Annotated in this window: 53 protein-coding genes and 5 tRNA genes (2 of these 58 running past the window's edge); 38 read left to right on the plus strand and 20 right to left on the minus strand. The window is 50.1% G+C overall.

Translation table 11 applies throughout. The annotated features are described in order from the left end of the window. The 3 genes in view from VP504_RS11645 to VP504_RS11655 are tightly spaced (at most 14 nt apart) and all read right to left on the minus strand, a layout consistent with a single transcriptional unit that may run on beyond the window. Positions 1-1,314 carry the start of a multidrug efflux RND transporter permease subunit gene (locus VP504_RS11645; RefSeq protein WP_325891304.1) on the minus strand. 1,773 nt of this gene lie to the left of the window's left edge, so the window shows 1,314 of its 3,087 coding nt (coding positions 1-1,314); the start codon lies at positions 1,312-1,314; its stop codon lies beyond the left edge, outside the window. A 9-nt stretch (positions 1,315-1,323) separates the two neighbouring features. Continuing rightward, positions 1,324-2,430 (minus strand): efflux RND transporter periplasmic adaptor subunit, encoded by a 1,107-nt coding sequence (locus VP504_RS11650; protein ID WP_325891305.1) that lies wholly within the window; start codon positions 2,428-2,430, stop codon positions 1,324-1,326. Between the two features lie 14 nt (positions 2,431-2,444). Then, on the minus strand, positions 2,445-3,014 hold the full coding sequence (locus VP504_RS11655) for a TetR/AcrR family transcriptional regulator (RefSeq protein ID WP_325891306.1): 570 nt from the start codon (positions 3,012-3,014) through the stop codon (positions 2,445-2,447). Positions 3,015-3,250: 236 nt separating this feature from the next. Between VP504_RS11655 and rep the strand changes: the two genes are divergently transcribed. After that, complete coding sequence (gene rep / locus VP504_RS11660; protein ID WP_325891307.1) at positions 3,251-5,269, plus strand: DNA helicase Rep; 2,019 nt, start codon at positions 3,251-3,253, stop codon at positions 5,267-5,269. Positions 5,270-5,298: 29 nt separating this feature from the next. Here the strand turns inward: rep and VP504_RS11665 are convergent, their stop codons facing one another. Then, entirely contained in the window at positions 5,299-5,877 is a 579-nt protein-coding gene (locus tag VP504_RS11665; RefSeq protein WP_325891308.1) for a sugar O-acetyltransferase, read from the minus strand. Positions 5,878-6,014: 137 nt separating this feature from the next. Then, positions 6,015-6,434, minus strand: a complete 420-nt coding sequence (locus VP504_RS11670; RefSeq protein WP_325891309.1) for a c-type cytochrome — start codon at positions 6,432-6,434, stop codon at positions 6,015-6,017. 340 nt (positions 6,435-6,774) lie between these two features. Between VP504_RS11670 and VP504_RS11675 the strand changes: the two genes are divergently transcribed. From VP504_RS11675 to VP504_RS11725, 11 genes are all read left to right on the plus strand, one after another. After that, positions 6,775-6,851, plus strand: a tRNA-Arg gene (locus tag VP504_RS11675). Positions 6,852-6,886: 35 nt separating this feature from the next. Continuing rightward, positions 6,887-6,962, plus strand: a tRNA-His gene (locus tag VP504_RS11680). A gap of 2 nt (positions 6,963-6,964) precedes the next feature. After that, positions 6,965-7,041: transfer RNA gene (locus VP504_RS11685), tRNA-Pro, on the plus strand. Between the two features lie 121 nt (positions 7,042-7,162). After that, positions 7,163-7,238 (plus strand) — tRNA-His (locus tag VP504_RS11690). Positions 7,239-7,240: 2 nt separating this feature from the next. Then, positions 7,241-7,317: transfer RNA gene (locus VP504_RS11695), tRNA-Pro, on the plus strand. 740 nt (positions 7,318-8,057) lie between these two features. After that, positions 8,058-9,764 carry an ABC transporter ATP-binding protein gene (locus tag VP504_RS11700; RefSeq protein WP_325891310.1) on the plus strand — a complete coding sequence of 569 codons (1,707 nt, stop codon included), beginning with the start codon at positions 8,058-8,060 and terminating at the stop codon, positions 9,762-9,764. A 109-nt stretch (positions 9,765-9,873) separates the two neighbouring features. Next, positions 9,874-11,427, plus strand: a complete 1,554-nt coding sequence (locus VP504_RS11705) for an ABC transporter substrate-binding protein (RefSeq protein ID WP_325891312.1) — start codon at positions 9,874-9,876, stop codon at positions 11,425-11,427. Positions 11,428-11,606: 179 nt separating this feature from the next. After that, positions 11,607-12,584, plus strand: a complete 978-nt coding sequence (locus VP504_RS11710; RefSeq protein WP_325891313.1) for an ABC transporter permease — start codon at positions 11,607-11,609, stop codon at positions 12,582-12,584. Between the two features lie 2 nt (positions 12,585-12,586). After that, entirely contained in the window at positions 12,587-13,528 is a 942-nt protein-coding gene (locus VP504_RS11715; protein ID WP_325891314.1) for an ABC transporter permease, read from the plus strand. A 115-nt stretch (positions 13,529-13,643) separates the two neighbouring features. Then, positions 13,644-14,447 (plus strand): SPOR domain-containing protein, encoded by an 804-nt coding sequence (locus VP504_RS11720; RefSeq protein WP_325891316.1) that lies wholly within the window; start codon positions 13,644-13,646, stop codon positions 14,445-14,447. A gap of 141 nt (positions 14,448-14,588) precedes the next feature. Continuing rightward, complete coding sequence (locus VP504_RS11725; RefSeq protein WP_325891318.1) at positions 14,589-15,353, plus strand: SPOR domain-containing protein; 765 nt, start codon at positions 14,589-14,591, stop codon at positions 15,351-15,353. Between the two features lie 45 nt (positions 15,354-15,398). Here the strand turns inward: VP504_RS11725 and gorA are convergent, their stop codons facing one another. Continuing rightward, the gene (gene gorA / locus VP504_RS11730) at positions 15,399-16,754 is read right to left on the minus strand and encodes a glutathione-disulfide reductase (RefSeq protein ID WP_325891319.1); all 1,356 of its coding nucleotides are present in this window, start codon (positions 16,752-16,754) and stop codon (positions 15,399-15,401) included. 89 nt (positions 16,755-16,843) lie between these two features. Continuing rightward, on the minus strand, positions 16,844-17,683 hold the full coding sequence (locus VP504_RS11735; protein ID WP_325891321.1) for a 23S rRNA (adenine(2030)-N(6))-methyltransferase RlmJ: 840 nt from the start codon (positions 17,681-17,683) through the stop codon (positions 16,844-16,846). 131 nt (positions 17,684-17,814) lie between these two features. On the opposite strand from VP504_RS11735, the gene prlC reads away from it, so the two are divergent. Continuing rightward, the gene (gene prlC, locus VP504_RS11740; RefSeq protein ID WP_325891322.1) at positions 17,815-19,857 is read left to right on the plus strand and encodes an oligopeptidase A; all 2,043 of its coding nucleotides are present in this window, start codon (positions 17,815-17,817) and stop codon (positions 19,855-19,857) included. A 68-nt stretch (positions 19,858-19,925) separates the two neighbouring features. On the opposite strand, the gene gppA is transcribed toward prlC, so the two are convergent. Next, positions 19,926-21,407 carry a guanosine-5'-triphosphate,3'-diphosphate diphosphatase gene (gene gppA, locus VP504_RS11745; RefSeq protein WP_325891323.1) on the minus strand — a complete coding sequence of 494 codons (1,482 nt, stop codon included), beginning with the start codon at positions 21,405-21,407 and terminating at the stop codon, positions 19,926-19,928. Positions 21,408-21,431: 24 nt separating this feature from the next. Beyond that, a complete protein-coding gene (gene rhlB / locus VP504_RS11750; protein WP_325894039.1) occupies positions 21,432-22,730 on the minus strand; it encodes an ATP-dependent RNA helicase RhlB in 1,299 nt (432 codons plus the stop codon). Between the two features lie 113 nt (positions 22,731-22,843). Between rhlB and trxA the strand changes: the two genes are divergently transcribed. From trxA to fre, 6 genes are all read left to right on the plus strand, one after another. Further along, entirely contained in the window at positions 22,844-23,170 is a 327-nt protein-coding gene (gene trxA, locus VP504_RS11755; RefSeq protein ID WP_325891324.1) for a thioredoxin TrxA, read from the plus strand. A gap of 188 nt (positions 23,171-23,358) precedes the next feature. Further along, positions 23,359-24,624: a transcription termination factor Rho gene (gene rho / locus VP504_RS11760; RefSeq protein ID WP_002535468.1), complete on the plus strand. Its 1,266-nt coding sequence runs from the start codon at positions 23,359-23,361 to the stop codon at positions 24,622-24,624. A gap of 178 nt (positions 24,625-24,802) precedes the next feature. Then, a complete protein-coding gene (locus VP504_RS11765; protein WP_325891325.1) occupies positions 24,803-25,801 on the plus strand; it encodes a hypothetical protein in 999 nt (332 codons plus the stop codon). 85 nt (positions 25,802-25,886) lie between these two features. Then, entirely contained in the window at positions 25,887-27,767 is a 1,881-nt protein-coding gene (gene ubiD / locus VP504_RS11770) for a 4-hydroxy-3-polyprenylbenzoate decarboxylase (protein ID WP_325891326.1), read from the plus strand. Positions 27,768-27,770: 3 nt separating this feature from the next. Beyond that, positions 27,771-28,049 carry a 2Fe-2S iron-sulfur cluster-binding protein gene (locus tag VP504_RS11775; RefSeq protein ID WP_039849450.1) on the plus strand — a complete coding sequence of 93 codons (279 nt, stop codon included), beginning with the start codon at positions 27,771-27,773 and terminating at the stop codon, positions 28,047-28,049. Further along, complete coding sequence (gene fre / locus VP504_RS11780; protein WP_062712914.1) at positions 28,039-28,758, plus strand: NAD(P)H-flavin reductase; 720 nt, start codon at positions 28,039-28,041, stop codon at positions 28,756-28,758. Before VP504_RS11775 ends, fre begins: the two co-directional genes overlap by 11 nt. A gap of 75 nt (positions 28,759-28,833) precedes the next feature. Here the strand turns inward: fre and VP504_RS11785 are convergent, their stop codons facing one another. Next, entirely contained in the window at positions 28,834-29,703 is an 870-nt protein-coding gene (locus tag VP504_RS11785) for a carboxylate/amino acid/amine transporter (protein WP_325891327.1), read from the minus strand. Between the two features lie 93 nt (positions 29,704-29,796). After that, positions 29,797-30,222, minus strand: a complete 426-nt coding sequence (locus tag VP504_RS11790; protein ID WP_062712919.1) for a universal stress protein — start codon at positions 30,220-30,222, stop codon at positions 29,797-29,799. Between the two features lie 622 nt (positions 30,223-30,844). Between VP504_RS11790 and uspB the strand changes: the two genes are divergently transcribed. The 4 genes from uspB to VP504_RS11810 all read left to right on the plus strand — a co-directional run bounded on the left by uspB (position 30,845) and on the right by VP504_RS11810 (position 34,723). Next, complete coding sequence (uspB, locus tag VP504_RS11795) at positions 30,845-31,183, plus strand: universal stress protein UspB (protein WP_062712922.1); 339 nt, start codon at positions 30,845-30,847, stop codon at positions 31,181-31,183. Between the two features lie 107 nt (positions 31,184-31,290). Continuing rightward, on the plus strand, positions 31,291-32,415 hold the full coding sequence (locus VP504_RS11800; protein ID WP_325891328.1) for a mechanosensitive ion channel family protein: 1,125 nt from the start codon (positions 31,291-31,293) through the stop codon (positions 32,413-32,415). 62 nt (positions 32,416-32,477) lie between these two features. After that, on the plus strand, positions 32,478-33,662 hold the full coding sequence (locus VP504_RS11805; protein ID WP_325891329.1) for an NAD(P)/FAD-dependent oxidoreductase: 1,185 nt from the start codon (positions 32,478-32,480) through the stop codon (positions 33,660-33,662). Positions 33,663-33,838: 176 nt separating this feature from the next. After that, entirely contained in the window at positions 33,839-34,723 is an 885-nt protein-coding gene (locus VP504_RS11810) for an aldo/keto reductase (RefSeq protein ID WP_325891330.1), read from the plus strand. Between the two features lie 34 nt (positions 34,724-34,757). Here VP504_RS11810 and VP504_RS11815 read toward each other — a convergent pair whose 3' ends face one another. Then, positions 34,758-36,200 carry a coniferyl aldehyde dehydrogenase gene (locus VP504_RS11815; RefSeq protein ID WP_325891331.1) on the minus strand — a complete coding sequence of 481 codons (1,443 nt, stop codon included), beginning with the start codon at positions 36,198-36,200 and terminating at the stop codon, positions 34,758-34,760. A gap of 547 nt (positions 36,201-36,747) precedes the next feature. Here VP504_RS11815 and VP504_RS11820 point away from each other — a divergent pair. Further along, positions 36,748-38,397: a SulP family inorganic anion transporter gene (locus tag VP504_RS11820; RefSeq protein WP_325891332.1), complete on the plus strand. Its 1,650-nt coding sequence runs from the start codon at positions 36,748-36,750 to the stop codon at positions 38,395-38,397. On the opposite strand, the gene VP504_RS11825 is transcribed toward VP504_RS11820, so the two are convergent. After that, positions 38,394-39,029, minus strand: a complete 636-nt coding sequence (locus VP504_RS11825) for a tRNA-uridine aminocarboxypropyltransferase (protein WP_325891333.1) — start codon at positions 39,027-39,029, stop codon at positions 38,394-38,396. The genes VP504_RS11820 and VP504_RS11825 overlap by 4 nt on opposite strands. Next, positions 39,030-40,571 (minus strand): COG3650 family protein, encoded by a 1,542-nt coding sequence (locus VP504_RS11830; protein ID WP_325891334.1) that lies wholly within the window; start codon positions 40,569-40,571, stop codon positions 39,030-39,032. A 74-nt stretch (positions 40,572-40,645) separates the two neighbouring features. Between VP504_RS11830 and VP504_RS11835 the strand changes: the two genes are divergently transcribed. Further along, positions 40,646-41,113, plus strand: a complete 468-nt coding sequence (locus VP504_RS11835; protein WP_062709848.1) for an EVE domain-containing protein — start codon at positions 40,646-40,648, stop codon at positions 41,111-41,113. A gap of 58 nt (positions 41,114-41,171) precedes the next feature. Here VP504_RS11835 and VP504_RS11840 read toward each other — a convergent pair whose 3' ends face one another. The 3 genes from VP504_RS11840 to VP504_RS11850 all read right to left on the minus strand — a co-directional run bounded on the left by VP504_RS11840 (position 41,172) and on the right by VP504_RS11850 (position 44,884). Then, entirely contained in the window at positions 41,172-41,972 is an 801-nt protein-coding gene (locus VP504_RS11840; protein ID WP_325891336.1) for a Cof-type HAD-IIB family hydrolase, read from the minus strand. Between the two features lie 124 nt (positions 41,973-42,096). Then, complete coding sequence (locus VP504_RS11845; RefSeq protein ID WP_325891337.1) at positions 42,097-43,107, minus strand: alpha/beta fold hydrolase; 1,011 nt, start codon at positions 43,105-43,107, stop codon at positions 42,097-42,099. A 175-nt stretch (positions 43,108-43,282) separates the two neighbouring features. Beyond that, a complete protein-coding gene (locus VP504_RS11850) occupies positions 43,283-44,884 on the minus strand; it encodes an AbgT family transporter (RefSeq protein ID WP_325891339.1) in 1,602 nt (533 codons plus the stop codon). 223 nt (positions 44,885-45,107) lie between these two features. Between VP504_RS11850 and VP504_RS11855 the strand changes: the two genes are divergently transcribed. Continuing rightward, positions 45,108-46,121, plus strand: a complete 1,014-nt coding sequence (locus VP504_RS11855; RefSeq protein WP_325891340.1) for an acyltransferase — start codon at positions 45,108-45,110, stop codon at positions 46,119-46,121. Between the two features lie 10 nt (positions 46,122-46,131). On the opposite strand, the gene VP504_RS11860 is transcribed toward VP504_RS11855, so the two are convergent. Continuing rightward, complete coding sequence (locus VP504_RS11860; protein ID WP_251876978.1) at positions 46,132-46,467, minus strand: DUF2500 domain-containing protein; 336 nt, start codon at positions 46,465-46,467, stop codon at positions 46,132-46,134. Between the two features lie 213 nt (positions 46,468-46,680). Here VP504_RS11860 and VP504_RS11865 point away from each other — a divergent pair, with 213 nt between their 5' ends. From VP504_RS11865 to VP504_RS11880, 4 genes are all read left to right on the plus strand, one after another. Beyond that, on the plus strand, positions 46,681-47,043 hold the full coding sequence (locus VP504_RS11865; protein ID WP_325891341.1) for a DUF4145 domain-containing protein: 363 nt from the start codon (positions 46,681-46,683) through the stop codon (positions 47,041-47,043). Between the two features lie 210 nt (positions 47,044-47,253). Then, entirely contained in the window at positions 47,254-47,877 is a 624-nt protein-coding gene (locus tag VP504_RS11870) for a lysoplasmalogenase (RefSeq protein WP_325891342.1), read from the plus strand. A 9-nt stretch (positions 47,878-47,886) separates the two neighbouring features. Continuing rightward, positions 47,887-48,198: a putative signal transducing protein gene (locus VP504_RS11875; RefSeq protein WP_325891343.1), complete on the plus strand. Its 312-nt coding sequence runs from the start codon at positions 47,887-47,889 to the stop codon at positions 48,196-48,198. An 83-nt stretch (positions 48,199-48,281) separates the two neighbouring features. Beyond that, positions 48,282-48,518 (plus strand): YecH family metal-binding protein, encoded by a 237-nt coding sequence (locus VP504_RS11880; RefSeq protein ID WP_325891344.1) that lies wholly within the window; start codon positions 48,282-48,284, stop codon positions 48,516-48,518. Positions 48,519-48,570: 52 nt separating this feature from the next. Here the strand turns inward: VP504_RS11880 and VP504_RS11885 are convergent, their stop codons facing one another. Together VP504_RS11885 and rsmD are read right to left on the minus strand one after the other, a co-directional pair. Then, positions 48,571-48,852 (minus strand): DUF1145 domain-containing protein, encoded by a 282-nt coding sequence (locus VP504_RS11885; protein ID WP_325891345.1) that lies wholly within the window; start codon positions 48,850-48,852, stop codon positions 48,571-48,573. After that, positions 48,849-49,484: a 16S rRNA (guanine(966)-N(2))-methyltransferase RsmD gene (gene rsmD, locus VP504_RS11890; protein WP_325891346.1), complete on the minus strand. Its 636-nt coding sequence runs from the start codon at positions 49,482-49,484 to the stop codon at positions 48,849-48,851. The genes VP504_RS11885 and rsmD overlap by 4 nt, the downstream gene beginning before the upstream one ends. A 245-nt stretch (positions 49,485-49,729) precedes the next feature. On the opposite strand from rsmD, the gene ftsY reads away from it, so the two are divergent. The 8 genes from ftsY to glpD all read left to right on the plus strand — a co-directional run. Next, positions 49,730-51,481, plus strand: a complete 1,752-nt coding sequence (gene ftsY, locus VP504_RS11895; protein ID WP_325891347.1) for a signal recognition particle-docking protein FtsY — start codon at positions 49,730-49,732, stop codon at positions 51,479-51,481. Between the two features lie 5 nt (positions 51,482-51,486). Further along, a complete protein-coding gene (ftsE, locus tag VP504_RS11900; protein WP_325891348.1) occupies positions 51,487-52,152 on the plus strand; it encodes a cell division ATP-binding protein FtsE in 666 nt (221 codons plus the stop codon). Next, positions 52,145-53,050 carry a permease-like cell division protein FtsX gene (gene ftsX / locus VP504_RS11905; protein ID WP_325891349.1) on the plus strand — a complete coding sequence of 302 codons (906 nt, stop codon included), beginning with the start codon at positions 52,145-52,147 and terminating at the stop codon, positions 53,048-53,050. The genes ftsE and ftsX overlap by 8 nt, the downstream gene beginning before the upstream one ends. Before the next feature lie 128 nt (positions 53,051-53,178). Then, positions 53,179-54,042 (plus strand): RNA polymerase sigma factor RpoH, encoded by an 864-nt coding sequence (rpoH, locus tag VP504_RS11910; protein ID WP_062709819.1) that lies wholly within the window; start codon positions 53,179-53,181, stop codon positions 54,040-54,042. Positions 54,043-54,363: 321 nt separating this feature from the next. Further along, positions 54,364-54,693 carry a thiosulfate sulfurtransferase GlpE gene (glpE, locus tag VP504_RS11915; RefSeq protein WP_325891350.1) on the plus strand — a complete coding sequence of 110 codons (330 nt, stop codon included), beginning with the start codon at positions 54,364-54,366 and terminating at the stop codon, positions 54,691-54,693. A 22-nt stretch (positions 54,694-54,715) separates the two neighbouring features. Beyond that, entirely contained in the window at positions 54,716-55,552 is an 837-nt protein-coding gene (glpG, locus tag VP504_RS11920; RefSeq protein WP_325891351.1) for a rhomboid family intramembrane serine protease GlpG, read from the plus strand. A 94-nt stretch (positions 55,553-55,646) separates the two neighbouring features. Then, positions 55,647-56,408 (plus strand): DeoR/GlpR family transcriptional regulator, encoded by a 762-nt coding sequence (locus VP504_RS11925; RefSeq protein WP_325891352.1) that lies wholly within the window; start codon positions 55,647-55,649, stop codon positions 56,406-56,408. Positions 56,409-56,557: 149 nt separating this feature from the next. Beyond that, positions 56,558-57,671: the 5' portion of a glycerol-3-phosphate dehydrogenase gene (gene glpD / locus VP504_RS11930; RefSeq protein WP_325891353.1), read on the plus strand. Its footprint extends 428 nt past the window's final position; only the first 1,114 of its 1,542 coding nucleotides appear in the window; its start codon is at positions 56,558-56,560; its stop codon lies beyond the right edge, outside the window.

A 57,671-nucleotide genomic window follows, 5' to 3' on the forward strand; every position in this document is an offset into this window, starting at 1 on the left:
TGTCATCGAAATGACGGGCACGGCAATTTCGCGAGTACCGATGATGGCGGCGCGGAATGGGGATTCCCCGAGCTTGATGTGTCGGTCGACGTTCTCCAGAACAACGATGGCATCATCCACCACCAGACCGATAGCCAGTACCATCGCCAGCAGTGTCATCAGGTTCAGAGAGAATCCGAACAGCTCCATCATCATGGCCACACCGATCAGTGATAGCGGAATAGTGATGATTGGGATGAGTACCGCACGGAATGAGCCCAGGAACAGGGTGATCACCACCAGTACGATAAGTGCTGCTTCGATGATGGTTTTCACTACCTCGTGAATCGATTCGTTGATGGCAACGGTCGAGTCATAAAGTACGTTCATCTTGATGGTGCTTGGCATGTTGCGCTCAAGCTCTGGGAGCTTCTCAAGCACATCTGCCGCGATGTTTATTGGGTTGGCGGTTGGTGCGGCGTTAATGGCTGCAACCACAGCTTCTGAGCCGTTTGCTGTCGCACGGTAAACGTCATGACTCTTCTCAAGTGACACTTTCGCAATGTCGCCCAGACGAATGACCTGACCTTTCTGGGTGGCAACAACCAGTCGTTTGAGCTCTTCGGTGTCAGAAACCTGAGTGTTTGCCGAACCGTTGTATACCATGTAAGTACCGATGGACTGACCGGTCGCAGACTGGAAGTTGTTGGCGTTCAATACGCCCATTACATCCGTTGCTGTCAGGTTGAAGGCCGCCATTTTCGCCGGATCCAGCCACACGCGCAGCGCGTACTTCAGACCACCGTACAAGTCGATACTTGCTACACCGTTTACGGTAAACAGTTGAGGCTTGGTTACACGTTCCAAGTAGTCAGTGATCTGGCTGGAATCGAGCTCTTCCGACGTAAAGCCGATGTACATTACTGCGGTAGTCGAACCGGTCGACATTGACACCGACGGGTCTTCTGACTCGCCGGGCAGCTGTGCACGTACCGAGTTCACCTTCGCCAGAATGTCAGCAAGCGCCGCATTTGGATCGGTATTGAGCTTCATGTACGCCGTAATGGTCGATTTACCCAGCACCGATTCCGAGGTCATGAAATCGATGTTGTCCGCCTGTGCGACGGCCTGCTCAAGTGGCGTAGTAATAAAGCCCTGAATGAGGTCAGCACTCGCACCATAGTAACTGGTGGAGATGGTGACCACCGTATTGGTCATGTCCGGGTATTCCCGCACCTGCATCTTGAACATCGACTGCAGGCCAAGCAGTGCGATCAGAAAACTGATCGACACCGCCAGTACCGGACGCTTGATGAAAATATCAGTGAATTTCATAGCGGCCTCTTAAAGTTGTGGCAGCTCTGCCGGTGGGTTGAGGGCATCACTTTCCACAACACGTACTTTCGCACCGTTGCTAAGACGCACCTGACCGGAAGTCACGACTTTGTCACCTGGCTCCAGACCTTCCAGCACGTGCGCGATGTGATCTTTACGCTCACCGACTTTCACAACTTGCTGATAGGCTCGGGTTGCGCCGTCTTCCTCACGCAGTACATATACGTTCTCACCGTAGAGGGTGAAGTTGATGGCAGTCTGATCGACAACGATTTGATCTTCAAACGTCGGCAGAATGATATTTGCACGGGCAAACATACCTGAGCGCAGTTGGCCGTGGTTGTTTGGAATGTCTGCTTGTACCTGGATTAGACCACTCTGAAAGTTAACTGCAGGCTCGATTGCGCTTATCTTGCCGGTAAATGGTGTATCTGGGTAGGCATCTACCGAGATATCAATTTGTTGACCCAGCTTGATTTTCGCAATGTCGGTTTGTGGCACAGTAAAGCGCAGACGCATGATTGACGTGTCTTCCAGACGTACGATTTCTGTGCCTGGTTGTAAGTATTCACCTAGGAAGACGTTGCGCAGACCGACGACACCATCAAATGGTGCATCAATGGTACGGCGATCAATCGACGCATTTAGACTTTCAATATCAGCTTGTAGTGAACGGAAATTCGCTTCGGCTTCATCCAGAGCTTCTTTAGAAATTGAGCCTTTACGGAACAGGCCTTGGTAGCGCTTGAACTTCGCTTCAGCAGCAGGCAAGCGAGCTTGGGTACTCTTTAGGTTCGCGACTTCTACTTTTGAGTCCAATGCCAGCAAGACATCACCTTGTTTGACGGCCTGACCGGATTCAAAGTTGATGTTTTCAATGACGCCGCTAACTTCTGTAGTCAGGGTAACACCCTGGTTCGGTTCGATAAAACCAATTGCCTCAATGGTAGGGATCCAATCGACTGAAACCATTTCCACGGCGGTGACCGGGAATTCCGGCTCAGGCATGTTTGCCATGTATTCGGCAATTTTCTGTTGCTTGAACATGTTAAAGCCAATCACGGTGCCGAATAGCAAAACCGCCACGACTAACATGACTACAAACCATTTCTTCATTTAGATTGCTCCGATTATCTATGAAGGCAGATAGCATCCCAGCAAGCGTTGATAGTATCCTCGATTGCTGATTCATCTAGTTCTATAACCCCTCGTACCTGCTTGCGTGCAAGGCAAACAGCTGGCTCGATACCAATGCCGGAAAGCACTGAAGTCGAGAGGGGTTTAAACGTTCCGTCTGCAATTCCTGATTCGAAAAACTGGTGGATAGGACCAAAAGCTTTTAAATCTAATAGGCGTTGTTCACCGTTTCTCTGATAGGGCAGACTGTCAAATTGTTCCCGATTGATTGCGTTATCGTCTCGGCGAATGGTTAGGTGCCAAGCATTTAGCCAAAGCGTGACGAATTGTTGTTTTAACGGCTTATCCGCATCATGGCCTTCCAACATCTTGGTGGCACATTGCTGAACCACATGATTTCGGAGTTGGCTTAATAAGTCGTTTTTATCTGAAAAGTAACGATAAATGGTGCCAGCGGCGACGCCGGCTTCCTTGGCCACCATTTGCATCGATAGGCGGTCGAAGCCATGTTTAGCCAGTAATCGTTCCGTAGCTTCCAGGATCTGTGTTTTCTTATCAGACATAACACAGTGCTCCAGTGAATGAACGTTCATTCATTGTATTAATTTTGTTACACGCTGCCAACTCTTTCCTTTCAATCCATGAAAGACGAACTGCGCTGTTATTCCGTCTATACCCAAACGACCTGAAGACGCTCGCATTGAGGGCTTCCCTTCGGGCGAGTTGAATCCTGCATATTCAGGTTGTTTGGGTATACAATGCACCTGCTAGATGTCGCGTGAATGAACAGAGGAACCTCATGAAACTTAATCCAGCTCAGAATGACGCTGTCCACCATGTCTCTGGGCCCTGCCTGGTGTTAGCTGGTGCGGGTTCCGGTAAAACACGTGTGATCACCAATAAAATTGCTTATCTGGTTCAGCAGTGTGGCTACAAAGCGCGTCATATTGCTGCGGTAACCTTTACCAACAAAGCGGCGCGGGAAATGAAAGAGCGTGTCGGTCAGACGTTGAGCCGCCAGGAAGCACGGGGATTGATGGTTTCTACCTTCCACACCCTCGGCCTGAACATCATCCGTCGCGAATATAAAAGCCTGGGGTTGAAAGCGGGCTTCTCGTTGTTTGATGACCAGGATCAGATGGCACTTTTAAAAGAGCTAACTGAAGATGAACTCGATGGCGATAAGGATTTGCTAAACCAGCTGCTGCATACCATCTCCAACTGGAAGAATGACATGCTGACGCCGCAGCAAGCGGAATCTGCAGCAATGGGGGAGCGCGACCAGTTATTTGCCCATTGCTATGCCATGTACCAAAAGCAAATGAAGGCTTACAACGCGCTGGATTTTGATGATTTGATCCTGATGCCAGTGATCCTGCTGAAAACCAATCAGGAAGTGCGGGAACGTTGGCAAAGTAAAATCCGTTACCTGCTGGTGGACGAATATCAGGACACCAATACCAGCCAATATCAGCTTGTGAAACTGCTGGTGGGTGAGCGAGCCCGTTTTACCGTGGTGGGTGATGATGATCAGTCTATCTACAGCTGGCGTGGTGCGCAGCCAAAGAACCTCTTGATGCTGAATCAGGACTTTCTAAGCCTCAAAGTCATCAAGCTGGAGCAAAACTACCGTTCAACCAGCCGTATTCTGCGTGCGGCGAATATCCTTATTGCCAACAACCCGCATGTGTTTGAGAAAACGCTGTTCTCCGCGTTGCCAGACGGTGAAATGCTCAAAGTACTTAAAGCTAACAACGAAGAGCATGAAGCAGAACGTGTGGTCGGTGAGATCATTGCGCACAAATTTATGAACCGCACGGACTACAAAGATTATGCGATTTTGTACCGTGGTAATCACCAGTCGCGCCTTTTCGAAAAAGCGCTGATGCAAAACCGTATACCTTACAAGATCTCGGGTGGCACCTCATTCTTTGCGCGCGCAGAAATCAAAGACATCATGGCGTATCTTCGCTTGCTGACCAATCAGGATGACGACAATGCATTTCTGCGCATTGTGAATACGCCACGTCGCGAAATTGGCCCAGTGACACTCGAAAAGCTTGGAACTTACGCCAACATGCGTGGAAGGAGCTTGTTTGCAGCGAGTTTTGAATTAGGGCTTCAGGAGCACCTGAATGGTCGTGGTCTGGAATCTCTGCAACGTTTTACCCGCTGGATTGTCGAGCTTTCCGATCAGTTTGAGCGTGGCGATGCGGTTGATGCAGTGCGCTCATTAGTGCGTGACTCGCACTACGAAGACTGGCTCTATGAAACCTCGGCCAGCCCTAAGGCAGCAGAGATGCGGATGAAGAACGTCTCCGATCTCTACAGCTGGATTGTGGCGGACTTGGAAGGTGACAACTACGACCACGAAGTGAAGACGCTTCGTGAAGTGGTTCAGCGTCTGACATTGCGTGACATGATGGAGCGTGGCGAGGACGATGATGACGCTGATCAGGTGCAGTTGATGACGCTGCATGCTTCTAAAGGTCTCGAGTTCCCATATGTGTATCTGGTAGGGATGGAAGAAGGTTTCCTGCCTCATCAGTCGAGTATTGATGAAGACAATGTTGAGGAAGAGCGCCGTCTTGCCTACGTGGGCATTACCCGCGCGCAACGCGAGATGACCTTTACACTTTGTAAGGAGCGTCGTCAGTACGGTGAGTTGATAAAGCCTCTTCCGAGCCGTTTCCTTGAAGAGTTGCCATACGACGATGTGGAATGGGAAGAAAAGAAAAAGCCACAGACACAGGAAGAACGGATGGCAAAAGGGCAGGCAGCAATCGCCAATCTCAGAGCAATGCTTAAAAAAGACTAAAGAAAAGCCGGATAACTCCGGCTTTTCTTTTATGCATCGAGAGCTTCTTCAGCCGATTCGTTCTCGTGCAGCTTACGGATCACTTTGGCTGGCGTGCCACCAATCAGACAATCTTCCGGCATGTCTTTGGTGACTACTGAATTGGCTGCGATCACTGAGCGAGCACCAATGGTCACGCCCTGGCAAATTACTGTATTGCCACCCACCCAGACATCATCACCCACCACGATCGGCTTGCAGAAGGTTTCCCATTTGCGTCGACTGCGGTAATCCATTGAGTGGCCGGCAGTGTAAAACTGGCAGTTAGGTCCAATGAGCACGTTGCTGCCAATGGTAATTGGCGCACCATCCAGCATCATCGCACCCATATTGATAAAGGTACTGGGACCGATATGGATGGTTTTGCCAAACTCGCAGTGGAAAGGCGGTATCACCATTGAGTCATAACCCAAACTGCCAAACAACTCTGATGCAATATCGAAAGACTGATCAACCGGGAGAGCGTTGTAGCGTTGAAGGAGTTCGAAGGCTTTCGAGCGAATCAAATCGATCATCTCATCGTACCCATTATAGGCGAGGCCTTGGGTCATTTTTTCAAATTCGGTCATCTTAGGAACAGGAAAGAGGAAAACACGCGTGAATGATGGGGGATGTAGCGGGGGAATTCAGTGTCCTTGCTTCCAGACTGATAAACAGGCATCAAAAAAGCGGCTTGAAAGCCGCTTTTTCACACAATCTGGATGTTTTACAGAGACAGCATGTGGTCGATAGCAGCCACGATCTCGTCGTCAGAACAATCCATGCAGGTTCCACGTGCAGGCATGCCGTTGAAGCCTTCGATGGCGTGCTTGTTCAGCGTGTCACGCCCTTGTGCAAGACGTGGTTCCCAAGCTGCTGGGTCGCTAACTTTTGGTGCGCCCGCGGCACCCGTCGCGTGACATGCCATACAGTAGGTGTTGTAAACGGAATCGCCAGTACGTGGGCCTGCTGGTGCAGCAGCAGTCTCAACAGGCGCTTCGCCATCCAGGTAAACGGAACCGACTGGTGCGATGCGTTCTGCAATGGCTTCTTCTGACATGTCAGCAGCGTGCGCTGTGCCCATCAGAAACAAAGCGGTGACAGCAGATACTGCTAAACGACGTAAAAAAATTCCCTTTGCGCTCACTGTTTCACTCCCAATATCTTTTTGGTTCCGAATCATCGGACATTTTTTATGCGGTTAGATATTTTTATCACAATTGTCAGGTCGGATCGGCTAACTGGGTCGACCTTTCAGCAATCGTGACAATCTTAAATACGAAGTATGGACGAAATAAGGTTAACTCCGTGTAAAGATTAAGTGATTATAGCGCTTTAGATTGTTGCGTGAAACCGTTATGATGTCGCCTGCCTGCACTGTTTTTGGCCTGATCGGATAAAAATAAACCGTTCGAAAAAAAAATTAAAAAAAGTGCTAGACGGCAGGAGGCGATATCCGTAATATGCGACTCCGCCGACAGGGGCAAGCGCCCGTAGCTCAGCTGGATAGAGCGTTGGCCTCCGGAGCCAAAGGTCGCAGGTTCGAATCCTGTCGGGTGCGCCAGTCCGGAAAAGAAAATTTGGCGAAATAAAACAGTGGTGGCTGTAGCTCAGTTGGTAGAGTCCCGGATTGTGATTCCGGTTGTCGCGGGTTCAAGTCCCGTCAGCCACCCCACTCGGTGAATAGCGCAGTTTGGTAGCGCATCTGGTTTGGGACCAGAGGGTCGGGGGTTCGAATCCCTCTTCACCGACCACTTTCAGAGAGCCCGCTAAATCAAGCGGGCTTTCGTCGTTTTAAACAAAGGTAGAGATTTTACTCGCCCTCATATTGTCGGGAATACCACCCCGGAAAAAAATTGGTGAAACAAAACAGTGGTGGCTGTAGCTCAGTTGGTAGAGTCCCGGATTGTGATTCCGGTTGTCGCGGGTTCAAGTCCCGTCAGCCACCCCATTCGGTGAATAGCGCAGTTTGGTAGCGCATCTGGTTTGGGACCAGAGGGTCGGGGGTTCGAATCCCTCTTCACCGACCATATTCAGAGAGCCCGCTCAATCGAGCGGGCTTTTTCATATCTGATGTTTGGGTTGTTCCACCCATGGTTGGGTCGAAGTGTCGAACCATTTTGAAGAAGCCCCGCTGGAATACTAATCCCATCGAAACCGTCTTCATCGACCGTATTCAGAGAACACACTCACCCTGGCGGGCTTTTCCGATTCTGTACTATTTTCTCTACATCTATTAAGACGTAAACGTATCAGTATTAAAGTTCTATTAGCTCATGTTTGTGGGGGAAGAGGGCTTCATTTAAGCGCGAGTCTCCATTCTCAGGACATTAAGTGGTCTTATTCGCGTCAACTAACTTTAAATTCTGGTCAGAAGTGCGGCTCTTTTTTTGGTTTCCTTCACACTCTTGATTTAAATGTGAGCGTGATTCATCTCTGAAACGCGTGAATTGTTACATTTTCTTTGTTACTGGTTGCATAGCTAGCCATCTGGGTGCCTTCTGTAGTCTCTTGATTGGAATACTGCCTTTGGCTTGGTAACTACACGTAAAGTAAGGCCTAATTCTCACATGTATGTTTGTCTGATGATTTTATATTAATGAATATTTATTCGAGAAAATTCGCTTGTTATGGCAAATAGTTTCATCGTGTTGATTTCTAGTAAAACATTTGCCAGATTGTAATGCGCTTATTTAGCCTGTTTTGTTGATGTTAAACAGGGATTGTTTTCCGGCAGGCACGGAATTGTGCAGTACCAAGGGTCTGGTCAATGGCATTATTGGAAGTGAAAAACCTCCGTATCGAGTATCCATCTCGTCATGGTGTGTTTGCAGCAGTGAAAGATCTCTCCTTTTCTATCGAAAGGGGAGAGATAGTTGGTGTGGTTGGCGAATCTGGTGCAGGGAAGTCGACGGTAGGCAATGCCGTCATTGATTTGTTGAGTCCTCCCGGGCATGTTGCCAGTGGCGAAGTATTCCTTGATGGCGAGAAAATCTCTAGGCTGGCTCCCGATCAAATTCGTCGCTATCGCGGCGCAAGAATTGGATTTATCTTTCAAGATCCAATGACGTCACTCAATCCGCTCTTCACTGTTGAGCAGCAACTGGTCGAAACCATCACCGTTAATCTTAACGTCAGTGAAGAAGAGGCCAAGCAGCGTGCTTTGGCGCTGATGGAGCAAGTGGGTATCCCCGAAGCCCACAATCGCATTAAACAGTATCCTCACCAATTCTCGGGTGGTATGCGCCAGCGGGTAGTTATCGCTATTGCATTGGCGGGAGAGCCTGATCTCATTATTGCTGATGAGCCTACCACTGCGCTGGATGTATCGATTCAGGATCAGATCTTAAACCTCATCCGTACCCTATGTGTTGAGAAGAACGTGGGTTGTATGTTAGTGACTCACGACATGGGTGTCGTTTCCAACGTAACTGACAAAATCGCAGTCATGTACCGTGGTGATTTGGTGGAATTTGGTGAAACCGCCAAAGTGCTTAACAACCCGGAACATCCATATAGCCGCAGCCTGATTTCTGCTGTTCCGCGCTCTGACATCAAGCTTGATCGCTTTCCGCTCGTGAGTTACATCGAAGAAGCGGTAGAGATGAAGCCGCTGGATGTAAAAACTCATTGGCTGGGACAAAGTCAGGACGAGCGCGAATATACGGGCTCTTTGCTGAGAGTCGAGAACGTGAATCTGCGTTTTGTTACCAAGGACTCTTTCTTCGAAGGTCGCCGCGAATACGTACAAGCGTCTAATAATGTCAGTTTTGAAGTCCATGAAGGCGAAACATTTGGTCTCGTGGGCGAGTCCGGCTCAGGCAAATCAACCATTGCCCGTGTGATTGCCGGTCTTTATCCACCTAACTCCGGTAAAGTGTGGTTTGAAGGCATCGATCTGACCTCTTTGAAAAATGAAGCGCAGCGTCGCCCGATGCGTCGTCAGATGCAGATGGTATTCCAAAATCCTTACTCCTCGATGAATCCGCGCATGAAAGTGCAGGACATCATCGCCGAGCCTATCCGTTTTCACAAACTGGCTAATGAAAACCAGACCCGCCAAATTGTCGGAGATCTGCTCGATCACGTCGGTCTTGGCAGAGGAAGCGGTATCAAATATCCCCATGAATTCTCAGGTGGTCAGCGCCAGCGTATTTCTATTGCGCGTGCACTGGCAACCCGTCCACGCCTTTTGATTTGTGATGAGCCGACATCAGCATTGGACGTATCGGTACAAGCGCAAATCCTGAATCTTTTGAAAGATCTGCAGCAGGAATTGAACTTGACCATGCTATTTATCAGTCACGATTTGCCGGTGATAAGACAAATGTGTGACCGCATTGGTGTGATGCAAAAAGGTACTCTACTTGAAGTAGCGCAAACGGAAGCGTTATTCAAATCGCCTCAGCATGAATACAGCAAGCAGTTGATTTCTTTGATGCCTGAATTCAGAGGTATGAGTGCTATCTCGGTGTAAAAGATTAGTTTTACCATCGACGAGAGGATAATGTTGTGTTCGTTGGTGGTTCCAATTTGCAATACACAACATAACGGGAGCCCTAGTTCCCAGCATAAGGAGTCATGCAATGAAAACCTTCAAAAGTAAAATCGCGCTCGCGATAATGGCGGCGGGCATGAGCTTTGCTGTTTCTGCGGCAGATATTACTGTTGCTTACGCAGCCGACCCAGTGTCACTTGACCCCCATGAGCAGCTCTCTGGCGGTACCCTTCAATTATCCCACATGGTCTTTGACCCACTTGTCCGCTTTAGCCAGTCGATGGGATTTGAACCACGCCTTGCAGAGTCTTGGGAGCGTGTTGATAACGAAACTATGCGCTTTAATCTGCGCAAAGGCGTGAAGTTCCACTCCGGCAATGGTATGACGGCCGATGACGTAGTTTGGACATTTAACCGCCTGAAGTCTTCGCCTGACTTCAAGGGTATTTTTGCACCGCTGGTATCTTTGACCAAAGTGGATGACTACACAGTAGAAATCAAAACCGATGGTACATACCCGCTGATCGAAAACGTGGCGACCTACATTTTCCCGATGGACAGTAAGTTCTACACGGGCACCACTGCTGATGGTAAAGACAAAGCGGAAGTGGTGAAGCACGGTAACTCTTTCGCGTCGACCAATCTTTCTGGCACAGGTCCTTTTATTGTTAAATCCCGCGAGCAGGGCGTAAAAGTTGAGTTCGAACGCTTTGCAGATTACTGGGACAAAGATTCTGGCGGTAACGTTGAAAACCTGACTTTGGTGCCAATCAAAGAAGATGCGACCCGCGTAGCTGCAATGTTGTCTGGCGATGTTGATATGATTGCTCCGGTTTCACCGAACGATTACAAGCGCATCGAGAACGCAAAAGGTGTGGATCTCTACACCATGCCAGGTACCCGCATCATCACCTTCCAAATGAACCAAAATAGCAACCCAGCGCTGAAAGATGCACGCGTGCGTCAGGCTATCGTTTATGCGGTAAACAACGAAGGTATCGCGAAGAAAGTCATGAAAGGCGCGGCGACAGCTTCTGCTCAGCAGAGCCCTCCAGGCTATGCCGGTTACAACGAGAATCTGAAACCTCGTTACGATCTGAAAAAAGCGAAACAGTTGATGGAAGAAGCGGGCTATGGTGATGGGTTCAAACTGACCATGATGGCGCCAAACAACCGCTATGTGAATGATGACAAGATTGCACAAGCTACGGCGGCGATGTTGTCAAAAATCGGCATCGATGTTGACCTGAAAACCATGCCAAAAGCGCAATACTGGCCTGAGTTCGACAAGTGTGCAGCTGATATGATGATGATCGGCTGGCACCCGGATACGGAAGATTCCGCAAACTTCACCGAGTTCCTGGCGATGACCCGCAATGCTGACACTGGTAAAGGTCAGTACAACTGTGGTCACTACAGCAACGCTGAAGTAGACAAACTGGTTAATGAAGCGAACAAAGAAACTGACCTGACCAAGCGTAACGCGATGCTGAAGAAAGTAGAGGAAATCCTCTACAACGATGCGGCGTTCGTTCCTCTGCACTGGCAAGATCCTTCTTGGGCAGCGAAAGAAAACGTAGAAATTGGTCCAATCATCAACGGGATGAACTTCCCTTACTTCGGTGATCTGGTCGTTAAGTAAAACCGTCGACCGCTTTTCCGCCGGGTATTCCTCATATCCGGCGGATAAAAAAACGTAAAATGGAAACGGCCTTTATGACCACCTATGGGATGGATCAGGCCGTTTCTTTCAGTAGGAAAGGAAAGCCCTACTGAAAGATTTTAAAGCAAAAATCTTCAAGGAAAGTGAAGGGGCTAGGAATGTTTACCTTTCTCGTCAAGCGCCTGTTTCAGGCGGTGATAGTGATGTTTGTGATCAGTCTGGTGGCATTTGCCATCCAGGATAACCTTGGCGATCCGTTGCGTGAAATGGTGGGTCAGTCTGTATCAGAGTCAGAAAGACAAGCCCTACGCGATGAGCTTGGATTGAACGACCCTTTCATCGAAAAGTACTCACGTTTTGTCGGCAATGCGCTGCAAGGTGATTTGGGTACCTCATATTTCTTTAAACGACCTGCGGTTGACGTCATTCTCGACAAACTCGTTGCCACCTTAGAGCTGGTGATCGGAGCCACCATTATTATTGTCGTTTTCTCTATCCCGTTGGGTGTTTACTCCGCGATTCACCCAAACAGCGTCTTTACCAAAATCATCATGGCGGGAAGCAGCATCGGTATCTCGATACCTGTGTTTCTAACTGCCATCATGCTGATGTATGTCTTCTCCATCGAGCTTGGCTGGCTGCCCTCGTTTGGACGCGGTGATACGGTCAATGTGTTGGGGTGGGAGACAGGCTTCCTGTCATTAGATGGGCTTTCACACCTTATTCTTCCAAGTATCGCGCTGTCTTCCATTATGTTGCCGCTGTTTATCCGCTTGGTGCGTTCTGAAATGCTTGAAGCTTTGAGCACCGAATACGTGAAGTTTGCCCGCGCTAAAGGCTTGCCGGAAAGAACCGTGCAGTACAAACATGCTCTGAAAAATACCATGTTGCCGGTCGTGACGGTGGGTGGTGTACAAATAGGTACGATGGTGGCCTACACCATTTTGACGGAAAAAGTATTCCAGTGGCCAGGTACCGGTTTTCTGTTCCTCGAAGCCATTAACCGTGTCGACACGCCGCTCATCACCGCGTATGTCATTTTTGTCGGTTTGCTGTTTGTAGTCACTAATACGCTAGTGGACTTGTTGTACGGCCTGATTAACCCAACGGTTAACCTGACAGGCAAGGGGGCATAATTATGACCAATGTGAATACCAAGGTGCCTTCGCGCTGGCAGCAATTTTTAGAATCAGACTTTTTCTACTTCTTCAAACGCGACAAAGTGGCGATGTTCAGCTTCGCCGTATTTTTATCGTTTGTACTGGCCGCAGTTTTTGCGCCATTGATTGCGCCAAGCGATCCTTATGACTTGGCATCCATCGATATTATGGACTCTGAACTTCCACCTAATTGGCTGGAGTTGGGAGATGAGCGCTTTTTGCTGGGTACGGACAACCAGGGACGAGATATCCTCTCAACCATTCTCTATGGCCTGCGTATTTCTCTGATGATTGGCCTTGGTGCAGTTGCGTTGCAGTTGCTGTTAGGCATTGTGATTGGCTTGAGTGCCGGTTACTTCGGTGGCCGTATCGATAGCTTCCTAATGCGTATTGCTGATGTGCAACTTTCTTTCTCTACCATGATGGTGGCAATCATTGTATCGGCGATTTTCAAAGCCAGTTTTGGCAACGATTTCTACAGTGAGTACGCCATTTTGATGCTGGTAGTCATTATTGGTATCGCCGAGTGGCCACAATATGCCAGGACCATTCGAGCATCAGTGCTTGCTGAGAAGAAAAAAGAGTATGTTGAGGCGGCGCAAGTCATGGGCTTTAAAGCGCCACGCATCATGTTCAGGCATATTCTACCTAATTGCTTGTCGCCAATTTTGGTGATTTGTACGGTACAGGTGGCTAATGCCATTATGTCGGAAGCGGCGCTCTCCTTCCTTGGATTGGGGATGCCTGTAGATAGACCATCGCTGGGGTCGCTGATCAGTATCGGCTTCACCTACATCTTCTCGGGTGCTTGGTGGATCACCGCCTTTCCAGGTATTGTGCTGGTTGCGTTAGTGCTGGTCATCAACCTTCTAGGTGACTGGTTGCGCGATGTCTTCAACCCGAAAATCTACAAAGGTTAACGGAATGAGAAAAGGCAGCATCACGCTGCCTTTTCTGTAATTTATTCGTTATTTCGCTCGTTTCACGCTAGGCTAACTATCTGAACTACATAAACTCCTGACGGGATGTGGTGCAATGCTTTTAAGGTTTTTCAGCATTTTAGCTATCTCATTGCTTGGTGTTCTTTCCTTGTCTTCAGCAAAGGCTAAGGCCGCTGATGCATGCTCGTCTGTTGAAAGGCAGGGGTGGCAAGTCGTAGAGCAAAGCTGTCAGGTTGGTGCAGGGCTCTGGTCAAAACGACCGCTCAAGAACGAAGGTAGGTTTTGGGTGCAATGCGGGGTGGTCAGCCAATTACCTAAACCTTGGTTTGCAAAAGAAATCGAAGCCGTGCTTATGCAGGACAAACTGGTATTCCGACAGGAAGATGATAAATACCGCTGTCTAGTTGGTCCCTTTGAGCGCTACCCTGAAGCTGAAATCGTCAAGGATGTTATGACGCAGCGGAAAGTATTTGCTTCTGCGTTTATTCGTGACGTATCCCTTCCTGAACAAGTAGCCAAGGTTAGTCAAGTTGATAAGCATAAGAAGAAAACGGCTGCTCAGAAAATCGCAAAACCCACCCAAAAGTTGCGACGCTACATCGATGTTGGTGAACTGAAAAGCCCGATGCCGGAAATCGGTGAACCACGCTACAGTGACAAACAAAACACTTGGTGGCGCGCCACGCTCAAAGAAGCGAATCAGGTGTGTCACCAAGATGGAATGCAGTTGGTGTCAGAGGCTAAGCTGAAAGCTCTGTCATCAACGTCCGACTGGAAAAACACCTACCCGAGTCGCTTGCCTTATTGGGTGTCTGAGATGCGTGCGTTTGACGTGGTTATGGGTATCTCCATGCCCCTTACCATTGAGTCTGCTTTGTTGGTGTTGTGCGAACCTTAACTCCATGAAATAGCGCCAATCTCCCAGAGTTGTGAATCCTGCTGTAGAAACAGACGCTAAATCCCTTCTCGAAGCGTTCGCCTCGTAACATGGGCATGAAAGCACACGTTTTCGTTATACGGCAGTAAAAGGCTATCATTCATGCGTTCCCGCAGGTTCTCCATTCTGAATATCTTTCTTTTGAGTATTCTTCTTCCCAGTTCATCTGCGTTTGCCCTTTCTAATATTAATGGGCTTTGCCTGGGCTCAACATCGCCTGAAGGCTACAAAATCGTTGATGAAAGCTGCCCTATCGGTGACGGACTATGGGGTCGAAAACCCAGCAAGAAAGGTGCATTATGGGTGCAGTGCGGCATTTATGCTGAACTGCCCGAAAAGGGAGAGGTGGCCAATGGAGCACTGTATCGTAAAGAAGGCGACCAATACCGTTGTTTAGCAGGCCCGTTCGCGTCGTTTGGTGAAGCGATTAATGCAAGAGATAAACTTCGGACTCATTCGGAAACGGCCGACGCATTTATCCGTCAAGTGGGGCTTAAAGCCAGTAAGCAAAAACAGCCATCAAACCATTCCTCGCGAGCCTCAAAAAACAGTGTTGTAAGGCAACATGAGCAAGTGTTAGGCCTATGGACACCAAAGCCACAGGGAATGGATGCCCGTTATACCGTTAATCGCCAAGACTGGTGGCGTGCCACCTATCAGGATGCCAATAATGCGTGTCGTCAGGCAGGCCGGACGTTAGTCACGGCACGAAGCATCAGAAAAGCATTATTAAAGCAACAGGGCGCAGATGCACTACCAGATATCTATCCCTATTGGCTCGGCAATGGACATGTTTACGATATCAAGCTGGATATGTCGTTCTTAGCGATATCAGATACGCTGACGCTGAATGTGTTGTGTGAGTAACAAAAAAAGCCCCGCAACAGCGAGGCTCTTTTGAGGCGTTTGCGATCAACGCATAGTAACAAATTCCTCGGAACCCGTTGGGTGGATCGCCACAACACTGTCGAAATCTGCTTTGGTGGCGCCCATCTTCATCGCAACGCCAAAGCCTTGGATCATTTCGTCCACGGCAAAACCGATAGCATGCAATCCAACGACGGTCTCTTTTTCACCTGCGCACACCAACTTCATTCTTGATGGTTGGCGATGCTGAGTCACAGCGGTATACATCGCAGTGAAGCTCGAGCTATAAACCTTCACACTTTCTTCGCCATACTGCGCTATAGCTTCGCCTTCAGTGAGGCCGATAGTACCGATTGGTGGGTGACTGAAGACCACGGTTGGGATCAGGTTATAATCCATTTTGGCATCGGCTTTACCATTGAATAGGCGCTCTGACAGTTGGCGACCGGCTTTAACCGCGACTGGCGTGAGCTCGACACCGCCTTCCATAATATCGCCCACACAATAGATGCCTGGTACGCTGGTATTCTGGTACTCATCCACCTTGATGTAACCGCCGTCATTGGTTTCAACACCTGCTGCCGCCAGATTTATTTTCTCGGTGACTGGATGACGGCCGATTGCCCAGATCAGTAAATCAGTGTTGTGTGTTTCGCCACTTTCAAAATGCAGGGTCAGTGAGCCATCAGACTCTTTGACCACTTCCTTTGGAATGGAGTTGGTGTGAAGCGCTGGGCCTTCTTGTTCCATTACTTCAACGATGGTATCGATGATCATTGGGTCGAAGCTGCGCAGCGGCGATTCTTTACGCACAAATAGATGAGTATCAGTGCCCATTGCATTTAATACACCGGCGATTTCGACTGCGATGTAACCTGCACCAACAACCGCAACGCGCTTTGGCTGCTCGCTCAAATCAAAGAAGCCATTTGAATCGATGCCGTACTCTGCGCCTGGAATATTTGGGATGGTTGGTGAGCCGCCAACAGCAATCAGGATATTGTCTGCGGTGTAATGCTCACCATTCACTTCTACGGTCTTTGCGTCAACAAACTTACCGAAGCCTTCAATCACTTCGATTTTGTTCTTGCCCAACACGTTTTCATAAGAGGTGTGGATGCGGCCAATGTAGGCTTCACGGTTTTCAACCAGTTTGCCCCAGTTAAATTGATTTAGCGTTGTATCAAAGCCGTAATCGGGACCATACATTTTTATCGCTTCGGCGACTTGTGCACCATGCCACATCACTTTTTTAGGAACGCAGCCGACGTTTACGCAAGTGCCGCCAAGATGGCGTGCTTCTATCACCGCAACTTTTGCACCGTACATTGCCGCACGGTTTGCAGATGCGATACCGCCACTGCCGCCGCCGATACAAATATAATCAAAATGCTTGGCCATGAGTTTCTCCGTTTGGTTATTCTTAAATCCCGTTGAGCGGGGAAGTATTAGCATCCCCTGATAATATCAGACCTTTCAAGATCCGTATGTTATTCAGACACTACCCATTGTACAAATTGGTGGCCTGTCTCGGGTGCAATTTTACTTTGCAGCCAAGGTAGAATTTCTTTCATCTGTGCTTCCAGCGTCCATGGCGGATTAATCACAATCATGCCGGACGCTGTCATGCCGCGCTCTTCACTGTCTTCCGCTACACCCAGTTCGATTTGCAGGATTTTTCGGATGCCGAGCTTTTCCAGACCTTTAGTAATGAGATCGATATTTTTGCGGTAAACCACCGGATACCAAATCGCATAGGTGCCAGTTGCCCAGCGTCTCGTGCTCTCATCAATCGCTTCCACCACGTCTTGATACTCGTGCTTCAACTCGTAAGGTGGGTCAATCAGAACCACACCACGACGCTCTTTTGGCGGCAGACTGGCTTTTAACCGCGCATAACCGTCTTCCTTGTACATTTTTACCTGACGATCACCACGGAACTCCTGAAGCAGAAGAGGGAAATCACTTGGATGAAGTTCAGTAAAAATAGCACGGTCTTGCTCACGCAGGAGGCTTCGGCCGACTCTCGGTGAGCCTGGGTAGTAACGCAACTTGTTACCCTGATTCAGCGCGCGGATGGTATCGAGGTAAGGCTTGATTGCTTCAGGTGCATCATCGCTTTCCCAAATCAGTCCAATACCTTCTTTGTATTCACCGGTTTTCTCAGCGCGCTCGTCAGATAAATCATAGCGACCCGTACCACTGTGGGTGTCGTGGTAGACGAAAGCTTTGTCTTTTTGCTTAAGCGATTCAATGATAAGACTTTGAACTATGTGTTTGAGCACATCCGCATGGTTGCCAGCGTGGAAGCTGTGGCGGTAACTGAGCATGTTTATATCCGGTGAATATGAGAAATAGAAGACCATTATCTCCTATTGGGAGGTGTGATGCAGCCTCAGCATTGAAAACGCGTCTGATTGACGCCATAAATACAGAGTCTGAGAAATTAAAGGAACTGACAATGTCCAACCCGCTGCTAACGTTTACTGATTTGCCTCCCTTTTCTGAAATCAAACCGGAGCACGTGCAACCTGCCGTCGAGCAGGCGATTGCTGATTGCCGCGCTGCGATTGAAGCGGTACTGGAAAACAACACGGATCCAAGTTGGAACACTATTTGCGACCCACTGGCAGAGAGCGATGACAGGCTAAGTCGCATTTGGTCACCAATAGGCCATATGAATGCCGTGGTGAATAGCCAGGCGCTGCGTGAAGCCTATGAAGCGTGTTTGCCACTGTTGTCTGACTACTCGACCTGGGTCGGTCAGCACAAGCCACTTTATGATGCGTACAAGGCTATCAAGGCGCATGATGATTTTCAGTCACTGACGCCAGCACAGCAAAAAACCATTACTGACTCGCTGCGCGATTTCGAGCTTTCTGGTATTGCGCTGTCCCCAAAAGAACAACACCGCTTTGGCGAGATCAGCAAGCGACTGTCTGAGCTTTCTTCGACCTTCTCGAACAATGTGCTTGATGCCACCATGGGCTGGTCCAAGCACATCACAGATGTCAGTGAACTTGCGGGGATGCCGGAGTCTGCACTGGCAGCTGCACAGGCCATGGCTGAAAGCAAAGAGCTGGAAGGTTATGTGCTGACGCTGGATATTCCGTCTTACCTGCCAGTCATGACGTACTGCGATAACCGCGAGCTTCGCGCAGAAATGTACGAGGCTTACACCACCCGAGCGTCCGATCGAGGTCCAAATGCTGGCAAGTGGGACAATACCGACCTCATCAACGAAACCCTATTGCTGAAAAGTGAGATTTCCCGTCTGCTGGGCTTTGCCACTTACAGTGAACTCTCGCTGGCAACCAAAATGGCGGCCTCTACCGATCAGGTATTGACCTTCCTGAATGAGCTGGTGGAAAAAGCACGTCCACAGGGTTTGAAGGAATTCGATACCCTCAAGCAATTCGCGAAAGACAACTTTGGCGTTGAAACGCTTGAGCCATGGGATGTGGGTTACTACGCTGAGAAACTCAAGCAACATCAATACAGCATTTCTGATGAAGAGCTGCGTCCGTACTTCCCTGAAGACAAAGTGGTTGCAGGTTTGTTTGAAGTGCTAAAGCGAGTGTTTGGGATGGATGTTAAACGTCGTGACGATGTGGATGTTTGGCATGAGTCTGTCTCTTTCTACGATATCTTCGATGCGAAAGGCGAGCTGCGGGGCAGCTTCTACCTCGACCTTTATGCCCGCGAGCATAAGCGTGGCGGCGCATGGATGGACGAATGCCGCGTGCGTCGTGTGACCGAATCCGGTGAGCTTCAAAGCCCAGTGGCTTATCTAACCTGTAACTTCAACAAGCCAGTCGGTGATAAACCAGCGCTGTTTACCCATGATGAAGTGGTGACTTTGTTCCATGAATTCGGTCATGGCATTCATCACATGCTGACTAAGGTTGATGTGTCGTCGGTATCTGGCATCAACGGTGTGCCTTGGGATGCGGTTGAGCTTCCAAGCCAGTTCCTCGAAAACTGGTGCTGGGAAGAAGATGCGTTGGCGTTTATCTCCGGCCACTATGAAACTGGTGAGCCGTTGCCTAAAGAGATGCTGGATAAGATGCTGGCGGCGAAGAACTACAACTCTGCCATGGGTATGTTACGCCAATTAGAGTTTGGTCTGTTCGACTTCACCCTGTTTACCCGCTTTGATGCAGAAGAAGGCGCGAAAGTGCTGGAAACGCTGGCAGAAGTGAAGAGTCAGGTAGCAGTTGTGCCTTCTCCGGATTGGAACCGATTCCCACACTCGTTCAGCCACATCTTTGCGGGTGGTTACAGTGCGGGTTACTACAGCTACCTGTGGGCGGAAGTACTGTCTTCAGACGCGTTCAGCCGCTTTGAGGAAGACGGTATCTTCAACACACAAACCGGTCAGTCATTCCTCGAGAACATCCTTGAGCGAGGCGGCAGCGAAGAGCCAATGGAGCTGTTCAAACGCTTCCGTGGCCGCGAGCCATCACCGGATGCACTGCTTCGCCACAGCGGGATTGGCGTTTAACTCGCTAACACTACACCCAAAAAGAAAAAGCACGGTTTCGACCGTGCTTTTTTGTGCCTTCAGCTTACTTACGCGATAGTCAGTGGCCAGTGATTATCGCTCTGGCGCTCTGCTTCAAGCGTCAACTCAGTCGCCATCAGCACATTTGTGTTCAGCCAGTTATCAGGCAGCGTCAGCTCAAGCGTATCGCCGTCGGTTTTTAGCGTGAAAGCAGGGATCGCTTTGCTGTCACGACGATGGCAGAGGATCACGGACAGGCGCAATAAACGCAGCAGGCGGTTGGCGCTGTTGGGGGAAATCGCACTTTGCGGTGCCACTGGAACCAGTTGCTCGCGATAGTGCCGCAGCACTTCTGCCAGCAGTTTTTTCTGCGCGCGGGTAAAGCCGGGCAGGTCGAGGCTATCGAGCAGGTAAGCGGCATGCTCACCGTCCTTTTTAAAGCCTATGCTCATACCGATTTCATGTAGCTTCGCAGCAGCATCAAGCATCAGGGGGGCGACAGGTTCTGCAATCCAGCCTTCACCGCATTGTTGCAGCAGGCTTTGGGCTGTTTTCGCGACGTTGTCTGCGTGGGTATCGTCCAACTGGTAGCGAGACTGTATGCTCTGAATGGTACGCTTTCGGATGTCCTGCTCGGACATTGTATCCATCATGCCATACACCAAGCCTTCCCGCAGCGCGCCACCAGCCAGCGTCATTGACTCGATATCTAAATCCTCAAATATCGCAATCAGGATAGAGAGGCCGCTTGGGAACACTAAAGCACGTTCTAACGTCAGGCCGTCGATATCGAGCTCTTCTACTTGCCCAAAGCCGATCGCCTGCTTGCGAAGGCGGTGGAGCTTCGCCAAGGTGATGGTTTCATCCATACCTTGCGCAACCATGATCTCCTGCAAGGCCTGTACTGTGCCGCTGGCACCTACACAGACATCCCAACCGAGTTCGCGATAGCGTTTGACGATAGAGGAGAGCACGGCTTTCGCGTCTTCAATCGCGAGATTGAAACTCTTTTCGGTGAGTGAGCGATCTTTGAAGTGCTTCTCCAGCCATGTTACGCAGCCCATATCCAGGCTGGTCAACGCCGCAGCATCAAAGCCTTCACCGATAATCACTTCGGTACTGGCGCCACCGATATCTACCACCAGACGTTTGCCTTTACCGCCTGAGGTGTGTGCCACGCCCTGATAGATGGTGCAGGCTTCTTCTTCACCGGTGATCACACTGATGGAGTGGCCAAGAATTTGGTTGGCATGCTTGATAAACACATCGGCGTTTTTGGCGCTGCGGAGGGCGGCGGTAGCGACGATGCGGATATTGTCTGAAGGAATATCCTGAAGGCGCTCAGCGAACAATGAAAGGCAGTCCCAGCCGCGCTGCATGGCTTCGTCACTGAGATTCAAATTGCTGTCGAGGCCGGAGGCCAGGCGTACTTTACGTTTGATTTTTGCCAACGTTTGCACGCTGCCCTGAACTTCACGAACAACCAGCATGTGGAAGCTGTTTGAACCGAGGTCAATGGCAGCGTACAGGGGCGAACGCGCGTTTTCCATGCTCTGTGGTTACCCCTGATAAATTTACGCTTTGTTGGTCGACGGGCGACGACGGCCGCGGCCACGTGATTGCGAGCCAGATTTGCCGGAGGTGTTACGGCGGCTGTTTACCTGGCGTGGGCGATGTACCTTGATAGGTGCAGGCAGATCAGTTAACAGGGCATCTTCGTTATATTCAGATACCGGAATGGCATGGTCGATGTATTCTTCGATCGCTGGCAGGTTCACGGCATATTCTTCACACGCGAAGCTGATAGACGCACCACTTGCACCAGCACGACCGGTACGGCCGATACGGTGAACGTAATCTTCACAGTCATCTGGTAGGTCGTAGTTGAATACGTGGGTTACCTGAGGAATGTGCAGACCACGGGCAGCAACATCGGTTGCAACCAGAATGTCTACATTGCCTTTTGTGAACTCTTCCAGAATCTTAACGCGTTTCTTCTGAGGAACATCGCCAGTCAGCAGGCCTGCACGCAGGTCGTCGGCTGCCAGATGACCCCAGATGTCTTCACAGCGATGCTTAGTGTTTGCAAACACGATTGCACGTTCTGGCCACTCTTCCTCAATCAAGGTTTGCAGCAGGCGCATCTTGTCGGTGTTCGACGGGTAGAACAGTTCTTCCTTAATACGGTGACCAGTCTTTTGCTCAGGTTCAACGACCACGTGCTCAGGGTTGGTCATGTGCTCAAACGCTAGTTCCTGCACGCGGTAGGAAAGGGTCGCTGAGAACAGCATGTTCAGACGGTCTGCCGGTGCCGGCATACGGCGGAACAGGAAGCGGATGTCTTTGATAAAGCCCAGATCGAACATACGGTCGGCTTCATCAAGCACGACGGCTTGAATACCACGCAGGTCAATCACGCGCTGTTTGTAGAAGTCGATAATACGGCCACAGGTGCCGATTAAGATATCGACACCTTCTTCAAGCACTTCTTTTTGCTTCTCATACGCTTCGCCACCGTAGGCAAGACCCGCAGTCAGAGAGGTTGAAGCCAGCAGCGGAGCAGCATCGTTATAGATCTGGATCGCAAGTTCGCGCGTTGGTGCCATGATGATAGCGCGCGGACAGTTTTTCTTGCGGTCGGCAGGTGCCTCCGTTGTCAGCAAATGGTGGAAAGTCGCAGTCAGGAATGCCATCGTCTTACCTGTGCCCGTCTGGGCCTGTCCTGCAATGTCTTGGCCGGTGAGCAGGACCGGCAATGCCAGAGCCTGGATAGGGGTGCAATTATGAAACCCTTTTTCTTCCAAACCCTTGATAACATCGGCGTGAAGACCGAAGTCGGCAAATTTCTGCTCTGTGAGATGCGTCATTTTCATCCGCATAGAATATCAGCTTAGGCTTGCAATACGATAGTGAATACATTCAAATAGTGCGATGATTTACTGGTTGGTATATCACCAGTGACAAAAAATAATCATTGGAGTGAAAGATGAGCGACAAGATTTTGCAGCTGACCGACGACAGCTTCGACGCAGATGTTATCAATGCTGCAGGCCCTGTACTGGTTGATTTCTGGGCAGAGTGGTGTGGTCCTTGTAAGATGATCGCCCCGATTCTTGACGAGATCGCTGACGAATACGAAGGGAAGGTCACTATTGGTAAACTGAATATCGACCAGAACGCAGGTACACCACCTAAGTTCGGTATCCGTGGTATTCCTACTTTGCTGCTGTTCAAAGACGGTGGCGTAGCAGCAACCAAGGTTGGCGCTCTGTCTAAAACTCAGCTGAAAGAGTTCTTGGACGCAAACCTGTAATGTGACACAGAAGCCGTGACCATCCCCGGACACGGCTTAATTCTTTCCGTCACCTAGACAGCTTTCCAATCTGGTGCTAACTTATTGCACGTAAATCGTACATTTCTGTTCATTCCTCGATCACACCCTTGATCGCTAAACCCTAACTAACTCAGACTTCAAATTTGACTGACAAGACACCTACCACTATGAATCTTACCGAACTGAAGAATCAGGCCGTTTCCGAGCTTGTAGCCTTAGGCGAAAGCATGGGCCTTGAGAACCTCGCCCGCCTCCGTAAACAAGACATCATCTTTGCCATCCTTAAGCAGCACGCGAAAAGCGGCGAAGATATTTTTGGTAACGGTGTGCTGGAAATTCTTCAGGACGGTTTCGGCTTCCTGCGCAGTGCAGACAGTTCTTATCTGGCTGGTCCGGATGACATTTATGTGTCTCCAAGCCAGATTCGCCGTTTCAATCTGCGTACCGGTGACACCATTTCAGGCAAAATCCGCCCACCGAAAGACGGTGAGCGTTACTTCGCCCTGTTGAAAGTGAACGAAGTTAACCACGACAAGCCCGACAATGCCCGTAACAAGATCCTGTTTGAAAACCTGACTCCACTGCATGCCAACGAGCGTATGGTGATGGAGCGTGGTAACGGTTCTACCGAAGACATTACAGCGCGTGTGCTGGATTTGGCATCGCCAATCGGTAAAGGTCAGCGTGGTCTGATTGTGGCGCCGCCAAAAGCGGGTAAAACCATGCTGCTGCAAAACATTGCGCAGAGTATTGCTTACAATCACCCAGAATGTGAGCTGATGGTACTTCTGATCGATGAACGTCCGGAAGAAGTGACCGAGATGCAGCGTTTGGTTAAAGGTGAAGTGGTTGCCTCAACCTTCGACGAGCCAGCAAGCCGTCACGTTCAGGTTGCTGAAATGGTGATCGAGAAGGCGAAGCGTCTGGTTGAACACAAGAAAGACGTGGTTATCCTGCTCGACTCCATCACTCGTCTGGCGCGTGCATACAACACCGTAGTACCAAGCTCAGGCAAAGTACTGACCGGTGGTGTGGATGCCAACGCATTGCACCGTCCGAAGCGCTTCTTCGGTGCGGCACGTAATGTAGAAGAGGGCGGCAGCCTAACTATCATTGCCACCGCACTGGTTGATACTGGTTCGAAGATGGATGAAGTTATCTACGAAGAATTTAAAGGTACAGGTAACATGGAATTGCACCTGTCCCGTAAGATTGCTGAAAAGCGTGTCTTCCCAGCGATTGACTTCACTCGTTCAGGTACCCGTCGTGAAGAGTTGCTGACCAAGCCTGACGAGCTTCAGAAGATGTGGATCCTGCGTAAGATTGTTCACCCAATGGGCGAAATCGAAGGCATGGAGTTCCTGATCGATAAGTTGGCGATGACCAAAACCAACGACGAGTTCTTTGAAGCGATGCGTCGTCAAAAATCATAAGACGCGCCAGGCTTTCCAAAAAAGCACCGCTAATGCGGTGCTTTTTTATTCTGCTCACGAAGACTCTTTGCTCTATTTATAATCTTATTGGTTGCTAAAACTGAAACAGATCATCAGAATTGAGGCAAAATCGCCAACCAGTCAGCGAAAATGGATCAGCTGACGCAGGATTTCCGGGATGAAACGAGTACTGATTTTATTCGCTGTTATGTTGCCAACCCTGTTGCTTGGGGTGTCAAGTGCTGTGACGCTTTCTCCCAACGACGTGGCAGCACACATGGCCGATCCTGCCTCCGTCTCCAAAATCCTGCGTGCCACGAAATTGTTCGATGAAAACGATATCGATGCGCTTAAAACGTACCTGGACTCCCTGCCTGAACTGCAAAAAGAAGAAGCCTTGACCGTTCTGGCTCGCAGGGCGCTCGATTTTTCAACCATGACGCCAGAGCGTGAAAAGTTCCTAGTGACCATCAGCAGGCAGCAACCTAAATACCTAGTAAAAAGTCAAGGTGATGGCTTTTGGGTCACCATGCCAGCGTTCAACTACGCTGGTGAAGCCAAGTGGGTGCTCAACCGCTGGCAAATCAAGCTGATGCAGGATGAAGCGATACGCCTGCTGAACTACAATCAGTTGAACCTTTCCAAGTGGCTCTCTTTCTCTTCCAACGATTATGCACTGCGCCGTGAAGCGATAGTGACCCTTGTGCCAACGCTAAACAAAACCATGCTAGATAAGCTGGTGGCTTTGTATCTTGATGATAAAAACATGGTATGGAGCCCTGATAACGGGCTTTTGGCAGCGCTCGCTGAGAATACGGATGATGTCAAACTGTACGATCTACTCTGGCTACGCCGTACTGATAGCTATAGCTTAGCGGCGCTACAGAAGCTGGAAATACCCCCTATCACTGCTAAACATATCCAACTGATGATCGCCGCCACTGCTAATCCCGTACTGGCGGAAACTGCCATACGTCAGTTGGCCGGATTGAATCCTTTGCCTCAAAACGTCAAAGACTTCCTGCAAAAACAGATTGCTGATCGCCAGCGTGGAAAAGATATTGCAGCAATCATTGCGCAGAAAGGTCACAAAGAGTGGCTGCGTGAGTTGGAAGCTCAGTCTTCGGGAGTGATCCGCAGAAATATCCGCAATGGACTCGAACAGGTAGAAGGCTAATTACCTTAAGGATTCTTACATATCCGCCTGTTCAGGTTTCATCGGCTCGTTATAATCGAACCAATACACCTCAGCCGGGAAGGTTATGAAATATACTGACTTACGCGTTTTTATCGACCATCTAGAATCAGTGGGCGAGCTTAAACGTATCTCTCACCCTGTCAGTCCGGATCAGGAGATGACAGAGATTGCTGACCGCGTTTTGCGCGATGGTGGCCCTGCGCTCTTGTTTGAAAACCCCATCGGATATGACATGCCCGTACTGGCCAACTTGTTCGGCACGCCGAAGCGCGTGGCGATGGGTATGGGACGCAGTGAGGTCAGAGAGCTTCGTGAAGTCGGCAAATTGCTGGCCTACTTGAAAGAACCCGAGCCGCCAAAGGGCTTCAAAGACGCGATTGAAAAGCTGCCTGTATTTCGTCAGGTGCTGAACATGCCTGCGAAACGTCTTCGCAAAGCACCGTGTCAGGAAGTGGTGTGGCAGGGCGATGAGGTCGACCTCGATAAGGTGCCAGTGATGAGCTGCTGGCCGGGCGATGTCGCACCATTGCTGACCTGGGGGTTAACCATCACACGCGGTCCCAACAAAAAGCGTCAGAATCTTGGAATTTACCGCCAACAGAAAATCGGTAAGAACAAAGTCATTATGCGTTGGCTCGCACACCGTGGTGGGGCGCTTGACCTGCGTGAGTGGATGGAAACCCATCCAGATAAGCCATTTCCGATTTCAGTCGCTTACGGTACGGACCCAGCGACCATTCTCGGCGCGGTGACCCCGGTGCCGGATACCCTGTCTGAATACGCGTTTGCTGGCCTATTGCGTGGCAGTAAAACCGAAGTGGTGAAAAGCCTGAGTAACGATTTGGATGTACCCGCGAGCGCGGAAATCGTCATGGAAGGCTACATCGACCCGAATGAGTTTGCGGATGAAGGCCCTTACGGCGACCATACCGGTTACTACAACGAGGTTGAACGCCATCACGTGTTTACTGTGACTCACGTGACCATGCGCCAGAAGCCGATTTACCACAGCACATACACCGGGCGTCCGCCAGATGAACCTGCCGTTTTGGGTGTGGCACTCAACGAAGTGTTTGTGCCTATCTTGCAAAAGCAGTTCCCGGAGATTGTCGATTTCTATCTACCACCGGAAGGCTGCTCCTACCGCGCTGCAGTGGTGACCATGAAGAAGCAGTATCCAGGTCATGCCAAGCGCGTGATGATGGGCGTGTGGTCATTCCTTCGTCAGTTTATGTACACCAAGTATGTGATTGTTTGTGATGAAGACGTGGACGCGCGCGACTGGAACAGTGTGGCTCATGCGATGACGACCCGCATGGATCCGGTGCGCGATACCCTGATGATTGAGCATACCCCGATTGATTCCTTGGACTTCGCATCTCCTGTTGTTGGCTTGGGCTCGAAAATGGGTCTGGATGTCACCAAGAAGTGGGAAGCTGAGCTTTCAGGTTATGCTAATGACGACGCACGTGTTGCGGACAGCGAAGAGATTGAATCCCGCGTTGCGGCTCTTAAAGCAGCACACAGTGCACTGACAGATGTCTACCTGCCGCCGGAAGCCCATGCAAACGGCATGGTGATGGCGACCATCAAGAAACAGGCGGTTGGTGATGGCCCACGAATCATTGAAGCGATTTGGAATTCGCTTGGGGAAGTGGCGGATGTGAAGTTTGTGATGGTGTTTGATGAGGAAGACGTCAACATCCGCGACTGGAACGATGTAATTTGGGCAATAACCACCCGGATGGATCCGGCTCGTGATACCCTGTTGCGCGCAAACGCGCAGGATGATGAGTCACAGGCTCTGCGTCCGGGGTCTAAAATGGGATTAGATGCGACCAACAAATGGCCGGGTGAATCGGTTCGTGAGTGGGGAACGCCAATCAGCAAAGACCCGCTAACTGTCGCGAATGTTGATGAAATGTGGGATAAACTGGGTCTCTAGAACATGTATGCGGTACACCTGATGCCTGCCGGAACGCAATTTTCCGTATCCGGACACCAGACATTATTACAAGGCGCGCTCGACGCAGGGGTACCTTTTCCTAACCGTTGCCAGATTGGGGCTTGTGCAAGCTGCCTGTGTCGGCTGGTTGAAGGCGAGGTGAGATATCATCTCGAACCAATGCTGACTGAACAGGAAAAACAACAAGGCTGGATCTTTGCCTGTCAGGCCATTCCATGCAGTGATCTGGTGGTTAGTTTTGAGGAAAGCGATGACTATTAAATGTGAAGTTACGTCAGTGTCGTCACTGACCAATAACACTTATCGAATTTTATTGAAGCCTGAACAGCCAGTGAGCTACAAAGCAGGTCAATACCTGTTGGCGGTGATGGGCGAGAAAGACAAGCGTCCGTTCTCGATTGCAAGCAGCCCATGTCGCCAGAACGGCCATGAACTGGAACTGCACATCGGTGCGGCAGAAGAAAATGCCTACGCGATGGATGTGGTGAAAGCGGCTAAGGCGACATTGGAAAAAGGCGACAACTCTTTTGTGATTGAAGCGCCACACGGTGATGCCTGGCTGCGAGAAGAACGCCAGCGCCCGTTGGTCTTGATTGCGGGCGGTACGGGCTTTTCTTACGTACGCAGTATGGTTGACCATTGCCTGAGCCAGAACTTTGCGCAGCCAATCTTCCTGTACTGGGGTGGCCGCGACGCGAGCCAGCTGTACGCCAATGACGAAATGGAAGCACTGGCACTGAAGAACGGCCTCCTGAACTACATCCCGGTGGTTGAAAAGGCGCCGGAAGCCTGGAATGGCAAAGTGGGCAACGTGCTTGAAGCCGTGATGGAAGATTTCGTATCACTGTCTGCGTACGATGTTTACATTGCTGGCCGATTTGAAATGGCAGGCGCTGCCCGCGAGATGTTCTGTAACGAACGTGGCGCAGAGCGAGACCACCTGTTCGCGGATGCTTACGCCTTCCTGTAAGCGCTGAAACAGAAGATAACCAAATAGCAAAACACCGCCAGATGGCGGTATTTTTTGTTTATAGGCTTGGAAGAATTAGGCGGCCGCTTCGATTTTCTTTTTCACCCAGGTTTCATTGAGCCAAAGTGACGCCAGAATCACCACGCCGCCAAACGCTAATGTCATCAGGTCAGCATCGCGGTTCCAAATCAGCACATTCACAATGATACCTGCCGGCACCAACACATTGTTCATCACGGCCAGCGCGCCTGCATTCACAATGGTCGCCCCCTTGTTCCACAGGAAATAGCCTAAACCGGAAGCGATAGTGCCAAGGTAAATCAGAATACCCCACTGCAGGTTGGTGGTGGGCAGTTTGTCGGTGCTGCCAAGTAGCAGGAATGCGGGCAGGGCAACACACAGGGCGCCAAGGTAGAAAAGACCAAACACAGTACGCTGAGGCACCTCAATCTTGGTACGCTCCATTACCACCTTGTAGCCGACCTGACCAATTGCAAAACAGAGATTTGCACCCTGAACAATTAGGAAACCCAGCATAAAGTTCGGGTTCACCGAGGAAAACTTGATCACCACCGCACCTAACACCGCCAATGCCGCTGTAATCAAATACCAAGGCGAAAAACGACGATTCAGCAAATCGTAGGTGAGAGTGACATAAACAGGTGTGAAAACCGTGAACAGCAAGACTTCAGGTACAGAAAGGAAGAGGAAAGATTGGTAGTAGAAGCAGTACATCAAGCCAAGTTGAATGCCGCCGATAGCCATCAGTTTTAACATCAGTGGTTTAGGTATGCCTTTCAGGCGGAGGAACGGTAGGAAAACCAATGCAGCCAGAGCCACACGGGTGACAACCGAGAACCAGGCGTCGACCTGCCCGGCGAGATACACGCCAATCAAACTGAATGAAAATGCCCACAGTAGGGTGACAAACGATAGATACCCCATTTCCTTTCCTTAAAATCATTAAAATTGCCGCCAATTCTAATGAACTTGGCGGCAATGTGTAGCGATGTTAAGCTGGACGGATGAGCGCTGTGATCAACTTGGCAGCGGCACCATCAACATGTCTACCGGTGTTTTGTTAATAAGCTGTTTGGCTGATGAGATGAGTGTGCTCCAGAAATCCTGATGGTGGCCACACAGCACCAAATCAATTTCATAGTGGCTGATGGATTCAGTGATCTCTTCCGCAAGATCACCACTAGCAACCAGCGTATGCGCCACAGGATACTCTGCATACCGCGCGAGCGCATTCAGTTGAGATTGTGCTTCATCGATAATACGGTTGCGGGTCTCCACCAGATTCACATCAATAAGGCCGGTATAGAGCTGCGCATAGTTCACATCAATATGAATGAGTGAGAGTTTTGCCCCCAAAGGTGCTGCCAATGCCGCCCCTTTTTGCACTAACACCTCACTGTCAGAGGACAGATCCACCGCCACCAAAATGTGTTTATAGCCCATAGCCTGACTCCCATTAAGTCAATGATTACAGATGAAAACTACCACTGTCTCTGTGCGAAGACTGTTGCCTGGATCTCACTGCCGATGTGCTTTTTAAGAGGCTGCTACCAATACGGTTTTTTCCACGACTAAAAACACTCGCCTAAAAGACAGAATAGCTATCAGACTGATAAAAAAGAAAACAATCGCTGTTTGGGGAGCGCTGCCCCAGCGCAAAGAATATGCAGTTTGGGTTGGCGTTTTCGGCATCAAATCTATACTTAAAGTAAACGCGGGTCCGAAAAAAAAAGCGTCAGGGTGACGCGTGATAGCAAAGCGTAAGCCATGAACCTTGATGAATGATGCGCAGGCAACAACTCATTACTGAGATTTTAAGCCATCTGGCGTCAAGCATACGTATCAAACAATTCTAGTCTGATCTAACGTTTTGCGATGTCATTGTGCAATTAAATTAATATCAACAATGCATAGTGAGTGATTAAACGAAAATTGTATTAGGGGAAGACGGAAAGACCCTGTTCTTCATTGAGTTTTACCGACAGACGCGGTGCTTAATAAACTGCCTCTGTGATGGATAACCCCGAAACGGGTTCTAGCCATCAGAAACACTGGGAGATGAACCATGAGCGGAGACGCCTTAATTATTGCGATTTTTTTCGTCACACTGGTTAACATCCTGCGCTATCTAAGCTCGCTGCGAACGCTGCTGGTGATGATGCGAGACGCCAATCCGTTGTTGTATCAACAGGTAGCGCGGGGAAATAACTTCTTTTCGCCACAAGGCGATATCAGCCGCCAAAAACGCCTGTACCACTACATTCGCAGTCAGGAATACATGCATCACCATGATGATGCGTTTATTGCCAAATGTAATAAAGTCCGTCACCTATTCATTCTTTCTACGGCGCTGGTGCTCTCACTGGTTATGTCCCTCTTTTTTGTGGCATTTGCAGGACTTTGAATCGCGAAAACCATCACAAACTCAATTCTTATAAAACGTTGGCAGATGTCGGCGTTTTTTTTGTTAACCTTCTGACTTAGTAGATACAAAAAACGTCGGAGCAGGGTTTGGACAGATTTCTTGCGTGGTGGCAGCAAAGTGCCAAAGGATTGGATTTTAACTGGCTGGAGCATATCGGCTTGATGTTGGGCGCAGCAGCAATCGCCTGGTTGGTTTGGCGACTGGTGCTCAGCAAGCTGATGGAAGTCTCAAAGAAAACCCGCACCCAGTTGGACGAAATTGTCCTGAAGGTCATTAGTACGCCAGTGAGCGTATTTATCTGGTTATGGCCAACAACCTTTGCGGTTGGCAGCTTGATGGATGCCAGTACCAATGTCGGTACAGATTGGCTGACCATATCTCGACGGGTGCTGGTGATCGTGTTGATGCTCTGGGTGATGCTGCGTTTGGTGAATGCCATTGAAGCCTATTTATCCCAGTCGGATAAACGCGACCAGACCACAGTATCCGCGATCGGCCATGTAATGCGCCTGTTGCTCGCCTTTATTGGTGTACTGACGCTGCTGCAGGAGTTTGGCATCAGCCTGACTGGTCTTCTCACCTTTGGTGGTGTCGGTGGTCTGATTGTTGGTCTGGCAGCGAAAGATTTGCTGTCAAACTTCTTCGGTGGCCTGATGATTTACTTTGACCGTCCTTTTAATGTCGGCGACTGGATTAACTCTCCGGACAGAAACATCGAAGGCACGGTTGAGCGTATTGGCATGCGCATGACCATGATCCGTACTTTTGAAAGCCGCCCTATATACGTGCCGAATTCGGTGTTCAGTAGCATCGTCGTACAAAACCCATCAAGAATGCGTAACCGCCGCATCAACGAAACCATCGGCATCCGTTACAAAGATGCCGACAAGATGGGGGCAATCGTCGCTGATGTGAAAAAGATGCTGGAGACCCATCCGGACATCGAACAGAACGCGACACTGATGGTGAATTTCAATGCCTTTGCGGGTTCTTCGCTGGAGTTTTTCATCTACACCTTCACCAAAACCATCAACTGGGCGCGCTACCACGAAGTGAAACAGGACGTAATGCTGAAAATTGTCGAGATTGTTCATGCACATGGGGCTGACTTTGCCTTCCCTACCCGTACTATCGCGTTTGACCGTGATGATGGTATGGAAGCGCAGATCCCGCTTGATCCTGAATTGGCGCCAGCACCGGACAAAAACTAGACTGGCTCCAAGGTGCTCGGGCGGCTACAATGCCGCCCGATTTCGTGTAATGGGCAATAAAGATGAAGCAGTATGATGTAGTGATCATTGGCGCAGGCGCAGCGGGCCTGATGTGTGCCGCGCAGGCAGGTAAGCGTGGTCGCAACGTGCTGGTGGTCGATAACGGCAAAAAACCGGGTCGTAAAATCCTGATCTCCGGCGGTGGCCGTTGCAACTTCACCAACTATGATGTCTCAGCTGCTAACTTCGTCTGCCGCAACAAGCACTTTCCGAAATCTGCACTGGCACAATACAGCCAGTGGGACTTTTTCTCCATGGTTAACGAATACGGAATTGCGTGGGAAGAGCGCGAGCACGGCCAGTTGTTCTGTATCGACTCTGCCAAAGACATCGTTGAAATGCTGCTGAAAGAGTGCGACCTACCGACCGTTGAACATCGTTACCGCTGCGATGTGCATTATATCGAAAAGACCGAAGACAGCTTCATCCTGAAGCTGGATACGGATACCGTAAGCTGTCAGTCACTAGTGGTGGCAACCGGTGGTCTTTCCATGCCGAAGCTCGGTGCAACGCCACTTGGCTACCAAATTGCTGAGCAGTTTGGGCTGGCACGCATACCGACCACTGCCGGTCTGGTGCCGTTTACCCTGCATGATAAAGACAAAACGGCGTTTGCTGATTTGTCCGGTATCGCGATTCCGGTGACCATTACCACCGAAAGCGGCGTGCTGTTTAAAGAAAACCTTCTGTTTACCCACCGCGGTTTGTCTGGCCCTGTGGTCCTTCAGGTCAGTTCTTATTGGACGCCGGGGGAGAAGGTCAATGTCAACCTGCTGCCAGATTTAGACGTGGTGGAAACCATCAAAGCCATGCGCGACAAGCATCCATCACAGAGTCTGAAAAACAGCTTGGCGCGATTACTGCCAAAGCGTCTGGTGGAAGCCATGATTGAGCGTGGCGACATTCATGATAAGCCACTTAAACAGCTAAATCCGAGAGACATTACTGCACTTGGCGATTATCTGCATCAGTGGCACATCGCACCAAATGGTACCGAAGGCTACCGCACAGCAGAAGTGACGCTGGGCGGCGTGGATACGGACGAGCTTTCATCGAAAACCATGGAAACCAAGAAGGTGCCTGGCCTGTATTTTGTTGGTGAAGTGATGGACGTTTCCGGTTGGCTCGGTGGATACAACTTCCAATGGGCCTGGAGCTCAGGCTGGGTAGCTGGACAGCACGTTTGATGAAAAGGCGCCGACGGCGCTTTTTATACCTCTGAGCCAAACCATGAAGACATGGAGCCGGCGATTTTAGACGCGCTGGTTAAATTTGGGTGGTGTATCGCACCTGCAATTGGGTAACTATTCTTCCTTTGCTGAAAGCCTTTATCCTCGCTACTTTAAAGGCGAAAAGGATCACAATGATGCGGGCAGAGAATGGTGATAAATCGATAATTGCTGGCTTTTGGCGCACGAGTGTTTGGGGGCTTTCCGACCAAGCGTTGAACCGTTTTATCTGCGAGCTCATTGATATTGGTGTGACTGATTTTGATCATGCTTATGTTTATCGCAGTGAAGAAAGCTTTGGTGAAGCGTTAGCGCTCTCACCGTCATTACGAAGCCGGGTTAACATCATTACCAAGTGCGGCATTCGAGGTTTAGGCAACGGTGCTCTTGATGCCCGCAGCGTCAGCCATTACGACTCTTCCAAAGAAACTATTCTGTCGTCGGTCGATCATTCGTTGAAAGCGCTTAAAACGGATTATGTCGACACCTTGCTTTTGCACCGTCCAGACTACCTAATGGATGTAGAGGAAGTGAATCATGCATTCAATACACTCAAGCAGCAGGGGAAAGTCCGTCAATTCGGTGTGTCCAACTTTAGCGTGTCTCAGTTCTCTCTATTGCAAGATGCACTGGATGTTACGTTATGCACCAATCAGTTTGAGTTTTCTCCTTTTCACACAGAAGCGCTGGATAGCGGCCTTTTTGATCAATGCTCCCAAAAGCGTATCCGCCCAATGATCTGGTCTTGCTTAGGGGGAGGCAGATTATTTGAGCCAAAGAATGAGGTCACTAAGCGGTTATCCGAAGGGCTGACAGAGGTGATGGAAGACGTTGGTGTCTCCTCGCTGGCTGAGCTTATCTATGCTTGGGTATTGTCGATACCTAGCCAGCCAAGAATCATTACCGGCTCTGGAAAAATAGATAATATTCGCCCTTTGGTAGAGGCCAGTAAGGTCTCTCTCAGCAGGGAGCAATGGTACCAGATATGGACCGAAGCTGTCGGACACAGCGTAAAATAACTAAAGGCGCCAATGGCGCCTTCGTTGTGTTTATCTAACGCAAAAATAGCTTCAACATTATCTTTTGCCACCATTTACCATAGGGTGGTGCCAGCAGTTTGCCGGGATTAAGTTTGCCACGCTGGAATACGGTTTTTGCGTGGCTGAAGGTACGGAAGCCTTCGATACCATGATAATGCCCCATACCAGATGCACCAACACCACCAAATGGGGTGTCATCCACAGCAACTTGCATGATGGTGTCATTCACTGCGATGGAGCCTGAATGGGTGTAACGGATGGTGTGTTGGATGAAGTCCGAATCGAAAGTCATCAGGTACAGGGCTAATGGGCGAGGCTGATGGCGAAGTGTATTAAGCACATCATGCACATTCTTGTAGGTGATGATTGGCAGTAGTGGACCGAATATCTCTTGCTGCATGATGGCGCTATCCTGTGACGGGTTGATTACCAGATGAAGCGCCATTTTACGTGATTCTGGTAACATAGCAGGGTCGGCCAATGGGATAGTGGTAATGCCCCGCTCATCGGCATCTTCCATCAAATCTGTTAGACGTGAGAACTGGCGGTTAGTGACGATAGCGGTGCGATCATCACTTTGAATGCCTTTTGGATAGGCTTCGTTCCATTTCACTCTTAGCGCTTCGACAAACTCTTCCAGATTATCTTGCGGTACAAACACGTGATCCGGTGCCACGCAGATCTGCCCTGCATTGAGGTTTTTACCAAACAGCAGACGCTCGGCTGCGAGAAACGGATCAATATCTGGCCCAACAATCACGGGTGATTTGCCGCCAAGCTCCAGCGTTACGGGCGTTAGGTTTTCCGAAGCCGCTCTCATCACTTTCTTGCCGACTTCTGTAGAGCCTGTGAACATCAGGTGATCAAACGGCAGTCGGGTAAAAGCTTCAGCGACTGAGACATCGCCTTTGACGACACAGACTTTGTCTTCATCAAACACTTCGGCCAGAAGCGCTTTGACTGCCTGTGCGGTCAGCGGCGTGAATTCACTCATTTTGAGCATCACGCGGTTTCCTGCCGCAATTGCAGTCATCAGAGGAATAAGGCTCAGGGTGATGGGAAAGTTCCAAGGAACGATAATGCCGACCACGCCAAGTGGCTGATAATGCACTTCGACTTTGGCAGGGGTTAGCAGTAATCCGGTAGAACGGCGCGACGGTTTCATCCAACGTTTCAGTTTGCGCTTGGTGTAATGCAGCATCTGGAAGCAAGGTAGGATGTCTGCCATCAGAGAATCGGTACGACTGCGATGCCCGTAATCCTGAGACAGGGCATCGACGATGGTGTCAGCATGCTTTTTTAATGCCTTTTGAAGATGCTTCAGATCCCGGATGCGCTCGGCATAGGCAGGGTAGGGATCTTGGGTAGTCTTGGTGACCAGTTTGGCAAATTGCGATTCCAGTTCGCTGATCTGCTGCTCAGCAGGGATACCAGTTGTCATCGAAACCACAGTCATCAGAGCATCCTCAATATCAAATAACTTCCTTAACATTAAGGTCTGACCAGACTCTGTGCAAGTCTTGTTATCACGGCTTGCGTGACGAGCCTAGGTGCCTAAAATCCGCTTCGCAGTAACCGTGGTTGCGTAGGGGCCGGCGTTAACGGCGGAGCAGCAACAGCAAGGGTATTTTGTTTAACCGGTGGTATTGGAGGTTGACGAGACTATGGCGATTTCGGGGAGTGAAGTGTTTTGCCGGTGATCACGCGCCAGAAGTATGACGATTTTGATCACGCCATGACGATTCTGAACGGTGTAAGCTTAGGGTTGACGTCAGCACTTTTCTCCAATGATTTATCATGAAGGGTGACTCGTGCATGCTCCACATTAACCACGGAGTTTCCTTGATAAGTGCGCACCGTTTGTTGTGTTTCACGATCGTTGCACAGCACCACAATGAGGTGATCCATTGTCGTTAACTAACTGGTTTCCTTTTTTACGTTGGGGCTCAACCCTGACAAGGTCGAGTGTTCGGGCAGATGTTGTGGCCGCGCTAACCGGTACTGTGCTTGTCCTGCCACAAGGCGTCGCTTATGCCTTAATAGCAGGACTACCGCCAGAGTACGGCTTGTATTCGGCCATCGCTATTCCGATTGTCGCCGGGCTTTTTGGCTCGTCCTTTCATATGGTATCAGGGCCAACAGCGGCACTTTCCATTGTTGTGATGAGTGCTGTCAGCCCGCAAGCTGAGGTTGGAACAGAGCACTATGTGGCTCTTGTAATTACGCTCAGCTTTTGGGTCGGCATTGTTCAACTTACGATGGCCAGTTTAAAGTTCGGCTTTATCGTTAATTTTGTTTCCCATACGGTGATCGTTGCATTTACGGCGGGCGCTGCCGTTCTTATCGCGGCAAGTCAGGTCAAGTATCTATTGGGTGTCCCAGGCGACGATCTTGCTGACGGTTCATGGTTAGCTTTGTTGAAAGATGCGGTGGACTGGCCTTCTGCTTTGATTGGTGTGTTTACACTGCTATCGGCACTTGGGATAAAGCGTTTTTTTCCGCGTTTGCCTCATCTGTTGATAGCCCTTTTATTGGCCAGTTTCATCGCGTGGTGGGCGAAACTGGAGATCCCGATGGTGGGCGAAATTCCAGCGGGGTTACCACCGTTATCAACGCCACTATTTTCTTTGTCTTTGCTTGAGGAAATATTCCCCAGTGTGATCTCTATTGCGCTTCTCGGGTTTCTTGAGGCGCTGGCGATCAGTCGGGCCATTGCGTTGCGGTCCGGCCAAGCAATAGATGGCGAGCAGGAGCTGGTAGGTCAAGGCTTATCCAATGTGGTCGGTAGTTTCTTTTCTTGTTACCCCGGTTCAGGATCATTTACGCGTTCCGGAGCGAATTTTGACGCCGGTGCGACATCGCCACTGGCAATGATATTTTCCGGTTTGCTGTTAATTCTGGTATTGATCTTCTTCTCATCGGTAACTATTTTTCTGCCTTTAGCCGCAATGGCAGGCTCCATCCTTTTGATTGCCTGGAACCTGCTGGAGTTCAAGCAAATTCAACACGCCGTCGCGGGAAGTTGGGAGGAAAAAGCGGTATTTTCGGCCACTTTTATCTCGACCTTGCTGTTGAAGCTTGAGTATGCAATCTATGTCGGTATTGCCGTGTCACTGCTGTTTAGCCTGCGTAGATTCTGTCAGCCAAGGGTGGTCATACTGGCACCCTCTCCGGGACACCGCCGGAGGAAGTTGCTGAATTACAGAAGTTATGGCTTGGCTCAGTGTCCCCAGTTGTTGATTTGCCGTATTGATGGGGCGATATTTTTTGGCTCAGTCAATCACATCCGCAAAACATTGGAAGACGCCATTCAGGGGGCGCCGCAGACGTCTCATATTATTGTTGTGTGTAAGGGGATCAGCTTTATTGACCGAGAGGGCGCGTTAGCGATACAGCGGCTTTGCGATGATTTCAGCGCGAGGGGGATTGAAGTGGCTCTGTGCTCGTTAAAAGGAAAGACCCGTTCTACATTGGCTAATGAAATCGAATTGGACGTAAAGATGGTGGATAGTATGTTTGAATACCCCAACCAGGCCATTGCCTCTAGCTTTAAAAAATTGAATCCCGAGGTATGTGAAAAGTGTACCCATAAAGTATTTGATGAATGTTCGCCAACCGATCAGCAGGCGCTCATTCACATTGCCAAGCTTTAAATAGGCACTTGCAGTATGTTTCGTGTTCTATCTGCTTCAAAGAATTGCATAAATTTATCAAAGTATTCACCAACTGCCGAAGCATTTTCGGTTTCTCCCATGGCGTCCATCAGCATCATGCCGACTTCGCAGGTACAAAGGGAACCTTCCGGCTGATTGCGGCGCAGGGCATAGCGGGTGCTGAGCCCTTCAGGCAGTGTCATCATAGGCACATCTTCAAGCCATGGGCTTTGGCGCAGCATCTTCCGCGCCTGCTGCCAGGTCGCATCGATAATAATGAAGTGAATCGGCTTGGCTTCCGGTTTGGACGTCGGCCGGCTGACTGCTTTTTCGAGCACAACAGCCCCTTCACCGGGAAATACCAGATACGGCAGCGCAGCCGGGTCGGCAAGCAGCGTGAGTAATTCCAATGGCGGTGCTTTGCGTTGCCAGACGTGGCGTCTGCAATGCGGCAGCGCATTTTCCAGCAGCTGACCGGTATTGGTGGCGCGCCCGGTTTCTGTTTCGTGCATTAATAGCTCGATACGCACTTGGCTATCAAGCTTTGGGACGGCTTCACACAGGCAGTTGTAGTGAAAACCGCAAGATGGGCAGGGCGTTGGCTTGTCTGCCATTCGGGATACCTTTTCCATTTATTTCAGCTCTACACCTTCTTGCTGAGGATAAATGCCGTCAGCGAAAAGGTAAGGGTCGGCGCTGTCAGGCAACAGCACTTCCGGCGCTACTGAAGGGTTACCCGGATAGCGTTTGCCATTAAATTCCAGCACGCGGGAAGAGGCTTTTGCACCGCCTCCGCCAACTGGCATGATGAGATCGTGCCAGCCGTTGCTGGTGGATTGGCTCATTTGAAACGGTAGGTGAACTAGCGTGATGCGGCTGTTGAAGCGCCAGATATTGCTGTCATTGTTAAACACCAAAAGGGTGCAGCCGCCTGTGCCACACCAGTCGGTGAATATCATCAGCTCATCCTGCAAGTCACCGTTGAGATCCTGTGTCAGCCAGCGGTAGCGGGTGCCCACCGCCTGCTCGACACCTTCTTCGCCAAGATAAGCCTTAAAAGCCGCATCAACTTTTTCGTTGAAGGTGGCAGAGCCTTCCACACCACCGGAAATGACAGGCTGCTGGTTGCCGACCATCAAAGAGAGCCCGAGGCCATCTGGTCCCGGGCTGTATTCGCGGCCGTTGATGATTTCTTTTTCGGCTTTCAGGGTAAAGCCGCTGCGGGTGAAAAGGCGCTCACTGACCAGATATTGTCCCTGATGGCGGGTCATCATCACCTGAACCGTGTTATCACTGACCTGTTGCCAGATACCCGTTTCTATAACGGCATCTTCGCCTGCCTGCTCATAGCGGGTTGTGGCCGTGTGGTCGGGATTGAGCACCAAGGTGGTAGTGAGTGACTGGCCGCCGAGCTTGGTCGTGCCCTGATAATCACCGACCCAACCGAGCGTCGGATCGTCTGCCGAGAGCGTGGCGCAGCCAGACAGGGTTTTGTTGCCTTTGGCGAAGGTTGAGCCCCAGCCGTAAATGCTATCGCTCATTGTGTCATTGCAAAGCGCTGGGTGAAGCGTGAGGGTTGCGCCATTGGCCTGATAGATTCGGGCTCCTGAAGAGATATCGCGCGCGGTCAGGGTGAATGTCTCCGCCTCATAGCCGAGTTGTTGGTAGCTAAGTGTATTGCCATTTAAATACACTGACCAGAACGGCTCATTGCCGGATGCCACGGTGCGGTTTCGCGCTTGGTTGCAGCCATCGATTTCTGCCGACATCAGGTTTAGTTGAGTCACCTTGAACGTCGCCGGGTAATCTGCCGCAAAGCCATCCATCGCGGGTTTTACGAATTCGCCAATCACTTCGCCATACACACTTTGGTAAGGCTCCATAGTCAGAGATTGTCCCTCTTTGTTGAGCAAGTCCGGCAGTTGCAGCCAGTATTGAGTGTTGCTGCCACATGGGGTGATGGCGCGGACTTCATGCCCGAGGGTGACTTCACCACGCAGCATAAAGCGCTGGGGTTGAATCCCTGCCACTTTGGCAATCTCCTGCTGCGGGTTTAAATCGTCAGAGTTACCGAGTTCGACCGGGCCTGATGGTGTTTGGCTGCAGGCAGAAAGCAAGGCGGCAGCGGAGAGCAGACCCAGCACGTGGGAAAGGCGGCGTTTTTGGATAATCAACGGAGATTCCTCTTCTCATTCAAAGCCCAACGGGGTACAACTTTGGAAAAACCAAAAGCTGAAACGGGGAAATTATGGCGTATTGGCTGATGAAAACCGAGCCCGATACCTTTTCTATAGACACCTTAAAACAACAAAAGGTCTCTTGCTGGGAAGGTGTGCGAAATTATCAGGCACGAAACATGATGCGTGATGGGATGAAGCTTGGCGATAAAGTGTTTATCTACCACTCGTCTTGCAAGGATGTGGGTGTGGTGGGTATCGCGGAAGTAGTGAAAGAAGCTTACCCCGATCATTTCCAGTTCGACCCGGAAAGCGCGTATTTTGATCCCAAAAGCTCGCCGGACAATCCCCGTTGGATCATGGTGGATGTGGAATACCGCCAGCACCTGAAATATGTCTCTTTGGCGCGCATCAAAGCGAATCCTGCACTGGAAGAATTGCCACTGGTGAAAAAGGGAAGCCGTCTCAGCATCATGCCGGTGACAGACGCGCAGTGGGATGAAATTATCGCAATGTCGGAAGGCGGGTTTAAGCGTTAAATAAGAAAACGGCAGCGAGGGGGAGCGCTGCCGTTTGGCTATCTACTTAGCGGCGTTGTTAGCCCAGTAGATGAGTTTCCAGGTAACGGGCAACCGCTTCTTCGGCGTTGCTGCCAATCACTTCATTGTCTGGCAAGGTCGCTTTCACACGTGGGTGTGCCGTTTCCATGATGAGGCCTTTCTTCGCAGCACTCAGCATTTCCACATCATTCATGCCATCACCAAACGCGATGCACTCGTTTAGGCTTAAGCCTTTGATTTCTGCTACCGCTTTCAGTGCTTCACCTTTAGAAACACCAGATGCCATTACTTCCAGACAGAAAGGGGTTGAGAAAGCCACACTGACTTTATCGCCGAAGGTTTCGATGAACTTTTGCTCGTAACCCATCAGGTATTCGTGGTCATGACGGATGAAGAAGATTTTCGCCACGTCATCAACCGGTGGGTTTTCCACATCGAACGCTTTGAAGCTGAAGCCTGAATCTTTGTGGTATTTCGCCAAGTCTTCGTCAACGCGGTTCAGTAACCAGTCATTTTCGCGGTAGATATGAATCGTCACGGTTTCGTCGTCTTTCACCATTTCCACCAGTTGAGCAACCAGCGCAGGGTCGACGTTACGGCTGAAGATCAGTTGATCGTTTTCGTCATGCACGCGGGCACCGTTAGAGGTGATCATGCAAGCTGGAATACCAACGCTTTTGCGGATATGTGCCACATCGATGTGGTGACGGCCAGTGGCGAACACAAAGTGCTCCCCTTTTGTATGAAGGCGCTGAAGCACGTCGCGGGTAAAAGGCGCGATGGTGTGTTCAGGAGTAAGTAGAGTACCGTCGAGATCAGATGCAACGATTTTGTACATGGATACCTCAATAGGAGAGAAGATGTTTTTAAGCACGTCTCCAGTGTATCCGGAAAAAGGGGAAATAAAAGGGATCAAAATACCGGCCAGTTTTTCCGCTTTCAGGGAAATTGGCCGGAGAGGATCACGCCGTTTGATCGAGAGATGTTTCTTCGCTGAGGGCGTTAAAGAAATCCAACGTCAGGGTCAGCGATTTATCACGGATAACATCACGCTCGAACAGCAGCTCATGGCGGGAGTCAGCAAGAATTTCGAACTGGATAGGTAAACCTGCCGCCTGACGTTCACGGTGAAACTGGAATATCACGCCATTGCAGACAATCTCGTCGCGGGCAGCTTGCATCAGCAGGATCGGCATATCAATGGCGGTGGCAGTTTTCACGGTGCGCTCACAGGCATCCATGCTTTGCCAAATCCACTGCGCGCTCGGGCCGCCCACTTTAAGTGTCTCATCACTTTCATACAGTTCGCGGAACCATTGATAGCGCGCTTCAGATTGCGTCAGCAGGTTGTGTTTGAAGGGCTTTGCCCAGTATGGCACTTGTCCCGGCGCGAAACCGGCAGGGTGCTGGAGTTTAGACAGAACTTTACAAAGCGGCTTGGCCGCAATTTGCAGAGGGCGCGACAAGTTTATGCCGAGCATGGGTGCGCTGAGCGCAATCGCATCAATGGCATTGGGTTTACGCGCAGCAAAAAGCACAGAAATAGCGCCACCCATAGAATGGGCGAGGATCATGCGCTGGCTATGGGTTTTGGTGGTGACAACTTCATTGATAAAGGTATCGAGGTCGTCAACGTAATGGTCGAACTCCACCACATGGCCTATATCTGAACCTGTCACCAGACGCTGGCTGTAACCCTGACCGCGATGGTCATAGCTGTAAACATCAAACCCTTGGTTGAAGAGGTCGAAGAAAATTTCCTGATACTTCGCCACACCTTCAATACGGCCATTGACTACCACAATCGCGCGGGTGTGCTCGGGCTTGGTAAAGGCACACCAGTTCAAACGCAGGCCATCATGGCCGACGAATTCACCGTGCTGACGGTTCGCCCAAAACGGGGCAATCACCTTTTCCATGGTCTCGGTTAGCGCATCCTCGCGGGAAAATAAAAAAGGGTGTTCAATTGGCATGTGGGATCCGGCGTTGTTTTCTTATTAGCATATCACTTAATGGTAAACAGGCCTGAGTTTATGGCGTTTTCACTCAGAGTTAGTAAAGGATTCTATCAGTGGGTGAAACGTCACGCACAACTGAAAATAAAAACAGCCGGTAAAGACCGGCTGTTTAGGGAGAAAAATTTCAGACTTACTGCTGGAAGTTGAAATAGGTCTCAGCGCCCGGACCGACCGGGAAGCCTGCCACGAATACCCACAGGTAGAAGAACACGCTCCAGCCCGCCAGGAACACCAGTGTGTATGGCAGCATGGTGGCAATCAGGGTACCGATACCCAGGTCACGCTTGTATCGCGCTGCGACCGCCAAAATCAGGCCAAAGTAGCTCATCATTGGGGTGATAAGGTTGGTCACCGAGTCACCGATGCGGTAAGCCGCCTGAATGGTCTCCGGCGCGTAGCCAACCAACATCAGCATAGGGACGAAGATTGGCGCGGTAACTGCCCATTGTGCTGACGCCGAACCCAGAGTCAGGTTGATGATGCCGCACATAATGATGAAGGCGAAGAACAGCATTGGGCCTGTCAGACCGATGCTTTGCAGGAAGTCTGCACCACCGACCGCAATCACCTGACCGAAGTTAGTCCACTTGAACAGGGCAACGAATTGCGCCGCGAAGAACACCAGTACGATGTATAGACCCATGGCGCTGATGGATTTCGCCATCGCATCGATAACGTCGCGGTCGTTCTTCATGGTGCCCACAGTCTTACCGTAAACAAAGCCAGGAATCGCAAAGAACACCAGAATGAAGGCCACGATGCCTTTCAGGAACGGAGAGCCTGCTACTTCACCGGTTTCCGGGTGACGCAGGATACCCCACTCAGGCACGATGGTCAGCGCCAGCACGGCTGATACTGCCAGTGCAGCGATGCCTGCGTTGCGCATACCGCGCTTTTCAATCGCAGTGACTTTGCCCGCTTCTTTGGCTTCGAAATCTTCCGCAGCCATTGATTGGTCGTATTTACCCAGCTTCGGCTCAACGATTTTCTCGGTAACCAAGGCACCCAGAATAGTGATGAGGAAGGTGGAGGCAAACATGAAGTACCAGTTTGCTTCAGGGCCAACCGTGTAAGTTGGGTCAATCATCTGCGCCGAAGTTTCAGTGATGCCTGACAGCAGTGGGTCAACCGTACCCAGCAACAGGTTCGCTGAATAACCACCGGATACGCCCGCAAATGCCGCAGCCAGACCTGCCAGTGGGTGACGACCTAAAGAGTGGAAGATCATCGCTGCCAGTGGGATCAGAACCACATAGCCAAGCTCAGAAGCTGTATTGGAGATGATACCTGCGAATACCACGGTCAGGGTGACCATGCGGCGTGAAGCGCCCATCACCATAGAACGCATGGTGGCAGACAGCAGGCCTGAGTGCTCAGCAACTGCCACACCCATCATGGCAACCAGCACGGTGCCCAGTGGGGCAAAGCCGGTGAAGTTTTTCACTAGATTGGTAACGATAAGTTGCACGCCTTCAGCGTTCAGCAGGCTGTTGACGTAAATCATGCCATCGGCAGCGCGGCCTGCAGCGCCTTCTGGACGAGGGTCAGCGACAGAAAGGCCAAAATAGCCTGCGATGCCTGATGCAAAGAAAATGACCACACACAGAATGGCAAACAGGGTTACCGGGTGAGGAAGAAGGTTACCAAGGAATTCGACGGTATCGAGAAAACGGGAAAAAAACGACTTGTTCTGCTTCCCGCCAGATTGTTGTTGCGAAGCTGATGACTGCATCAGATCCTCCATGTCATACAACGGTCCATTTAATTGAAAAGCATCCTAGGTCATAAAAATGTCATTTTGCAATACTTAGTGCCATCAATCATGACTTTTGCAGGAATAAAAGTTAAAAATAAATTAATAAGTGGAGGTTAATATTGTTTGTTTTATATTCGGATTGATGGAAATGTCACCGACGGTTAGTGTGGAAATGAAACATGCAGAGAGAACATAAAGTTTGAGCAGCCAAACCCAGAAAAAAGTCTTTTATATTGAGCTGTTGCGGGTGGTCGCCGCGGTGGCGGTGATCGCCATTCATGTATTGGGGCCTTATCGCTACCTGATGGGCGAAATCGCGCAAAGCGACTGGGTTTCCGCGATAGCCATTAATGGTGCAAGTCGCTGGGCTGTCCCGGTTTTTATCATGATTACCGGTGCATTGTTGCTTTCAGACACCCGTCCATTTTCGCCGGGATATTTTGTCCGTCGACGGGTCATGAAAGTGTTCGTTCCGTTTGTTGCATGGTCGGTTTTTTATGCGATCCTAGCTGGGATTTCGTTACAAAATGTAAATTGGTCGGAAACCGTTCAGCGGTTAACCTTTTTTCCAACCAAAGAAACTTACTATCACTTAGGTTTTTTCTATTACTTTATTCCCCTTTACCTCTTGGTGCCGATATTACGTCCTGTTGTTCAACGGGATGATCCCCGACTTTTCTATGCCCTTCTAGTTTCTTGGCTTGTGCTGAGTGCTGCACGCCTTACTGGTATTTCCCTGGGACTGGTGGAAGATTTTGTGCTCTATGGTGGCTATCTGCTGCTGGGTTATGTGCTGCACCAAAACAAACTGCCGTTGAAGTGGTTGCTGTTTATCGGGATCACCGCTTTGGTGGCAACCGAATACACAGCGATTTTTGAAAGTGTCTCAAATAATCGATACACAAGTGCAGGTTGGTTTTCCTATAAAACCCTGAACACGGTATTAATAGCAGGGATGGTGTTCGGGCTTTGTCAGTATTGGGCCGAGCGGGTATCTGAACCTATACAGCGAAAAGTCGCGGCAGTCAGTCGCCATTCCCTGGGAATCTATCTCGTGCATCCTGTCTTTCTTTGGCCGGTAAGGGAATTGACGTTTACGCCCGGAATGACATGGCTGACCATCCCCTTGGTGACACTGGCCGTGTTTGTGTTGTCTTACATGGCCAGTGTGGGATTGTCGAAGTCGCGTTTTACGTCATGGCTGGTGCCATAAGACGAAGGCTTTAGTGGCGTTGTAGCTTGGCGAAGTGGATAAATTCGGCGCCGCGATAGGTCAGGGTGCCGCAATCGCCGGGCTGAAGGGCATGGTAGTAATGAATACCCACCTGAAATTCGCGTTTTGGCCCACCTTCCATTGGCTCGACATAGATCCAGTATTCTTCCGGGTCTTCATGTTGCTGCGGATTAGGAATGGCGACAGATTGCTTGTCGAGAATGCGGATATCAATAGAACGCTCTTCCGCCCCCTGGCCCAGCATGTGCTTTTGCATGGTCAGTACAAAGTAAACACCAGCGATCACCGCCAGGGCGACCACGAGCAATATCACAGAAATAGGCACGTTATTCTCCTTTGGCCGGCCATTATCGGTCGGCAATGAGTCTACTTCACAGACTCATTTAGCAAACCTGATGAGCGGAAATTTCGTGATCCACTCCACTTATCCTGCTCAGCATTGGCGCTAATGTAAACAAAGTTAAAGTGCATTCTCACTTTTGGTGTTATGACGTAAGCTAGTGATATGAGGCGCACTATTTACAAAAAGGAGGCCTGCATGGATGAAATTTCCATTGTCGTGAGACAGAGTCGGCGTCTGGAACGGCTCCTCAAAGAACACTACCACGCAGAAGGCCGTGGACTGCATGAACTGGTGAGCAGCTGTCAGGAACGTCTGCCACACGATGTGATTGCTAAACTTCGCTTTATTGCTACCATCCGCAACAAAGCCGTGCATGAAGATGGCTATGAAGTGGATGACATGCGCGGGTTCATGAGTGCATGTAAGCAGTGCGAGAAAGAGTTACTTCCCCGTAGCAGCCGCACCATCTGGCGCATTGCCCTGTTCCTCATCTTCGCTGTGACGGCTGGGGCGGTCTGGTTTTATATTGAAAACTGGCGACATATCGTCGGGCAGTAACGGCAGCATTATTCACTAAGGCAATGTTTTTATTGACTTTTTATTTTTATCGAGACTAAAAATTACGCTCAAGCACTTACCACTTTCAGTGGGCATTACATTGGGAGTAAGTGTGCTTTTGATGCCTTGTTCGCTTTCTGAGACGTGTGCGGTGGACAATAAATCCTGCATCTCTAGACTTGGTTGGCTCGCCATTTAAGGGAATGATTCATGTTGAGTTGGGTTGCCGTCTGCTTTTCCGGCCTATTGCACATTAATGCCGCGTACAAAGGGCCTCAATGGCAGTTTTATCTGTTCAAGCCCCTTACGATCGTCTTGATGATGTTGATTGGTGTGATAGGCGGTGAAGCGAGCAGCTATACCTATCTGATCCTTGCTGGGCTGGCATTCTCGCTGGTCGGTGATATTTTCCTGATGTTGCCAAAAGATCGGTTTATTCCCGGCTTGTTGAGTTTTCTGGTGGCGCACATCCTATACAGTGTTGCTTTCTGGCAGCAGTTTGAAGGCCCAATGGTCTGGTGGTTGCCCTCCCTGATTGGTGCTGCGAGCGTCATTATTTTCCTACTACTTCTACCAAACCTCGGTCCGTTGCTTATTCCTGTAGGCGTTTACATTGCGGTGATTGCTCAAATGGCTTGGGGGGCCGGTGAGTTCTGGATGAGCGCCCATACGCAGGCGGCGGCTCATGCTTTCGGCGGTGCGCTGTTATTTATGGTGTCTGATACTGTATTGGCATTTGACCGACTTAAAGGGCCTTTTAAAACCTCGGTGCTTCTAATCATGAGTACTTATTTTTGCGCACAAGGGCTGATCACATTCTCCATATTGTCGTAGGAGGCAAAGATGCCCTGGGTTCAGGTGTATAGTGCGAGCAATTCACTTGAGGCGCACAGCCTCAAAGGCATGCTGGAAAGTATGGGGATTGAAGTGGTGCTGAAAGGGGAATCCCTTTCCAGTGCGACGGGAGAACTTCCTTCTGATGCCATTGCAGTGACGCTTTGGGTGGATACCATGCGCGAGCAGCAAGCACGTCAAGCCCTTATTGACTACGAAGCGCAGGCCAAGCAAGTCTGGTTTTGTCACGCTTGTGGAGAGGAAAATGGCGGCAGCTTTGAGATTTGCTGGCAGTGCAGCACACCACGCAGTGAGCTCTAGCTGATTAAGCTTTGCTCTATATCAAAAATTGCTGTGAGGGCATGTGTTTCTATATGCGCAATTTGTTATAGAGAGGAGTCAACATGCCTGCATCAATTCATGTTCATGAGATCCTGAATCACCTCAAGCAACAACCAATGTCCGAACAGGCACTGAGTCATTGGGTCGATGGGCAGTGGGGCGAGAGTGCGCGATTTCATACCTGTAGCCAACAAGGGCTCTCTTTCAGCGAAGTGCTGCAATTTCTGCGTCGTCGCAAAAAAATCGTTGAAGACATGGGTGCGATTTCGGTCAATGAAGCGCGGGTCTGCAATCACTGAACTGCGGTGAAATGACGTAAAAAAGGCCTCTAATGAGGCCTTTTTCATCTTATTATTTCGTGTTGTCGCCAACCATGTACTTACGGCGGATATCGAGCAGGGCAAAGATCCCGAAAAATAGGATCGACCACTTCTCCCATTTCGTCATATTAATCTTGTCGCCGAAGGCACCGATGAAGATCAGCATTTGCAGGCCGTGCATACAGAACAGGAAAGCGGTCATGATGTATAGCGCGATCGCTGCCACACCCGGAAACGGGTGCACGATATTGGCGAACAGAACAAACCAGACAAAGCCGATGGCCGCTTTTGCTAACAGGATGAGTGCTTTCATTTTTCCTCTCTTTTATACATCCGGAAACTGACTTGTCCGGCATGTTTTTCCTTAATCATGTCCCAATGATTCGGCACAACCGGTTGTCCCAGTTCTTTTTCCGCCTCAATGTAAATCAGCGCGTTGTGGCTTAGCCACCCGTTCTGTTCAAGTTTGCTGATAACGTCACTCAGCAAGTCTTTACGAAACGGCGGGTCAATGAAGACTACATCAAACGGCTGTCCTTCATTGGAGAGATACGACAATGCATCAGTATTGTGCACCGTCGCGTTATCCGCTTTCAGCGTATTGAGATTCTGACTGATTTGGCTCGCTGCGCTTTTGTCCAGCTCCAGCAGTGTCACTTGCTCTGCCTGACGGGAAAGGGCTTCTAACCCTAAGCCACCACTGCCGGCAAACACATCCAGACAGCGCGCTTCATAGAGATCTGCGGCCAGCCAGTTAAAGACTGTTTCTTTCACACGATCTGTTGTAGGGCGCAGGCCTTCCACGTTTTTTACCGGCAATTTGCGACCACGCCACTTGCCGGCGATGATGCGGACAAATCCCGATCCGCCTCCTGCATTTGCTGCTGAAGCATTACCGCGACCCGTGTTTCGGTTCGCAGGGTTTTTAGGGTTACGTCGTACCATAGATTTTTTGACCGCTAAGAAGGTGTTAGACTATACACGTTCGGTAACGGCTCTGCATTTTCCCCAATCTTATTCAGTTAGCGACGTAAGGGCTTTGGCCACTTTCGCCGGGGTTGCTGCGTCGAGAAAAGGTATGCATTTACCCGCCGTTACCACACTGCATTGACTTAGGCGCAGTGTTCACAGTTTTAGATCAGCTCGCTGTTATCGCGCCGATTGTACCAATCAAGCTTTAGGATTTGCCAATGGCAGAAAAAAAGAAACGCGGATTTATGTCCTGGCTGGGTTTCGGCCGAAAAAATGACGAACAAGAAGATCAGCAAAAAGTCGCAGAAGAGGCGCGCTTAGCGGCAGAAGCTGAAGCAAAAGCGCAGGCGGAAGAACAAGTCCGTTTAGTCGCAGAAGCCGAAGCAAAAGCAAAAGCACAGGCGGAAGAGCAAGCTCGTTTAGCGGCAGAAGCTGAAGCGAAAGCTCAGGCGGAAGAACAAGCCCGTTTAGTCGCAGAAGCCGAAGCAAAAGCACAGGCGGAAGAGCAAGCTCGTTTAGCAGCAGAAGCTGATGCGAAAGCACAGGCGGAAGAACAAGCCCGTTTGGCGGCGGAAGCTGAAGCAAAAGCAAAAGCACAGGTGGAAGAACAAGCCCGTTTGGCGGCAGAAGCTGAAGCGAAAGCGCAGGCGGAAGAGCAGGCCCGTTTAGCAGCAGAAGCTGAGGCGAAAGCGCAAGCCGAAGAACAAGCCCGTTTGGCGGCAGAAGCTGAAGCGAAAGCGCAAGCCGAAGAACAAGCTCGCTTAGCGGCAGAAGCTGAAGCAAAAGCGCAGGCGGAAGAACAGGCTCGCTTAGCGGCAGAAGCTGAAGCGAAAGCACAGGCAGAAGAAGAAGCCCGCTTAGCGGCAGAAGCTGAAGCAAAAGCACAGGCGGAAGAACAGGCTCGCTTAGCGGCAGAAGCTGAAGCGAAAGCACAGGCAGAAGAAGCAGCCCGTTTGGCGGCAGAAGCTGAAGCGAAAGCGCAGGCGGAAGAACAAGCGCGTCTTGCAGCGGAGCAAGCGGCTCAGGCTGAGCAGGAAAAACCCAAAAAAGAAGGTTTCTTTGCGCGCCTGAAACGCGGTCTTCAAAAAACCAAAGTCAATCTGGGTGCAGGTTTCTTTGGCCTGTTCAGCGGTAAGAAAATTGACGATGAGCTTTTTGAAGAGCTCGAAGAGCAGCTGCTGATTGCTGATGTGGGCATGGACACCACCACCAAGATCATCGACAGCCTTACCGACAAAGCGTCTCGCAAAGAGTTAAAAGACGGTGAAGCGCTTTACGGCATTCTCAAGCAAGAAATGGCAGACATCCTGACCAAGGTAGAAAAACCGCTGGACGTTGAGAAAAAAGATGGCCCATTCGTCATCTTGATGGTTGGCGTGAATGGTGTGGGCAAAACCACCACCATCGGTAAACTTGCCAAGCAATTCCAGCAGCAGGGTAAGTCAGTCATGCTCGCGGCAGGGGACACTTTCCGCGCAGCCGCAGTCGAACAGCTGCAAGTATGGGGCGATCGTAATAACGTTCCTGTGATTGCACAGCACACAGGTGCGGACAGTGCATCAGTGATCTATGACGCGATTGAAGCTGCAAAAGCACGTAATGTGGATGTGGTGATTGCCGATACCGCGGGTCGTCTGCAAAACAAAGCTAACCTAATGGAAGAGCTGAAGAAAATCGTCCGCGTGATGAAAAAGCTCGACGAGAATGCGCCGCATGAAATCATGCTGACCATTGATGCAGGCACTGGCCAAAACGCGATTAGCCAAGCGCGTCTGTTTAACGATATCGCACCGCTTTCCGGTATCACCCTGACCAAGTTGGACGGAACGGCGAAAGGTGGCGTGATCTTCGCGGTGGCTGACCAATTCAACATCCCAATCCGCTTTATCGGTGTGGGTGAAGGCATTGATGATCTACGTCCGTTTGTGGCGGAAGACTTTATCGAAGCTCTCTTTAGTCAGGAGGACTGATAGGCGTGATCCAGTTTCAGCAGGTAAGTAAGGCCTACCGTGGTGGGCAGCAGGCACTGCAAAAAGTGAGTTTTCACTTACCCAAGGGTGACATGGCGTTTTTGACCGGTCACTCGGGTGCGGGGAAAAGTACCCTGCTGAGACTGCTGTGCGCGATTGAACGGCCAAGTGACGGACAAGTTCTGTTCAATGACCATGATATCTCACGTATTTCGCGAAAAGACATTCCTTTTCTGCGCCGTCATATTGGTGTGATTTTCCAGGATCATAAGCTCCTGATGGACAGAAGTGTGTTCGACAACGTGGCATTGCCGCTACGCATCGAACAGGCGAGTGAAAACGACATCAAAAAGCGTGTCTCGGCTGCTCTGGATAAAGTAGGTTTGCTGGATAAGGCGGCTTGCTTACCTATTCAGCTTTCCGGTGGTGAGCAGCAACGTGTGGGTATTGCCCGCGCCGTGGTGAACCGTCCTATGGTGCTGGTGGCTGATGAGCCAACGGGTAACCTGGATGCGGATTTGTCACAACAAATCATGGAACTGTTTCGCCAGTTTAATCAGGTCGGGGTGACGGTATTGATGGCCACGCATGATACGTCGCTGCTCAACCGCTATGACATGCGACGTTTTGAACTGAATCAGGGCCATCTGTCGGAGGTGGCACGTGGCTAATTTCATTTCTGTGCACAAACAGCAGGGCGGTCAGGCGTTTCGCGATTTAATGGCGAAACCTCTAGGGAACCTGCTTACGGTTCTTGCTCTCGCGTTTTCACTGGCACTGCCAGCCACGCTGTTTATGCTGGCGAAAAACGTTGTTGCAGTGACGCAAGAGTGGCAGGCTCCCAACCAACTAACGGTCTATCTGAACCCAGTGTCGGAAAGCCGCGCGGAAGCTTTTGGCGAAGAACTTGCAGCCTGGTCTGAAGTGGCGACTGCTGAATTTGTTTCGCCGGAGCAGGGATTAACCGAGCTTCGACAGATCCAAGGGTTTGAAGAAGCCGTCAGCCTCTTGGATGATAACCCGCTGCCTGCGGTGGTGGTGTTGACACCTGCTACTGATGACGCGGCGGCTGTAACGGCCCTTGCGGCTAAACTGCGCGCGACATCCGACGTGGAGGAAGTGCGTCTCGATAGTGACTGGCTGCAGCGTTTGTCTGCTATTGAATCGCTGGTACTGACATTAACTTGGGTATTCTCCGGTCTATTGCTAATGGCAGTGTTCCTTATTATCGGCAACACTTTACGCTTGCAGGTACAGAGCCAGAAAGAAGAGATTCAGGTGATGAAACTGGTCGGCGCAACAGACAGTTATATTCTGCGTCCTTATTTGTACACTGGCGTTTGGCTGGCTTTGGCGGGAGCTATTGTTGCTTGGCTGGTGACAATGGTGAATAGCCTGCTGATGGATGCAGCCGTAGCAAAATTGGCTACATTATATAACAGCGGTTTCAGGCTCTCTGCTCTGAGCTTGGAAGAAGGTTTGATTTTGCTGATGGTATCTGGGCTGATTGGACTTCTGGCTGCCAGATTGGCTGCAGCAAAACATATGAGAGAGATAGAACCTGTCTGATATTTGAACCTATCAATTAAAAGCAGGTCACAAAATGGTGCCTACTTGCAGTTTTTTTGAACTCGAGTAGAGTATCTCATTCGCTTCGAAAGCGAAGAATGGTTCGATAAAGTCGAAAAGAGGTGAAAATGACAACAGAGATGTATGCACTGGCCCCCATCTCCCAAGATAGCCTTGATAGCTATTTACAGCAGGTAAACGGCTACCCAATGCTGTCTGCGGACGAGGAGCGTGAGCTGGCAGAACGTCTTCACTACGAGGAAGATCTGGATGCGGCGAAAGGCCTGATCCTGTCTCACCTGCGATTTGTTGTTCATATCGCCCGTGGTTATTCCGGTTATGGATTACCCGTGTCCGATTTGGTGCAGGAAGGTAACATTGGCTTGATGAAGGCAGTAAAGCGTTTTAACCCAGAAGTGGGTGTGCGTCTGGTTTCCTTCGCTGTTCACTGGATCAAAGCTGAAATTCACGAGTACGTTCTGCGTAACTGGCGTATTGTGAAAGTTGCGACGACCAAGGCGCAACGTAAGTTATTCTTCAATCTGCGAAAGTCTAAGAAGCGTTTGGGTTGGTTCAACGCCGAAGAAGTTAATATGGTTGCAGAACAACTGGGCGTTGATGCGGCAGAAGTGCGTGAGATGGAATCCCGTCTTGCCGCACAGGATGCTGGGTTTGACGCTGGTGCAGATGATGATGAGCGCGAAGGCGGTGCAATTGCTCCTGTCTTCTATCTGGAAGATAAAGGCTCGGATGTCGCCACTAATCTGGAATCACAAAACTGGGAAGACCACGCGAATCGTCGTCTGGCGCAAGCTATGTCCGGACTTGACGAGCGTAGCCAGCACATTATCCGTTCACGCTGGCTGGATGATGACAACAAAGCTACCTTGCAGGAATTGGCTGATCACTATCAGGTATCTGCAGAACGTATCCGTCAGCTTGAAAAGAACGCGATGCGTAAACTGAAAGAATCGGTTGGCGACGCCTTGTGATTGCCAGAACAATAAGTTGAAGAAAACCGGCAACTTGCCGGTTTTTTTGTGCATGAAATTCCCCCCAAAATACCCTGCAAGAAATGTTTTCCACAGTTTTATTACGATCAACACTACATATAGTGGATCCGGCTTTCAGAACATACTTTATCAACGCAATCCACAGTCTTTTCCACAGGTGGCGAAAAAGCATACAAAGCCCCTGCATTCTCCATGGCATGGAGAAGAAAAAAGTCATGTACAATGCAGTTTTACGTGCCCAGAAGCTAGGCTAAGCTGGGATACGTATGTTGATCTGGTTAAACGGGAGTGGAATAACCCATGGAACAATTTGCGCATATCTCAGTAACGGACGCTTTGGCGATGCTGGAAAGTGATGATCATCACGCTGTGATGGTGGATATCCGGGATCCTCAGTCATTTCAGTTATCTCATCCACAGGGCGCATTCCACCTTACCAACGATTCTATTGTGCAGTTTATGAATGACGTGGATTACGAACAACCTGTACTGGTGATGTGTTACCACGGCGTGAGTAGTCAGGGAGCGGCGCAATATTTGATTAACCAAGGCTTTGAGCAGGTATACAGTGTAGACGGTGGATTTGAAGCTTGGCATCGACAGTCCTTGCCGGTGGAATCGGGCATCTGATTGCAAACAACAAAGAGGCACTATGATAAGGCTGACTGCACTTTCCAACCCCCGAGCCGCGCAGGCTTTTATCGACTATATGGCATCAAGGAATATCTCAATTCAGATGATGCCGGAAGGGGAAGGGCTGTTTGCCTTGTGGCTGGTTGATAGCCAATACCAGATTGAAGCTGAAGCTGAACTCGCTGCTTTCCTTCAAAACCCGGACGACGAGAAATATCAGGCTGCGTCCTGGAACATGGCCGAAAGCCGCACTGCTAAGTTTTTCTACCCACGCCAGGGTCTGCTTACTTCACTCAAACAAAATGCGGGGCCTTTCACGCTCTCCATCATGTTGGTGTGTATTGTGGTGTATGCTGGACTGACTTTGGGTTTCGGCAATGATGTTTTCTCTCTACTTCACTTCCCGGCGACGGACGATCAGCAATGGCAGCTTTGGCGATTGTTCTCCCACGCTTTGCTTCATTTCTCCGCGACTCACATTGTTTTCAATCTGCTGTGGTGGTGGGTGCTCGGCGGCAAAATCGAAAAACACAGTGGTAGCGCCAAGCTAATGCAGCTTTTTCTGCTTACAGCACTTTTCTCCGGCCTTGGTCAGTACGCCTTTGAAGGCCCCGCTTTCGGTGGAATGTCCGGTGTAGTTTATGCGCTTTTGGGATACTTGTGGTTAATGGGCACATTAGCCCCAGAACGTGGGCTTTCCATTGAACCTGCCTATGTTGGCTTTATGCTGCTTTGGCTTGCAGTGGGTTTTTTCGAACCCTTTGGTATGGCAATTGCCAATATGGCACACCTTTTCGGTTTAGTGTCAGGCTGTGCACTTGGAGTCATAGATGCCAAACTGCGAAGAGCGAGGTAATGTGAGCTCTGCTCATCCTTGAACTGGCCTGATTGGCATTCCCAGTGTAGCCACGTAAACTGTGGGTGGTTTTTACTTTTTCGCAGGGGATGCCGTGAAACAGACATTACGCCACCAGGAAATACTCGATCTTGTTCGAAGCAAAGGATACGTCAGCACTGACGATCTGGTGGTTCACTTTGATGTCAGCCCCCAGACTATCCGACGTGACCTTAATGAACTTGCAGCCGAAAACAAAATCCGTCGCCAACATGGTGGCGCGACAATCCCTTCCAGCTCGGTAAATACGGCTTACGACGCCCGTAAAGCGATGCAGCAGGAAGCCAAAAACAAACTGGCACAGGCACTGGTGGCTCATATTCCTGATGGAGCGACTTTGTTTATCGACATTGGTACCACGCCGGAGGCGGTCGCACGCGCACTGCTGAACCACCAAGATCTGCGCATTGTGACCAATAACCTCAATGCCGCCAGTATCCTGATGGCGAAAGAAGATTTCCGTATCATCATGGCCGGTGGAGAGGTGCGTAACCGCGATGGTGGGATCATGGGAGAGGCGACGCTGGATTTCATTTCCCAGTTCCGGCTGGACTTTGGGATTCTGGGAATAAGTGGTATCGATCACGATGGTAGCCTTCTGGATTTCGATTACCATGAAGTGAGGGTGAAGCAGGCCATCATGGAAAACAGTCGTTCTGTGATGCTGGCCGTTGACCACACCAAATTTGGTCGAAGTGCGATGGTGAATCTCGGGGACATTTCACAGGTTGATATGCTGTTCACTAACGCGCCATTACGAGAAGCCCTGCATGCACGGTTGCAAGACTCTGAAACACAAATAGAAATAGTTGATTGATTTTCCTTTTCGATGATGAAACCGCCTGATGGCGGTTTTTTTATACCCTTAATGCGCGACTTTCTTCATTTTGTTGTTGGGAGTGGCGATTTTTTATACTAGAATGCTCGAAAACGAAAGCAAAATGTTCGTATGAGCGTGAGGGTGTGATGAGACAGGAAAATAAAAATCAAAATAACGACGTTTTGGATGTAATTGTTGTCGGCGGTGGTATTAACGGTGCGGGTATTGCCGCAGATGCCGCTGGTCGTGGTTTAAGTGTGGGCCTGTATGAAGCGGCTGACTTTGCCTCTGCGACGTCTTCAGCAAGTTCCAAACTTATCCACGGTGGCCTTCGTTATCTCGAGCATTATGAATTTCGTTTGGTCAGTGAAGCTTTGGCCGAACGTGAAGTGCTTTTGAAAAAAGCCCCATTCCTCGCTTGGCCGATGCGTTTTCGTTTACCGCATCGCCCGCACCTACGTCCTGCCTGGATGATCCGTATTGGTTTGTTTATGTATGACCACCTTGGGAAGCGCACAACCTTGCCAGCGAGCAAAGGGATACGTTTTGGTGAGGATTCTGTATTGAAGCCGGAAATGACAAAGGGCTTCGAATACTCTGATTGCTGGGTCGATGATGCGCGATTGGTGATCCTGAATGTCATGGACGCTGCTGAACGCGGTGCGGAAGTGCGTAACCGTTGTAAGGTCGTCCGCGCAGAGAGAAACGGCGAAGTATGGGACGTGGACATCCTCGACACACTGACTCAAGAAGTGTTCGGCCGCCGGTGTAAAGTGTTAGTAAACGCCGCCGGTCCCTGGGTGAAATCGTTCTACGACGACAGCACGTCGTTGAAATCTCCTCGAGGAATTCGCCTTATCAAAGGCAGCCATGTTGTGGTGCCACGTGTCCATAACGAAGAAGCGGCTTACATTCTACAAAACGAAGACAGCCGGATCGTATTTGTGCTGCCTTATCTAGATCGCTTCTCTATCATTGGTACGACAGACGTGGAATACAAAGGTGATCCGCGAGATGTTGCTATTGAACAAAAAGAAGTGGATTACGTGCTGAAGGTCTACAACCAGCACTTTAAACAACAGTTGAGCGCGAATGACGTGGTGTGGACATACAGTGGCGTACGTCCTCTTTGCGATGATGAGTCCGACTCACCGCAAGCGATCACCCGTGATTACACGCTCGACTTGGATGAAAATGGCGGACAAGCACCCATGCTGACCATTTTCGGGGGTAAACTGACCACCTATCGGAAACTGGCGC

This window comes from Grimontia sp. NTOU-MAR1 (assembly GCF_035758505.1).
Lineage (GTDB): Bacteria > Pseudomonadota > Gammaproteobacteria > Enterobacterales > Vibrionaceae > Enterovibrio > Enterovibrio marinus.

What these genes read in the sequence shown, in the direction of transcription:
- fre (WP_062712914.1), top strand. Translation starts at nt 28,039, where the DNA reads ATGACTATTAAATGTGAAGTTACGTCAGTGTCGTCACTGACCAATAAC.
- VP504_RS11810 (WP_325891330.1), top strand. Translation starts at nt 33,839, where the DNA reads ATGATGCGGGCAGAGAATGGTGATAAATCGATAATTGCTGGCTTTTGG.
- VP504_RS11825 (WP_325891333.1), bottom strand. Translation starts at nt 39,029, where the DNA reads ATGGAAAAGGTATCCCGAATGGCAGACAAGCCAACGCCCTGCCCATCT.
- VP504_RS11765 (WP_325891325.1), top strand. Translation starts at nt 24,803, where the DNA reads ATGAAACGAGTACTGATTTTATTCGCTGTTATGTTGCCAACCCTGTTG.
- VP504_RS11665 (WP_325891308.1), bottom strand. Translation starts at nt 5,877, where the DNA reads ATGACCGAATTTGAAAAAATGACCCAAGGCCTCGCCTATAATGGGTAC.
- VP504_RS11720 (WP_325891316.1), top strand. Translation starts at nt 13,644, where the DNA reads ATGCTTTTAAGGTTTTTCAGCATTTTAGCTATCTCATTGCTTGGTGTT.
- VP504_RS11700 (WP_325891310.1), top strand. Translation starts at nt 8,058, where the DNA reads ATGGCATTATTGGAAGTGAAAAACCTCCGTATCGAGTATCCATCTCGT.
- VP504_RS11850 (WP_325891339.1), bottom strand. Translation starts at nt 44,884, where the DNA reads ATGCAGTCATCAGCTTCGCAACAACAATCTGGCGGGAAGCAGAACAAG.
- VP504_RS11865 (WP_325891341.1), top strand. Translation starts at nt 46,681, where the DNA reads ATGGATGAAATTTCCATTGTCGTGAGACAGAGTCGGCGTCTGGAACGG.
- VP504_RS11775 (WP_039849450.1), top strand. Translation starts at nt 27,771, where the DNA reads ATGTATGCGGTACACCTGATGCCTGCCGGAACGCAATTTTCCGTATCC.
- VP504_RS11805 (WP_325891329.1), top strand. Translation starts at nt 32,478, where the DNA reads ATGAAGCAGTATGATGTAGTGATCATTGGCGCAGGCGCAGCGGGCCTG.
- rep (WP_325891307.1), top strand. Translation starts at nt 3,251, where the DNA reads ATGAAACTTAATCCAGCTCAGAATGACGCTGTCCACCATGTCTCTGGG.
- VP504_RS11870 (WP_325891342.1), top strand. Translation starts at nt 47,254, where the DNA reads ATGTTGAGTTGGGTTGCCGTCTGCTTTTCCGGCCTATTGCACATTAAT.
- VP504_RS11815 (WP_325891331.1), bottom strand. Translation starts at nt 36,200, where the DNA reads ATGACTGTGGTTTCGATGACAACTGGTATCCCTGCTGAGCAGCAGATC.
- VP504_RS11875 (WP_325891343.1), top strand. Translation starts at nt 47,887, where the DNA reads ATGCCCTGGGTTCAGGTGTATAGTGCGAGCAATTCACTTGAGGCGCAC.
- VP504_RS11710 (WP_325891313.1), top strand. Translation starts at nt 11,607, where the DNA reads ATGTTTACCTTTCTCGTCAAGCGCCTGTTTCAGGCGGTGATAGTGATG.
- trxA (WP_325891324.1), top strand. Translation starts at nt 22,844, where the DNA reads ATGAGCGACAAGATTTTGCAGCTGACCGACGACAGCTTCGACGCAGAT.
- glpE (WP_325891350.1), top strand. Translation starts at nt 54,364, where the DNA reads ATGGAACAATTTGCGCATATCTCAGTAACGGACGCTTTGGCGATGCTG.
- VP504_RS11845 (WP_325891337.1), bottom strand. Translation starts at nt 43,107, where the DNA reads ATGCCAATTGAACACCCTTTTTTATTTTCCCGCGAGGATGCGCTAACC.
- ftsY (WP_325891347.1), top strand. Translation starts at nt 49,730, where the DNA reads ATGGCAGAAAAAAAGAAACGCGGATTTATGTCCTGGCTGGGTTTCGGC.
- rsmD (WP_325891346.1), bottom strand. Translation starts at nt 49,484, where the DNA reads ATGGTACGACGTAACCCTAAAAACCCTGCGAACCGAAACACGGGTCGC.
- ubiD (WP_325891326.1), top strand. Translation starts at nt 25,887, where the DNA reads ATGAAATATACTGACTTACGCGTTTTTATCGACCATCTAGAATCAGTG.
- VP504_RS11650 (WP_325891305.1), bottom strand. Translation starts at nt 2,430, where the DNA reads ATGAAGAAATGGTTTGTAGTCATGTTAGTCGTGGCGGTTTTGCTATTC.
- rpoH (WP_062709819.1), top strand. Translation starts at nt 53,179, where the DNA reads ATGACAACAGAGATGTATGCACTGGCCCCCATCTCCCAAGATAGCCTT.
- rho (WP_002535468.1), top strand. Translation starts at nt 23,359, where the DNA reads ATGAATCTTACCGAACTGAAGAATCAGGCCGTTTCCGAGCTTGTAGCC.
- VP504_RS11840 (WP_325891336.1), bottom strand. Translation starts at nt 41,972, where the DNA reads ATGTACAAAATCGTTGCATCTGATCTCGACGGTACTCTACTTACTCCT.
- VP504_RS11785 (WP_325891327.1), bottom strand. Translation starts at nt 29,703, where the DNA reads ATGGGGTATCTATCGTTTGTCACCCTACTGTGGGCATTTTCATTCAGT.
- VP504_RS11725 (WP_325891318.1), top strand. Translation starts at nt 14,589, where the DNA reads ATGCGTTCCCGCAGGTTCTCCATTCTGAATATCTTTCTTTTGAGTATT.
- VP504_RS11705 (WP_325891312.1), top strand. Translation starts at nt 9,874, where the DNA reads ATGAAAACCTTCAAAAGTAAAATCGCGCTCGCGATAATGGCGGCGGGC.
- VP504_RS11880 (WP_325891344.1), top strand. Translation starts at nt 48,282, where the DNA reads ATGCCTGCATCAATTCATGTTCATGAGATCCTGAATCACCTCAAGCAA.
- VP504_RS11835 (WP_062709848.1), top strand. Translation starts at nt 40,646, where the DNA reads ATGGCGTATTGGCTGATGAAAACCGAGCCCGATACCTTTTCTATAGAC.
- VP504_RS11715 (WP_325891314.1), top strand. Translation starts at nt 12,587, where the DNA reads ATGACCAATGTGAATACCAAGGTGCCTTCGCGCTGGCAGCAATTTTTA.
- uspB (WP_062712922.1), top strand. Translation starts at nt 30,845, where the DNA reads ATGAGCGGAGACGCCTTAATTATTGCGATTTTTTTCGTCACACTGGTT.
- VP504_RS11790 (WP_062712919.1), bottom strand. Translation starts at nt 30,222, where the DNA reads ATGGGCTATAAACACATTTTGGTGGCGGTGGATCTGTCCTCTGACAGT.
- rhlB (WP_325894039.1), bottom strand. Translation starts at nt 22,730, where the DNA reads ATGAAAATGACGCATCTCACAGAGCAGAAATTTGCCGACTTCGGTCTT.
- gppA (WP_325891323.1), bottom strand. Translation starts at nt 21,407, where the DNA reads ATGGAAAACGCGCGTTCGCCCCTGTACGCTGCCATTGACCTCGGTTCA.
- VP504_RS11655 (WP_325891306.1), bottom strand. Translation starts at nt 3,014, where the DNA reads ATGTCTGATAAGAAAACACAGATCCTGGAAGCTACGGAACGATTACTG.
- prlC (WP_325891322.1), top strand. Translation starts at nt 17,815, where the DNA reads ATGTCCAACCCGCTGCTAACGTTTACTGATTTGCCTCCCTTTTCTGAA.
- gorA (WP_325891319.1), bottom strand. Translation starts at nt 16,754, where the DNA reads ATGGCCAAGCATTTTGATTATATTTGTATCGGCGGCGGCAGTGGCGGT.
- glpG (WP_325891351.1), top strand. Translation starts at nt 54,716, where the DNA reads ATGATAAGGCTGACTGCACTTTCCAACCCCCGAGCCGCGCAGGCTTTT.
- VP504_RS11735 (WP_325891321.1), bottom strand. Translation starts at nt 17,683, where the DNA reads ATGCTCAGTTACCGCCACAGCTTCCACGCTGGCAACCATGCGGATGTG.
- VP504_RS11885 (WP_325891345.1), bottom strand. Translation starts at nt 48,852, where the DNA reads ATGAAAGCACTCATCCTGTTAGCAAAAGCGGCCATCGGCTTTGTCTGG.